This is a genomic window from Rhizobium sophoriradicis (genome assembly GCF_003939025.1).
Lineage (GTDB): Bacteria > Pseudomonadota > Alphaproteobacteria > Rhizobiales > Rhizobiaceae > Rhizobium > Rhizobium sophoriradicis.
In genome coordinates this window covers 1-57344 of the sequence record NZ_RQIH01000025.1, presented here as the reverse complement: position 1 = coordinate 57344, position 57344 = coordinate 1, and the positions used below count along the sequence as shown (strand labels likewise).

49 protein-coding genes, 3 tRNA genes and 3 pseudogenes (1 of these 55 running past the window's edge) are annotated in these 57344 nt (G+C 61.0%); 21 read left to right on the top strand and 34 right to left on the bottom strand.

Annotated features, from left to right (window positions below):
* Positions 1–197 (bottom strand): annotated as a pseudogene (locus EFR00_RS30310) (helix-turn-helix domain-containing protein); its annotated part reaches 31 nt to the left of the window's first position; the annotation flags it as partial.
* Between the two features lie 77 nt (positions 198–274).
* Here EFR00_RS30310 and EFR00_RS30305 point away from each other — a divergent pair.
* The 7 genes from EFR00_RS30305 (at position 275) to EFR00_RS30275 (ending at position 3283) form a co-directional block, all read left to right on the top strand.
* Entirely contained in the window at positions 275–475 is a 201-nt protein-coding gene (locus EFR00_RS30305; RefSeq protein WP_077990258.1) for a hypothetical protein, read from the top strand.
* Positions 476–497: 22 nt separating this feature from the next.
* Positions 498–845: a hypothetical protein gene (locus EFR00_RS30300; RefSeq protein WP_077990256.1), complete on the top strand. Its 348-nt coding sequence runs from the start codon at positions 498–500 to the stop codon at positions 843–845.
* Between the two features lies 1 nt (position 846).
* The gene (locus EFR00_RS30295; RefSeq protein WP_077990254.1) at positions 847–1731 is read left to right on the top strand and encodes a hypothetical protein; all 885 of its coding nucleotides are present in this window, start codon (positions 847–849) and stop codon (positions 1729–1731) included.
* Positions 1728–1982 carry a hypothetical protein gene (locus EFR00_RS30290; protein WP_077990252.1) on the top strand — a complete coding sequence of 85 codons (255 nt, stop codon included), beginning with the start codon at positions 1728–1730 and terminating at the stop codon, positions 1980–1982. The genes EFR00_RS30295 and EFR00_RS30290 overlap by 4 nt, the downstream gene beginning before the upstream one ends.
* Positions 1979–2221 carry a hypothetical protein gene (locus tag EFR00_RS30285; RefSeq protein WP_077990249.1) on the top strand — a complete coding sequence of 81 codons (243 nt, stop codon included), beginning with the start codon at positions 1979–1981 and terminating at the stop codon, positions 2219–2221. The genes EFR00_RS30290 and EFR00_RS30285 overlap by 4 nt, the downstream gene beginning before the upstream one ends.
* 189 nt (positions 2222–2410) lie before the next feature.
* Positions 2411–2950 carry a hypothetical protein gene (locus tag EFR00_RS30280; protein WP_077990246.1) on the top strand — a complete coding sequence of 180 codons (540 nt, stop codon included), beginning with the start codon at positions 2411–2413 and terminating at the stop codon, positions 2948–2950.
* A 99-nt stretch (positions 2951–3049) separates the two neighbouring features.
* Complete coding sequence (locus tag EFR00_RS30275) at positions 3050–3283, top strand: hypothetical protein (RefSeq protein WP_077990243.1); 234 nt, start codon at positions 3050–3052, stop codon at positions 3281–3283.
* Between the two features lie 126 nt (positions 3284–3409).
* Here EFR00_RS30275 and EFR00_RS30270 read toward each other — a convergent pair.
* From EFR00_RS30270 to EFR00_RS30255, 4 genes are all read right to left on the bottom strand, one after another.
* Positions 3410–3486: transfer RNA gene (locus EFR00_RS30270), tRNA-Thr, on the bottom strand.
* Between the two features lie 104 nt (positions 3487–3590).
* Positions 3591–4046 carry a hypothetical protein gene (locus EFR00_RS30265; RefSeq protein ID WP_077990241.1) on the bottom strand — a complete coding sequence of 152 codons (456 nt, stop codon included), beginning with the start codon at positions 4044–4046 and terminating at the stop codon, positions 3591–3593.
* 261 nt (positions 4047–4307) lie between these two features.
* Positions 4308–4383: transfer RNA gene (locus EFR00_RS30260), tRNA-Ala, on the bottom strand.
* A gap of 148 nt (positions 4384–4531) precedes the next feature.
* Positions 4532–4915: a TIGR02300 family protein gene (locus EFR00_RS30255; RefSeq protein ID WP_003583384.1), complete on the bottom strand. Its 384-nt coding sequence runs from the start codon at positions 4913–4915 to the stop codon at positions 4532–4534.
* Between the two features lie 329 nt (positions 4916–5244).
* On the opposite strand from EFR00_RS30255, the gene cmk reads away from it, so the two are divergent.
* A complete protein-coding gene (gene cmk / locus EFR00_RS30250; protein WP_077990238.1) occupies positions 5245–5892 on the top strand; it encodes a (d)CMP kinase in 648 nt (215 codons plus the stop codon).
* Positions 5893–6065: 173 nt separating this feature from the next.
* The gene (rpsA, locus tag EFR00_RS30245; protein WP_003571265.1) at positions 6066–7769 is read left to right on the top strand and encodes a 30S ribosomal protein S1; all 1704 of its coding nucleotides are present in this window, start codon (positions 6066–6068) and stop codon (positions 7767–7769) included.
* A gap of 72 nt (positions 7770–7841) precedes the next feature.
* Here rpsA and EFR00_RS30240 read toward each other — a convergent pair whose 3' ends face one another.
* The 3 genes from EFR00_RS30240 to EFR00_RS30230 all read right to left on the bottom strand — a co-directional run bounded on the left by EFR00_RS30240 (position 7842) and on the right by EFR00_RS30230 (position 11278).
* Positions 7842–9395: a hypothetical protein gene (locus tag EFR00_RS30240; protein WP_077990235.1), complete on the bottom strand. Its 1554-nt coding sequence runs from the start codon at positions 9393–9395 to the stop codon at positions 7842–7844.
* A gap of 266 nt (positions 9396–9661) precedes the next feature.
* Complete coding sequence (locus EFR00_RS30235; RefSeq protein WP_077990233.1) at positions 9662–10288, bottom strand: ribonuclease D; 627 nt, start codon at positions 10286–10288, stop codon at positions 9662–9664.
* Between the two features lie 183 nt (positions 10289–10471).
* Positions 10472–11278, bottom strand: a complete 807-nt coding sequence (locus EFR00_RS30230; RefSeq protein WP_077990230.1) for a MerR family transcriptional regulator — start codon at positions 11276–11278, stop codon at positions 10472–10474.
* 164 nt (positions 11279–11442) lie between these two features.
* Here EFR00_RS30230 and EFR00_RS30225 point away from each other — a divergent pair, with 164 nt between their 5' ends.
* Entirely contained in the window at positions 11443–12723 is a 1281-nt protein-coding gene (locus tag EFR00_RS30225; RefSeq protein ID WP_077990228.1) for a 4-aminobutyrate--2-oxoglutarate transaminase, read from the top strand.
* A gap of 63 nt (positions 12724–12786) precedes the next feature.
* Entirely contained in the window at positions 12787–14268 is a 1482-nt protein-coding gene (locus tag EFR00_RS30220) for an NAD-dependent succinate-semialdehyde dehydrogenase (RefSeq protein WP_077990225.1), read from the top strand.
* 46 nt (positions 14269–14314) lie between these two features.
* Here the strand turns inward: EFR00_RS30220 and EFR00_RS30215 are convergent, their stop codons facing one another.
* Positions 14315–14524, bottom strand: coding sequence for a SlyX family protein (locus EFR00_RS30215; protein WP_010055195.1), 210 nt, complete (start codon positions 14522–14524; stop codon positions 14315–14317).
* A gap of 180 nt (positions 14525–14704) precedes the next feature.
* Between EFR00_RS30215 and uxaC the strand changes: the two genes are divergently transcribed.
* Positions 14705–16120: a glucuronate isomerase gene (uxaC, locus tag EFR00_RS30210; RefSeq protein ID WP_038686015.1), complete on the top strand. Its 1416-nt coding sequence runs from the start codon at positions 14705–14707 to the stop codon at positions 16118–16120.
* A complete protein-coding gene (locus EFR00_RS30205) occupies positions 16117–17574 on the top strand; it encodes a mannitol dehydrogenase family protein (protein WP_077990219.1) in 1458 nt (485 codons plus the stop codon). Before uxaC ends, EFR00_RS30205 begins: the two co-directional genes overlap by 4 nt.
* Positions 17575–17649: 75 nt before the next feature.
* On the opposite strand, the gene EFR00_RS30200 is transcribed toward EFR00_RS30205, so the two are convergent.
* The 15 genes and pseudogenes from EFR00_RS30200 to EFR00_RS30130 all read right to left on the bottom strand — a co-directional run bounded on the left by EFR00_RS30200 (position 17650) and on the right by EFR00_RS30130 (position 35270).
* Entirely contained in the window at positions 17650–19539 is a 1890-nt protein-coding gene (locus EFR00_RS30200; protein ID WP_077990213.1) for a bifunctional sugar phosphate isomerase/epimerase/4-hydroxyphenylpyruvate dioxygenase family protein, read from the bottom strand.
* Positions 19540–19808: 269 nt separating this feature from the next.
* Positions 19809–20537, bottom strand: coding sequence for an ABC transporter ATP-binding protein (locus EFR00_RS30195; RefSeq protein ID WP_077990211.1), 729 nt, complete (start codon positions 20535–20537; stop codon positions 19809–19811).
* 2 nt (positions 20538–20539) lie between these two features.
* On the bottom strand, positions 20540–21286 hold the full coding sequence (locus tag EFR00_RS30190) for an ABC transporter ATP-binding protein (protein ID WP_039617158.1): 747 nt from the start codon (positions 21284–21286) through the stop codon (positions 20540–20542).
* Positions 21283–22269, bottom strand: a complete 987-nt coding sequence (locus tag EFR00_RS30185) for a branched-chain amino acid ABC transporter permease (protein ID WP_038686006.1) — start codon at positions 22267–22269, stop codon at positions 21283–21285. The genes EFR00_RS30190 and EFR00_RS30185 overlap by 4 nt, the downstream gene beginning before the upstream one ends.
* The gene (locus EFR00_RS30180) at positions 22269–23147 is read right to left on the bottom strand and encodes a branched-chain amino acid ABC transporter permease (RefSeq protein WP_038686004.1); all 879 of its coding nucleotides are present in this window, start codon (positions 23145–23147) and stop codon (positions 22269–22271) included. The genes EFR00_RS30185 and EFR00_RS30180 overlap by 1 nt, the downstream gene beginning before the upstream one ends.
* A gap of 58 nt (positions 23148–23205) precedes the next feature.
* Positions 23206–24342, bottom strand: coding sequence for an ABC transporter substrate-binding protein (locus EFR00_RS30175; protein WP_077990207.1), 1137 nt, complete (start codon positions 24340–24342; stop codon positions 23206–23208).
* Between the two features lie 83 nt (positions 24343–24425).
* Positions 24426–25208, bottom strand: a complete 783-nt coding sequence (locus tag EFR00_RS30170) for a shikimate dehydrogenase family protein (RefSeq protein WP_245435283.1) — start codon at positions 25206–25208, stop codon at positions 24426–24428.
* Positions 25209–25485: 277 nt separating this feature from the next.
* Positions 25486–26415 (bottom strand): LysR family transcriptional regulator, encoded by a 930-nt coding sequence (locus EFR00_RS30165; RefSeq protein WP_077990204.1) that lies wholly within the window; start codon positions 26413–26415, stop codon positions 25486–25488.
* A gap of 95 nt (positions 26416–26510) precedes the next feature.
* Positions 26511–28961, bottom strand: a complete 2451-nt coding sequence (locus EFR00_RS30160) for a GcvT family protein (RefSeq protein ID WP_077990203.1) — start codon at positions 28959–28961, stop codon at positions 26511–26513.
* A pseudogene (locus tag EFR00_RS30155) lies at positions 28962–29836 on the bottom strand (phosphotransferase). It lies immediately after the preceding gene.
* 99 nt (positions 29837–29935) lie between these two features.
* Positions 29936–31012, bottom strand: a complete 1077-nt coding sequence (locus EFR00_RS30150) for an ABC transporter ATP-binding protein (RefSeq protein ID WP_038685991.1) — start codon at positions 31010–31012, stop codon at positions 29936–29938.
* A 22-nt stretch (positions 31013–31034) separates the two neighbouring features.
* Entirely contained in the window at positions 31035–32114 is a 1080-nt protein-coding gene (locus EFR00_RS30145; RefSeq protein ID WP_077990202.1) for a Gfo/Idh/MocA family protein, read from the bottom strand.
* Positions 32115–32137: 23 nt separating this feature from the next.
* Positions 32138–33025: a carbohydrate ABC transporter permease gene (locus EFR00_RS30140; RefSeq protein WP_086155835.1), complete on the bottom strand. Its 888-nt coding sequence runs from the start codon at positions 33023–33025 to the stop codon at positions 32138–32140.
* Positions 33018–33977 carry a carbohydrate ABC transporter permease gene (locus EFR00_RS30135; RefSeq protein WP_077990201.1) on the bottom strand — a complete coding sequence of 320 codons (960 nt, stop codon included), beginning with the start codon at positions 33975–33977 and terminating at the stop codon, positions 33018–33020. Before EFR00_RS30135 ends, EFR00_RS30140 begins: the two co-directional genes overlap by 8 nt.
* A 6-nt stretch (positions 33978–33983) precedes the next feature.
* A complete protein-coding gene (locus EFR00_RS30130; RefSeq protein WP_077990200.1) occupies positions 33984–35270 on the bottom strand; it encodes an ABC transporter substrate-binding protein in 1287 nt (428 codons plus the stop codon).
* A 263-nt stretch (positions 35271–35533) separates the two neighbouring features.
* Here EFR00_RS30130 and EFR00_RS30125 point away from each other — a divergent pair, with 263 nt between their 5' ends.
* The 5 genes from EFR00_RS30125 (at position 35534) to EFR00_RS30105 (ending at position 40834) form a co-directional block, all read left to right on the top strand.
* Positions 35534–36211 (top strand): TetR/AcrR family transcriptional regulator, encoded by a 678-nt coding sequence (locus tag EFR00_RS30125; protein ID WP_038685980.1) that lies wholly within the window; start codon positions 35534–35536, stop codon positions 36209–36211.
* A gap of 131 nt (positions 36212–36342) precedes the next feature.
* Entirely contained in the window at positions 36343–37491 is a 1149-nt protein-coding gene (locus tag EFR00_RS30120) for a Gfo/Idh/MocA family protein (RefSeq protein ID WP_077990199.1), read from the top strand.
* A gap of 3 nt (positions 37492–37494) precedes the next feature.
* Entirely contained in the window at positions 37495–38658 is a 1164-nt protein-coding gene (locus EFR00_RS30115) for a dihydrodipicolinate synthase family protein (protein WP_077990198.1), read from the top strand.
* A 27-nt stretch (positions 38659–38685) separates the two neighbouring features.
* Positions 38686–39516, top strand: a complete 831-nt coding sequence (locus tag EFR00_RS30110; RefSeq protein WP_077990197.1) for a sugar phosphate isomerase/epimerase family protein — start codon at positions 38686–38688, stop codon at positions 39514–39516.
* Positions 39517–39556: 40 nt separating this feature from the next.
* Positions 39557–40834 (top strand): Gfo/Idh/MocA family protein, encoded by a 1278-nt coding sequence (locus tag EFR00_RS30105; RefSeq protein ID WP_077990196.1) that lies wholly within the window; start codon positions 39557–39559, stop codon positions 40832–40834.
* Positions 40835–40844: 10 nt separating this feature from the next.
* On the opposite strand, the gene EFR00_RS30100 is transcribed toward EFR00_RS30105, so the two are convergent.
* Genes EFR00_RS30100 through EFR00_RS30090 form a run of 3 tightly spaced genes read right to left on the bottom strand, consistent with a single transcriptional unit; the run spans position 40845 to position 44744 of the window.
* Positions 40845–41855, bottom strand: a complete 1011-nt coding sequence (locus tag EFR00_RS30100) for a hydroxyacid dehydrogenase (protein WP_077990195.1) — start codon at positions 41853–41855, stop codon at positions 40845–40847.
* Complete coding sequence (locus tag EFR00_RS30095) at positions 41852–43708, bottom strand: DUF2264 domain-containing protein (RefSeq protein WP_077990194.1); 1857 nt, start codon at positions 43706–43708, stop codon at positions 41852–41854. Before EFR00_RS30095 ends, EFR00_RS30100 begins: the two co-directional genes overlap by 4 nt.
* Before the next feature lie 4 nt (positions 43709–43712).
* Positions 43713–44744 carry a LacI family DNA-binding transcriptional regulator gene (locus EFR00_RS30090; protein WP_077990193.1) on the bottom strand — a complete coding sequence of 344 codons (1032 nt, stop codon included), beginning with the start codon at positions 44742–44744 and terminating at the stop codon, positions 43713–43715.
* Positions 44745–44889: 145 nt separating this feature from the next.
* Here EFR00_RS30090 and EFR00_RS30085 point away from each other — a divergent pair, with 145 nt between their 5' ends.
* Positions 44890–46176, top strand: a complete 1287-nt coding sequence (locus EFR00_RS30085) for an ABC transporter substrate-binding protein (protein ID WP_077990192.1) — start codon at positions 44890–44892, stop codon at positions 46174–46176.
* A gap of 105 nt (positions 46177–46281) precedes the next feature.
* Here the strand turns inward: EFR00_RS30085 and EFR00_RS30080 are convergent, their stop codons facing one another.
* The 5 genes from EFR00_RS30080 to EFR00_RS30060 are packed head-to-tail and all read right to left on the bottom strand — an operon-like array spanning position 46282 to position 51681.
* Positions 46282–47253, bottom strand: a complete 972-nt coding sequence (locus tag EFR00_RS30080; RefSeq protein ID WP_077990191.1) for a glycoside hydrolase family 26 protein — start codon at positions 47251–47253, stop codon at positions 46282–46284.
* 2 nt (positions 47254–47255) lie between these two features.
* A complete protein-coding gene (locus tag EFR00_RS30075) occupies positions 47256–47777 on the bottom strand; it encodes a DUF995 domain-containing protein (protein ID WP_038685959.1) in 522 nt (173 codons plus the stop codon).
* A gap of 34 nt (positions 47778–47811) precedes the next feature.
* Positions 47812–49677: a glycosyltransferase family 2 protein gene (locus tag EFR00_RS30070; RefSeq protein WP_077990190.1), complete on the bottom strand. Its 1866-nt coding sequence runs from the start codon at positions 49675–49677 to the stop codon at positions 47812–47814.
* Entirely contained in the window at positions 49674–50657 is a 984-nt protein-coding gene (galE, locus tag EFR00_RS30065; RefSeq protein WP_077990189.1) for a UDP-glucose 4-epimerase GalE, read from the bottom strand. Before galE ends, EFR00_RS30070 begins: the two co-directional genes overlap by 4 nt.
* Position 50658: 1 nt before the next feature.
* Positions 50659–51681, bottom strand: a complete 1023-nt coding sequence (locus EFR00_RS30060; protein ID WP_077990188.1) for a UDP-glucuronic acid decarboxylase family protein — start codon at positions 51679–51681, stop codon at positions 50659–50661.
* A 384-nt stretch (positions 51682–52065) separates the two neighbouring features.
* Here EFR00_RS30060 and EFR00_RS33765 point away from each other — a divergent pair, with 384 nt between their 5' ends.
* Positions 52066–52389, top strand: a complete 324-nt coding sequence (locus tag EFR00_RS33765; RefSeq protein ID WP_077990187.1) for a hypothetical protein — start codon at positions 52066–52068, stop codon at positions 52387–52389.
* A 101-nt stretch (positions 52390–52490) separates the two neighbouring features.
* Here EFR00_RS33765 and EFR00_RS30050 read toward each other — a convergent pair whose 3' ends face one another.
* Positions 52491–53273, bottom strand: a complete 783-nt coding sequence (locus EFR00_RS30050) for a helix-turn-helix transcriptional regulator (protein ID WP_077990186.1) — start codon at positions 53271–53273, stop codon at positions 52491–52493.
* Between the two features lie 475 nt (positions 53274–53748).
* Between EFR00_RS30050 and EFR00_RS30045 the strand changes: the two are divergent.
* Positions 53749–57158, top strand: a pseudogene (locus EFR00_RS30045) (DEAD/DEAH box helicase).
* Positions 57159–57217: 59 nt separating this feature from the next.
* Here EFR00_RS30045 and EFR00_RS30040 read toward each other — a convergent pair.
* A tRNA-Met gene (locus EFR00_RS30040) sits at positions 57218–57294 on the bottom strand.
* Positions 57295–57344 lie beyond the last annotated feature (50 nt).

Genomic DNA, 57344 nt, shown 5'->3' with positions numbered 1-57344 from the left:
TTCTGTGCGATGAACGTTACGCCGGCCGCCTCTAGGCTCTCCCGGATGTCCGCAAGCGTTCGCTCATAGGGTGCCCGCTTCCCAGCCTCAAAATTCGCTATCGTGGCTTTCGCTACCTTCGACGCCACGGACAGTTGATCCTGCGACCATCCCAAAAGGGCACGAGCTGCGCGGCATTGAGCTGCAGAGAGACACAAAATAAATAACCTTACATCAAAAGTGTTGACTTGGCACCTGTGATTAGCTTATATCAAAAGTGTAAGGTTTGAACAAGATGGACGAGAGCGAAGTGAAGCCCCTCAGCGCATATCCGGAAGACAGAGCAAAGTTGCTGGGCTTGTCGAAGGCCGTCCTCGACGACGACAGGTCATCGAAAGAGGCATTTGCCCTCGCCGAACTTGTACAGGCCATCCTGGAAGATGAGCAGTGGGGCTTGAACCGCGGCGTCTGGAAAGCTGGCGACTTCACCAACTGAAACAAACACTGGAGATTGAGCGATGCAGGACAGTGTGATTCTGGCCGCCGCCGAAGGCATGCCAAAATTTGACCGCGCCGCCATCATGTCCCATGCGTGGAAGCTCTACCGCCGAGACTGGGCGAACTCCCGCCCGACCAATGCCCAAGCCCGTCGCAAGTCACTCTCGCGATGCCTCAAGTCCGCATGGATGACTGCGAAATGGAAGGTCGCTGAAACCTTAAAGACCCTCCAGCAACGCGCAGCCGACCGCGTGCTGGAACTGAACACCGAATTGATGCGCATCGATGCTCGCCCCTGGCGGATGCAGACCAGCGCAGACCGAGCCGACATTCTCAACCAAATCGCCATCGTGAAAAGGAGCGCCTGAAATGGCAACCAAAACCCTTCGCAAAAAAACCGTTTCCGACTTCGGGCGCTCTGCCCCGACGTGCGAGGACGAGGAACCATGCTTAGTTGGGCCGCCTCCGCTCCACGAGGGTCTTTCCTTCATCAAGAAGAAGCGTGAAGACGGAGGAGGCTACGACTATTGGGCCGATGTACCCCGCAGCGGCAACTACAGCGCCGATGCGGACCTCGGGCGGCGCCTCGCGGAGGAATTCATCGCCTTCATCGGCAAGCACCATAACGTCGGCAACGCCTCGCTGCTCGGCTCGATCATGCTCGATATGGAGGCGGGCGCCACACGCGGTCATAAAGTCGGCTTTATGAACACCGTCAATAAGTACGCCATGGCTGGCGGGTATCTATCCCAACTACCGCGAGACGAGGAGCAGGAATCAAGTAAGCCGACACACGATCCACGTCCGGAAGCAGTGCTGAAACTGGATGGATTGCTTTCTGAAGCTGCCGCTCTTTTGCGCGCAAACGAAGATCTGCAAATCGCTCAGGTCGCGCTCAATGAACACGGCATCCACACGATGTACAAGATTCCCGGCTTCAGAAAGCCTGATGCGTTGCGCGACAAAATTATCGCCTATCGAGATGGCCTAAGGGCTTTCCGCGAGATGCCAATCGAAACCTTCACGAAGGAAAACGAAGATCAAATCGCGGCGGATATGTACGAGAAACATGAAGACGCGTTGCGGGAATGGAAAGGCGCCGCTCCGAGCCGAGAAGGCGCAATTGAGGCGCTGAAGCTTTTTACCGAAATCGACGTCTTCGAAGGGGATTTCCGCTCTGACGGCACACTCGCTCAGACGTTGCGACTGGCTGCGCTAAAGTATCTGGAAGGCCTCGAAGGGGTGGTAGCATGATGAATATTCTTCCCCACGAGACTGACGGCAAGTTCGACCTTCTGATCGACACCGGCCGCGGCGCCTGGATCCCGATGAGCAAGACCAGCCTGGATGCGCTCCTGCAGAAGTACGACAACGCCTATCCTACCTATACGGAAGGCACTCGCCAGGAACTGATCGAGCGCTGGCGGTACGCCGAGATGATCCAGCTCGTCGAGAGAGCCGCTCCGGTGCCATCTCAGTCGGGTCCATCTAGGAGGGCGGCATGATGCAGCGTCGATCGTTTCTTATCGGAGCGGCTGCAATCTCGGCGCCCGTCGCGTCGACCGCAGCTCAGCCTGTCAAGGTGAGCCTTGAGGAGTTCCTCGCATCGGAAACACCCGAGCAGCGCGCCTTCTGGCATCTGAAGCAGGCCGCAAAGGCAATGAAGGAACACGGCGGTGGTGAATACGTGTTCGGCCTCTCTCTCGAAAACCAAGCTGGCTATCTCGTGAGGAAGTCCTCATGAGGGTATCGAAGCTGCTCGCAATCCTTCAGCGCCTCACCGCCGAGGAGAACAGGAAAATCCTCGAAGAGTTAGATGCTCTAGCACCGAGGAAATGAGTAGGGGCGGTTCTTGGAGCCGCCCTTCACATCTCGGTATTGACGACTCGTTCCTTTCAGTTCAGCTTCTGGTTGGCGGCACTGAGAGGAACGAATGTCTGAAGACCAGAAGCCGCCCCATATCCGCCTTGCTGTCGAAAACGATCAACGCGAACTCGATCGGCGCAACGCCGAGATAGATCTACGTTGGCCTCTGAAGCGGTTAGCCGCCAACTTCCTCCGGATTGTCCGCGGCGCCGGCAGCCCAGCGGAGCTTGGACGGCAGTGCGCCGATGTCGTGAAAGCCTACCGTGACTATCACGACGCTTTGGGCGAATGGCCTAACTCCTATCTGATCAGCGAAACGCTCTCGCTTCGTCACCGGGAATATCACGCAAAGACGGACCGAGCTTGGGAATGGGAAGACGCCATGCGCCAGATGGTGGCCGGTGGCCTGCAGGTGGCGGCCTCACAACTGCTTGAGCAGAACACCCAGCAACGCGCTGGTGAGTCCGAAATGTTCGACGGGCTCCGGGTGATTGAGAAGCAGCGCAGTGAAAACGCGGCCGCACGAATGCAGAAGCCAAAGCCTAAGCCAAAAACGAAGAAGCCCGCCAAGCGCCGCACAAAGCCGGATGATGACTTCGCCTTATAAGACGGTTGGCAGCAGTGACCGGTTTTTGGGTTCCGATAATGTAGGTTTTCGGAAGTTAGAAAAAACGCGGCTTTAACCGCAAAATTTGGAGACAACCGTATGTTCTACGCTCTTCGGCGCCGCGCTGGATCTGACAGACAAACCTTGGTTGAATTTCAGAAGAAAGCCGACATGGCGGCTTCAAGCGTATCCGCAGATAACACCTTCTCGGTCGTTCGCGCCGACGTCGCGCACGCCTGGGTTCGTCAAGGTAACGAGCACGAAACCGGGCTCTTCCTCAAGAATGGAAAACTGCGATACGCTGCTGCTGATAAAGTCGCGAGGAATCTCTGAGCGTGTAGAAGCGGTTAATCACGACGACGGAGGGCTCAATGCGATTAACTACAAAAATATTTTCTACTGCAGCCGATTCCATCTTGCGCCCGCAAATGCTATCATTCGCAGGCGCAAGTAGATGGGTGGAGCGCTCGGCCGGACTCGAACCGGCGACACGGGACCTACGAAGAACCAGCTCTATCCAACTGAGCTACGAGCGCTTAGGCTTTCAGCCAGGCGTCTGGATAGGTGGTCGAAGACCTGTTCAGACGCGAAAGCTTTTGCCTGTCTGACTATTATCCTACTTTACCTCCTTTTCTGCAAGTCACTGACCGGACTCATCAATTTTGTATCCGTCCTCATGTCGAGACGGCGCGCCGCCGAAATCATCGGAGGTGACAAATTCAACGCCGTCGATGATGTAACGGCCGTAGCCGACACGACGCATATGTCCCTTCCTCGTTAAATAACCGATAGCGTTGTAGACTTCCTTCGGGGTGGCATCGAGCCCAGCTTCCCGGACGGCTTCTTTGACGTCCTCGACCGTAACCTCCTGCTTCCGCTGCACGAATCTTACTACCGTGCCCAGAACGTCACCTGCGCGCTCGACTGGGATCGGCCTGACGTATTCAGATATTGCCGCGAGGATAGCCTCTCGGCTCTCCTGGGGGACGTTTTCCAACAACGCTCTGATTTGGTCCGCTACTTCCTGAGAATCGGATGGCAAGCGCTCATTGCTCGCGCCTGTGGACTTCGGGGAAAATTTCGTCACGTGTGCCATGGGCTCAAGTATGCCACGACTCAGACTATGGAGTCGAATCGAATCGGCTCCGAAACAGCGGCACTAGGTTCGCAGTCGGCCGTGCCGCTGGGATGATGACTGACGATACGGTGCGCCGCACTGGAACAAACCCCGCGAAGCCATATCCGTCACTAGGCCATTTTCGCACATCGCGTACTTCCCAGGTGCTTCCCCGTCGAGGACGACGAGCGCGAGCGCACTTGGCTGGGCTACTAACTATTTGATTTGGATGGAGAAATTTGGTGGAGCTAAGCGGGATCGAACCGCTGACCTCTTGCATGCCATGCAAGCGCTCTCCCAGCTGAGCTATAGCCCCATCAAAGGTGGTCCGGCGTGGCCGGTCCTGGGATACTCCAGAGGCGTTCCCTCTGGGGTGGCGGCTTCTTACTTGCGGTTTTCGCAGATGGCAAGCCTAAAAAATCCGACCCGGAATTTTTTTGTAATCCGGGCCGGCATTTGTCTGATCAGACTTCGTCTTCGTCGCCGGTCACGCCGATGATGTCGCTCATGTCGTCATCGTCATCGTCTTCGTCGGGTGTGAGGAAGGTATCGTCGTCGTCATCGCCTTCGATTTCGACATCGTCGTCGCCCATATCCGGGATGTCGTCGCCGGACGCGGCGTCATCGGCATCCTCAAGCGAAACCAGTTCGACTTCGGTGTTTTCGGTATCGACTTCCGCAACCTCGTCTTCCTCGGCGACGTCGGCGATTGCCGAGGTTTCCTCGAAGAAGGACAGGGGGTAGGACTTGCCGGTATAAGGAGAAACGATCGGATCCCGGTTCAGATCGTAGAACTTCTTGCCGGTTTCCGGATCGGTGCGCTTGGTTCCAAGTTCCGCTTTCGCCACTATAAGCCTCGTGAGAATGGCCGAATCCGCGATTCGGCAAAATGCCGTTCAAGCCGGCGTTCCATCGGAATTTATAAGCCGGTCCCCTTAATCGCTGCGGCTTCCCATGTCAAAGCCAAACTTTAGGATCGCAGTGCAGGGTATTTCCGGCACCGGCGGATACCCGGCCGGCGTCCCTCTCGCAACGAGGCGCGGGGGCGGCGGAAGCGGGCGGAGACGGTCGCCGGAACGGGCGGGCTTGCGAAGGAAATGCTGCGCCTTTACAAAGCATTATGCCACGTGTGGCGCCGCGTCGGGGCCCGTAAGCGCCCTGCTCCAGGATTGATCCCATGACGACCAAGACTTTCACCATCGCCATCGACGGCCCGGCGGCGGCCGGCAAGGGCACGCTCTCGCGCCGCATCGCCGAGCTATACGGCTTCCACCATCTCGACACCGGCCTGACCTACCGCGCCACCGCCAAGGCGCTGCTCGACGCCGGTCTGCCGCTCGACGACGAGGCGGTGGCGGAAAAGATGGCGCTGGAGGTTGAACTTGGCGGGCTCGATCGCGATATACTTTCGCAACACGAGATCGGCGAAGCCGCCTCGAAGATCGCCGTAATGCCGGCGGTGCGCCGGGCGCTCGTCGAGGCGCAGCGGCGGTTCTCGGAAAAGGCGCCGGGCACGGTGCTCGACGGGCGCGATATCGGCACGGTCGTCTGCCCGGATGCGCCGGTAAAACTATATGTGACGGCGTCGCCGCAGGTGCGCGCGAGACGCCGTTATGACGAGATTGTCGGCAAGGGTGCGACGGCGGATTTCGATGCGATTTTCGAGGACGTCAAGCGGCGCGACGAACGCGACATGGGACGGGCCGACAGCCCTTTGAAACCAGCTGATGATGCGCACTTGCTTGATACGTCGGAAATGAGTATAGAGGCCGCGTTTCAAGCTGCGCAATCGATCATCGATGCAGTCTTGAGCCGAAATGCCTAAATTCAAGCGATTTTGCATGCTGAGACGCATGGATCGCTTTTATGCAGCCTGAAATTCCGTCCAAGCGCCGGATTGCCTTCGTGAGAGAGGGCGGACTGGGTTCAGGCCCGTTCAACGCAAACCAACCGGCGCGCACGTGTCCGATTCCATGTTCGGGACACGCAGGAGATTTTATGTCAGTAGCTACTCCCTCCCGCGAGGATTTCGCGGCTCTTCTCGAAGAGTCCTTTGCCAAGAACGACCTGGCCGAAGGCTATGTCACCAAGGGCATCGTGACGGGCATCGAGAAGGACGTCGCCGTTGTCGACGTCGGCCTCAAGGTTGAAGGCCGCATCGCGCTCAAGGAATTCGGCGCACGCGCCAAGGATGGCCAGCTCAAGGTTGGCGATGAAGTCGAAGTTTATGTCGAGCGTATCGAAAACGCGCTCGGCGAAGCCGTTCTGTCGCGCGAGAAGGCTCGCCGCGAAGAGAGCTGGGTCAAGCTCGAAGCCAAGTTCGAAGCCGGCGAGCGCGTCGAAGGCGTGATCTTCAACCAGGTCAAGGGCGGCTTCACGGTCGACCTCGACGGTGCGATCGCCTTCCTGCCGCGTTCGCAGGTCGACATCCGTCCGATCCGCGACGTCACGCCGCTGATGCACAACCCGCAGCCCTTCGAAATCCTCAAGATGGACAAGCGTCGCGGCAACATCGTCGTTTCGCGCCGTACGGTTCTGGAAGAATCCCGTGCCGAGCAGCGTTCTGAAATCGTTCAGAACCTCGAAGAAGGCCAGGTTGTTGACGGCGTCGTCAAGAACATCACCGATTACGGTGCGTTCGTTGACCTCGGCGGCATCGACGGCCTGCTGCACGTCACCGACATGGCATGGCGCCGTGTGAACCATCCGTCGGAAATCCTGAACATCGGCCAGCAGGTCAAGGTTCAGATCATCCGCATCAACCAGGAAACCCACCGCATCTCGCTCGGCATGAAGCAGCTCGAGAGCGATCCGTGGGATGGCATTCAGGCCAAGTATCCGGAAGGCAAGAAGATTTCCGGTACCGTCACCAACATCACCGACTACGGTGCGTTCGTCGAGCTGGAGCCGGGCATCGAAGGCCTGATCCACATCTCGGAAATGTCCTGGACCAAGAAGAACGTTCACCCCGGCAAGATCCTGTCGACCAGCCAGGAAGTCGAAGTCGTCGTTCTCGAAGTCGATCCGTCCAAGCGCCGTATTTCGCTCGGCCTCAAGCAGACGCTGGAAAACCCGTGGGCAGCATTCGCTCGCAGCCATCCGGCCGGCACTGAAGTCGAAGGCGAAGTCAAGAACAAGACCGAATTCGGCCTGTTCATCGGTCTCGACGGCGACGTCGACGGCATGGTGCACCTCTCCGACCTCGACTGGAACCGTCCGGGCGAACAGGTCATCGAGGAGTTCAACAAGGGTGACGTCGTCAAGGCCGTCGTTCTCGACGTCGATGTCGAGAAGGAACGCATCTCGCTCGGCATCAAGCAGCTCGGCAAGGATGCGGTCGGCGACGCCGCTGCATCGGGCGACCTGCGCAAGAATGCAGTCGTTTCCTGCGAAGTCATCGCGGTCAACGACGGCGGCGTCGAAGTGAAGCTCGTCAACCACGAGGACATCACTTCCTTCATCCGCCGCGCCGACCTCGCCCGCGACCGCGACGAACAGCGCCCCGAGCGCTTCTCGGTCGGCCAGGTCTTCGATGCCCGCGTCACCAACTTCTCCAAGAAGGACCGCAAGATCATGCTGTCCATCAAGGCTCTGGAGATTGCGGAAGAGAAGGAAGCCGTTGCCCAGTTCGGTTCGTCCGACAGCGGCGCTTCGCTCGGCGACATCCTGGGCGCAGCGCTCAAGAACCGCGGCGGCGAATAAGCATCCGCCTCTGAATTGAAGAACCCGCCGGAGCGATCCGGCGGGTTCTTCATTTTCAGGCGGTAGAAAATTTTACTCCCAGCCGACCATGCGTTGATAGAGCGCATAAACAGGGTCGGCGGCCGCGCCTGACTGATAGGGCGTCGGCTCGGCATCGATCATCCTCGGCGTCCTGCGCTCAGGCGCCGCATCGGCTGTTTCGACATCGGCTGCGGCATCCCCGCCGCCGGACTGCGCCTGCTGCTCATCCTCTTGCTGCTGATCCGGCGGCGCCTCGTCGTGATGATGCGGATTCTGGTGGCTGGTTTCACCGGCCTTCTCGTTCGACGGGACATCCTTGGCAAACTGATAGGGCAGCTGCGTATAGGCAAATCCCTCCGGCATCCTTGCCGCGAGCGGGACATAGGCAGCCTCGGCCGTCGCGGGAAGCGGCATCATCGGCGGCGGCGCGGCAGTCTCTTTCGGCTGGCGGGCAGCCAGGATCTCCGTTTCCACCGGCGAAGGGCGCGGCGCTGCGGCGGCGCGCGCATCGGGTGCTGCGAGTTCCGCCGGCTGCCTGGTCAAGGTTTCGGTCGCATCGCTGATGACGGCCTCATCGAGGATCGTATCGATCTCCACAGCCGCTTCGACGGGGCCATCCTTCAGAACGGCTTCGACGTCCTGCTCGCGGATGATGGTGGCGATCATCTCGGAGGCCTCTTCGGTCATCGACGCGACAATTCCCGTCCAGTTTCTGGGAATGACGGGATCACTTTTTTCCAGCATGGCGCGAGGCTGAATGGCAGGCGCCTCCGGCGTTTCCGGCACGTCGTGCGCCGCTGTGGCTTCGGCCGACAAGGCTTGCTCGGCTTCGATTCCCTGCGGCGCAGATTTTTCGGGCGCGACCGCCCTTGCAGCTGCCGCCGCGGACTGAGTCCGGTTATCAGGCCGCGGCGTTTCCGGATCGGCAGCGTCCAAGGCTTCGGCGGCGATCGTCTTCTCGTCCGTCATGAGTGCTTCGGCCCCGACATGGGCATCAGCCGGCGCGGGTGCCTTTTCTGCCGGCTGGCGCATGGCGGTTGCCAGGCCGCCCTCATGCAGCTGGATTTCAGGGCGGCCGTCGGTGCGCATCGGCGAAGCGTCGTTCTGGCCATAGGAACGCACCACGGCGCGGGCGGCGAGATCACGGTCCTTGTAGCGGACGATTTCGAGATAAGCGACGATCCGGGCTGCTTCCGGACCTGTCGGATTTTTCAAGGCTTCGGCGACCATCCTGAGCGGGAGGTTATGGCCTTCTCCTGCGAGCTGGCGTTCGATCTCATTGATTTTGGCAGCCGGCAGTTGCCGGATGGTGTCAGCGAGCCGCGAGGCGAAAGCAAGATTGGTCTCGTCGTCGTCGCGGTCCAGGGAGATCGAGCGGCCTGCCGCATTGATAATATCGAGAAGGGCTTCAACCATGCGCTCGCGCGCGGCAAGAAGCAGGATATTGAGCTTGCCGGCAATGGCGGAATTCAGGTCGGCGGCTTCAACAGGGTTGACGGGCGCGGGCGCAATCACAGAACGGCCTAGGCCGCCGGCGACGACCGCCGCAGTCTGGCCTTGAGACGAAAAGCTTGCATTGGACGCTGCACGAACGGGAGTCAACATGGCATGCTCCTTTCGCAAAGTGACGATGAAAGCAGGCTCTATTAAAGGACCGTGCTCATCCGATCCCTCTGCATCCCAGCAGATCCTCCTGTCCGCATGACGCAATTCCGCGTCATCGAATGCATAAATATTAACGAGAATTTTAGTAAAGAGACCTTAACGAAACGCTAATGCATGTCGTCCGGAAGTGTGCAACGGCCGCGAGGCCACGCCCGGGCTGGTGACCGCCTTCGGGTGCTGGTCGGCAATGCCGTCGGGCGGTTCGCTCAGCTATGGGCGAAGATATCGGCCTCCTCCCAGCCGAGCAGGTCGAGCTTGGCGCGGGTCGGCAGGAATTCGAAGCAGGCGGTGGCATGGTCGAAGCGACCGTCGCGGATCAGGCGTGCGGTCAGCTTGTCGCGCAAAGCATGCAGGTAAAGCACGTCGGAAGCGGCATATTCGAGCTGGGCCGGCGACAGCGTTTCGGCCGCCCAGTCGGAAGATTGCTGCGTCTTGGAGATGTCGACGTCGAGCATTTCCTTGAGATTGTCCTTCAGGCCATGGCGATCGGTGTAGGTCCGGATCAGGCGCGAGGCGATCTTGGTGCAGAAGACCGGAGTCGTCGTGACGCCGAAAGTGTGGAAGAGCACGGCAATATCGAAGCGGCCATAGTGAAAGATCTTCTGATGGGTCGGATCTTCGAGCAGGGCGACGAGGTTGGGCGCCTCTTTCTGGCCGGCGGCGATACGGATGACGTCGGCGGTGCCGTCACCCGGCGAAAGCTGGACGACGCAGAGCCGATCGCGGCGCGGCACCAGGCCGAGCGTTTCAGTGTCGATCGCAACCGCGCCGGTGTAGCGGGCGGCATCGGCCGCTGATATATCGCCTTCGTGATAACGTATGGTGGCGGCCATGAGACAATCTTTCGTTCGAATGCGTCTCCTACAGCGCCCGCCCGTCTTTCAGACGCGCAAAGCTGCAGCACTATTAAATTGCTATATAATTTTATCCTTAAATCGGTTCCGATTTAAGGAATAATGCAGTAGCGCTATAGCGCAAAGGCGCAAGCTGCGAAACCGTTTCCTGCGACGGGCGGGTCAAAATGTCGGCGGCGTGTTGATCCAGAGAAGCACGGTTTCGCCGTCGTGGCGGTTGCGCCAGGAATGGTAGCGGCGGCTTTCGAAATAGAGCGAATCGCCCGGACCGAGATCGAAGAACTGATCACCGTCGAGCACCAGCTCGAGCCGGCCGGACAGGACATGCATGAATTCCTCGCCCTCGTGGCGATAGGCGCCTTCGCTGGCCGCACCGGGCGCCAGCACGAAACGATGGCAGTCCATCATCCTTGGGCCTTCGGCCAGCAGCTGCACGGTGACCCCGGGCGTCGTTTCCGGCCAGCTGCGCCATTCGCCGGCGCGCACCAGGACCGGCACCTCGCCGCTTTCTTCGCCGGAGAGGCGGGAGACGGTGGTGCCGTAATATTCGGCGAGATCGTGCAGCGTCTTGAAGCCGACGCCCTGCGAGGTGCGCTCCAGCGTCGAGAGCGTCGAAGCGGTGATGCCGATATCGCCGGCCACCTGATCCAGCGTCTTGCCGGCGGCATGGCGCAGGCTGCGCAGCCGGCGGCCGAGGCCGGAATCCTGGTTTGCTTCGCCCTCGGCCGAGGGATCTTCACCCTCCAGCGCCTCGCGGATGGCCGCGGGATTGAGGCCGCGCTCGACCCGATACCAGGAGATGCGCTTCAGGCGCGCCACGTCGTCGGCGCTGTATTGTCGATGACCGGTGTCGGAGCGGCCGGGAACCACCAGACCCTGGCTTTCCCAGAGACGCAGCGTCGAGGCGGACACGCCCGCAAGCCGCGCGGCCTCCGCCACCTTGTAGCGCACAGGCCCGTTATCGTTCATCCGCCACTTTCCCCGATTCTCGTCGCGCGAGCATTGATCAAAACGCCTGATGTTTGAAGCAAAAAATGCCGCTTGTTTTCTTGCCGAAAAAATGTAGGAATTTCGTGATGCCTTGCAGAACTTATGCAAGATAATTTTCTCGCCCTCGCTACAGGAGCAGATCGATGACCGCGACAAGCCTTACGGACCGGAAGAACGCCGCAATTTCGCGCGGCGTCGGCATGACCACCCAGATCTATGCGGACCGGGCAGAGAATGCCGAAATCTGGGACAAGGAGGGGCGTCGCTATATCGATTTCGCCGCCGGCATCGCCGTTCTCAATACCGGCCACCGCCATCCCAAGGTCATCGCAGCCGTCAAGGATCAGCTCGACCATTTTACCCATACCTGCCATCAGGTGGTTCCCTACGAAAGCTATGTCAGCCTTGCCGAACGGTTGAACGCGTTGCTGCCGGGTGACTTCGAGAAAAAGACGATCTTCGTCACAACGGGTGCCGAGGCGGTCGAAAATGCCGTCAAGATCGCTCGTGCGGCAACCGGCCGCTCGGCCGTCATCGCCTTCGGCGGCGGTTTCCACGGCCGCACCTTCATGGGCATGGCGCTGACCGGCAAGGTGGTGCCCTACAAGGTCGGCTTCGGCGCCATGCCGGGCGACGTCTTCCATGTTCCCTTCCCCGTCGAACTGCACGGCGTCACTGCCGACCAGTCGCTGGCGGCGCTGAAGAAGCTCTTTGCAGCCGATGTCGATCCGCAGCGCGTCGCCGCCATCATCATCGAGCCGGTGCAGGGCGAAGGCGGCTTCTACCCGGCGCCTGCCGCCTTCATGAAGGCGCTGCGCGAACTTTGCGACCAGCACGGCATTCTGCTGATCGCCGACGAGGTCCAGACCGGTTTTGCCCGCACCGGCCGGATGTTCGCGATGGACCATCACGGGGTGGCGGCCGACCTGACGACCATGGCAAAGAGCCTTGCCGGCGGCTTTCCGCTCGCCGCCGTCACCGGCCGCGCCGAGATCATGGACGCACCGGGACCGGGCGGGCTCGGCGGCACTTATGGAGGCAACCCGCTCGGCATCGCCGCCGCCCATGCCGTGCTCGACGTCATCACCCAAGAGGATCTCTGCAACCGTGCCAACCTGCTCGGCGGCCGGTTGAAGCAGCGGCTGGAATCACTGCGCGAGAGCGTGCCCGAAATCGCCGATATCCGCGGGCCCGGATTCATGAACGCCGTCGAATTCAACGACCTGACGACCGGATTGCCGAGCGCCGAATTCGCCAACCGGGTGCGGCTGATCGCGCTCGACAAGGGCCTGATCCTGCTCACCTGCGGCGTCCACGGCAACGTCATCCGCTTCCTCGCGCCGATCACCATTCAGGACGACGTGTTCGGCGAGGCGCTCGACATTCTCGAGGCCTCGATGCTGGAAGCGACTTCGGCCAAGTGACGCGACAGGTACCGGATTACAACGGCTGCCGGCAACAGGCAGCCGCTCCCAAGGAGATATGACATGGCTTTCACGACCGCCCTGACAAGGCACGTTCCCTTCTCTTCGCCGTTCCTGCGCGCTGCCGGCTATGTCAACGGCGTCTGGACATCGGGCGATGCCTCAAAGACCTTCGACGTGCTCAACCCGGCAACCGGCGAGCTGCTTGCGTCGCTGCCCGATATGGGAGCCGCCGAGACGCGGGCGGCGATCGACGCGGCCTATGCCGCCCAGCCGGCCTGGGCTGCCCGCCCGGCGAAGGAGCGCAGCGCCATCCTGCGCAAATGGTTCGACCTGATGGTCGCCAACGCGGACGCGCTCGCCGCGATCCTGACCGCCGAAATGGGCAAGCCTTTCGCGGAAGCGCGGGGCGAGATCCTGTATGCCGCGTCCTATGTCGAATGGTACGCCGAAGAAGCCAAGCGAATCTACGGCGAGACGATCCCCGCGCCTTCGAATGACAAGCGCATGATCGTCATCAAGCAGCCGGTCGGCGTCGTCGGCACGATCACGCCGTGGAATTTCCCGGCGGCGATGATCGCCCGCAAGATTGCGCCGGCACTGGCCGTCGGCTGCACGGTCGTGTCGAAGCCCGCCGAGCAGACACCGCTGACGGCAATCGCCCTTGCCGTGCTCGCCGAACAGGCCGGCCTTCCGGCCGGCGTCTTCAACCTCATCGTCGGCATCGACGGCCCGGCGATCGGCCGCGAGCTGTGCGGCAACGACAAGGTTCGCAAGATCAGCTTCACCGGCTCGACGGAGGTCGGCCGCATCCTGATGCGGCAATGCGCCGACCAGATCAAGAAGGTGAGCCTGGAGCTCGGCGGCAACGCGCCGTTCATCGTCTTCGACGATGCCGATCTCGACGCCGCGGTCGAGGGCGCGATCGCCTCCAAATACCGCAATGCCGGCCAGACCTGCGTTTGTGCCAACCGCCTCTACATCCAGTCGAGCGTCTATGACGCCTTCGCGGCCAAGCTTGCCGCCAGGGTCGCCGCAATGTCAGTCGGCGACGGCTTTCAGCCCGGCGTCGAGATCGGGCCGCTGATCGACGAGCAGGGCCTTGCCAAGGTGCAAGACCATGTCGGCGACGCGCTTGCCAAGGGCGCCATGGTGCTGACCGGCGGCAAGCGCATCGACGGCGCCGGCACCTTCTTTGCCCCGACAGTGCTGACCGGCGTGTTGCGCGGCATGAAGGTGGCGCGCGAGGAAACCTTCGGACCGGTGGCGCCACTCTTCCGTTTCGAGACGGCCGAAGATGTCATCGCTCAAGCCAATGATACGGAATTCGGCCTTGCCGCCTACTTCTATGCCGGCGACCTGAAGAAGGTCTGGCGGGTGGCGGAAGCGCTGGAATACGGCATGATCGGCATCAATACCGGCATCATGTCCTCCGAGACCGCGCCCTTCGGCGGCATCAAGCAATCCGGTCTCGGCCGCGAGGGCTCGCGCCACGGCGCCGACGATTATCTCGAAATGAAATATCTCTGCATCGGCGGCGTCTGATCCGCCGGCCGGGAAAACCGGGCACGCGGCTTCTCGCCGCGTGCCGTCAATAATGCGGCGGGCGGGTGATACCAGGCGCTTCCAGCGACTGTTCCTCGAGCGACAGAAAACGTTCGGTCAGCCGGTCGAGCTTGGTGCGCATCTGCTCGACGACCTTCCATTGTTCGGCAAGCTGATCGGAAAGCTCCTCGATCGTCTTTGCCTGATAGGCCAGCATTTCCTCCAGCCGGGTGATGCGGTTCGTCTCGTCGGACATCGATCCTCCTTTGCCGACACCGGCAGAATAGATGGTTCTCCCAAAGCGGAAATAGGCCATCTCGTCAATGTTTGCGATGGCCGGCGCCGCCGCGCGCAAAACTGAACCGTTTGGTTACTAAAAGACCTTGCCGCGCCTGATGTTGTGGGGTAGGCCCTTATCCATCAGGGAGGAATACTGATGGATGCAGGAAACGGCTTTCTTCATCCGGACCGGCTCTTTCCGGCCGATCCGGCAACACGGACCATTGCGCGAGACCTCTACGAGACGGTGCGCAATCTTCCGATCGTCAGCCCGCACGGGCATACCGAACCCGCCTGGTTCGCCGACGACAAGCCTTTCGAAGATGCGGCCTCGCTGCTCGTCATTCCCGATCACTATCTCTTCCGCATGCTGCACAGCGTCGGCGTTCCCTTGGACGCGCTCGGCGTGCCGCGGCTCGACGGCGAGCCGGTGGCTGCAGGCCGCGCGATCTGGCAGACCTTTGCCAGACATTACCATCTCTTCCGCGGAACGCCGTCGAGCCTCTGGGTCGACCACGCCATGTCGGCCGTGCTCGGCTGCACCGAGCCGCTGACACCTGACAATGCCGATGCGCTCTACGACCACATCAATGCCCAGCTCGCCCTGCCGGAATTCCGGCCGCGGGCGCTGCATCAGCGATTCGGCATCGAAACGATCGCGACGACCGAGGGCGCGCTCGACCCGCTGGCACATCACCAGAAGATGGCCGCGGACGGCTGGATCGGCAGAGTGCGCACCACCTACCGGCCGGACAGCGTCACCGATCCCGATGCCGTCGGTTTCCGCGACAATCTCGTCAAGTTCGGAGAGATCACCGGCGCTGACGCGACGCGCTGGGACGGCCTGATCGAGGCGCATCGGCGCCGCCGCGCCTATTTCCGCCAGTTCGGCGCCACCGCGACCGATCACGGCGTACCCACAGCCTTCACCGCCGACCTGCCGCTTGCCGAAAAGCAGGCGCTGCTCGACAAGGCGCTGAAGGGTCCGCTTTCGCCTCAGGATGCGGAGCTCTTCCGCGGCCAGATGATGACCGAGATGGCGGGGCTTTCGGCCGAGGACGGCATGGTCATGCAGATCCACGCCGGCTCGCGACGCAACACCGACAGCGGGCTGTTTGCGACCCGTGGCCCGAATATGGGCGCCGATATTCCGACCCGCACCGACTGGGTCGGCGGCCTGAATGCGCTGCTGTCGAAGTACGGCCATGCGCCGGGGCTGCGCGTACTGCTCTTCACCCTCGACGAAACGACCTATGCCCGGGAACTCGCGCCGATGGCCGGCCATTGGCCCTGCCTGATGATCGGCCCGCCGTGGTGGTTCCACGACAGCCCGCTCGGCATCCGCCGCTATCTCGACCAGGTGGTGGAAACGGCGGGTTTTGCCAATATGGCTGGCTTCAATGACGATACGCGAGCGCTGCTTTCGATCCCGGCGCGGCACGATGTCTGGCGCCGCGAAGTCTGCCGTTTCCTCGCTGGGCTCGTCGCCGAACACCGGCTTTCCAAGCGGGAAGCCGAAATCGTGGCGGGCGAACTCTCCTATGGCAACGCGAAGAAGGCCTACAAGCTGTGACCGAACGACTGCAGACCCTTTCCGGCCTCGCCCCGACGGCGAAGCTTCCCGCCTATGACCGCAGCCGGCTGAAAAGCGGCATTCTGCATCTAGGCCCCGGCGCCTTCTTCCGCGCGCATTTCGCGCCGTTTACCGATGGCGCGCTCGCCGCTGCAGGCGGCGACTGGGGCATTGAGGTGGCAAGCCTGCGCACGCCCGATGTCGCCGACAATCTGACTGCCCAGAACGGGCTCTATACGACGCTGATCCGCGATACCTCGGGCACAACGGCTGAGGTGATCGGCTCGATCCTGAAGGCGCATGTGGCGCCGCGCGATCCGGCCGGCCTGCTTGCGCGGCTCGAAGATCCTGATATCCGTATCGTCAGCATGACGGTGACGGAAAAGGCCTATGGCTTCGATCCGGCAACCGGCGGCCTCGACCTCAAACATCCCGATATCGTCGCCGACCTCGCCAACCGGCATGCGCCGCGCGGCGTCATCGGCTATCTCGTCGAGGGTCTTGCACGCCGCCGGCAGAAGGGCATTGCCCCGTTTACGCCGCTCAGCTGCGACAACCTGCCGAGCAACGGCGCCGTTCTGAAGCGCCTGGTGCTCGAATTCACCTCCCGCATCGATGCCGATCTGCATCGCTGGATCGAAGCCAACGTGCCCTTCCCCTCGACGATGGTCGACCGGATCACGCCGGCCAGCACCGAGGCGACCTATGCCGATGCCGAGCGGCTGACCGGCCGCACCGACAGGGCGGCGATCGAGACGGAACCTTTTACCCAATGGGTTATCGAGGACCATTTCGCCAGTGGCCGGCCTGATTGGGAAAAGGTGCGCGGCGCGCTGATGGTCGAAGACGTCTCGGCCTATGAGAAGATGAAGCTCCGGATGTTGAACGGCGCCCATTCGCTGCTCGCCTATCTCGGTTATATCGGCGGCTATGAATTCATCCGCGATGTGATGGACGATGCCGCTCTGGCCGCCCTGGCCTATCGCCACATGCACGCGGCGGCGAGGACGCTCGATCCGGTTCCCGGCATCGATCTCGACGATTACGCCAATGAATTGATAGCACGCTTTGCAAATAAGGCGATCGCGCATCGCACCTACCAGATCGCCATGGACGGCACCCAAAAACTGCCGCAGCGGCTGCTGGAACCGGCATGCGAGGCGCTGGCCAATGGCGACAGGGCGGAAACCTATGCCATCGCCGTGGCGGCCTGGATGCGCTATGCGATCGGCGAACACGGCAATGGCGAGCGCTACGAGCTGCGCGACCCGCGGGCCGCGGAAATCGCCACGCTCATCGCCGATGTCCCCCGCACGGGCCTTGCGCTTTCGGCGGCTCTCTTCACCCTGCCTGGACTGTTCCCGGCCGCCTTGACCGGAAACCGGGCCTGGACGCAGGATGTCTCGGACAAGCTGGAGATTCTGATCCAGGACGACCGGTTGCCGCTGTTTTGACCTGCGCACATCGGTTGGACATCGGACGACCGATCGCGGATGCTGAGGAGAAGATACGGTGGATCGTCCGCTGCATCAACTCTTGGGCATGCCCTCCGGCCGCAGATGCCTTTTCAAGGCCGCTATCCGGAAGATCGCGTTGGCGGCGCCATAACCCTTATACCCTCGGCGTTCGACGATCTCGAAGAAGAAGCCTTCGCCGAATGTGGGGCTGTAGAGCTGGAAATATTCGCCGAACTCGTCCCGGTCGTACAGGATGTTTTCCGCCCTCAACCGGTCGCTCAGCGCCGCCTCCAAACCGAACCTGGCCTCCGCGTCATCGTAATAATTCGGGGAAATGCTCAGCGGCTTGAAGCCGTTCTGCCGCAAGCTGGCGGCTGTCGCGAAAATGTTGTCGGTGTGGAAAGCCAGATGCTGCACGCCCGAGCCGAATGTTTCGGCAATGAAGTGCCCCGCGAGCGTGCGCCGGTTCTCCGCGCCGTTCAGCGTGATCCGTAGCGAACCGGACGCATTTTCCAACACCTGGCTGCGCACCACGCCGGCGGGATCGATGATGTCGAACACGGGCGTCTTCCGCGCTTCGAAGATCGAGGCGTAGAACAGCAGCCAAGTGGGCATTTCGTCGTAGGCGACCGTCTGGGCTATATGGTCGACATGCAAGAGATGAGCGGGAGCAATCTGCGCATCGTCTTCGACCGGCAGAAAGTCGATCTCCGAAAAACGGCCGAGATCACTCTTGTCGTCTATCAGGTAAATCAGTCCGCCGCCCACACCCCGGATTGCCGGAATTTCAACCTCGCCGACGCCGACGGCTTGGCTGAAAGGCTCGGCGTCGAGCGCCATGGCTCTCTCGAAAGCTTTGCCGGCATCGTCGACCAACAGGGCGATGGCATAGGCCGTCGTCCCATGCACCGCGAAGGACGCACCGGCAAAGCCAGCGCTATCGGCATTGACGATAAGACGGATGTCACCCTGGCGATAGAGCGTGACATTTTTTGTTCGATGAACGGCCTCCTTTCGGAAGCCTAGGGTCCGCAGGAAGCCGACGAGTTCCGCCGCTTCCTCTTCGTCGGCGGAGAACTCCACGAAGCCTATTCCTTTGACGATCGCTCGATCGGGCATCGCCTTGGCCGAAATGCTCCGAGTATTCGGCATACGCCGCACCTGATCGCCCAGATAAATCAGCGAGCGGTGGCCATCGGCGGCAATCAGGCGGGATGACCCTCCGCGGAACTGATCGTTGAATATTTCGAGCGAAAAATAACCGTCATAGCCGGTCTCGGCGACGGCAGCGGCAAACGCCGCTACCGGAAGGTCGCCTTCACCCGGCATGTTGCGGAAATGCCGGCTCCAGTAGAGTAGGTCCATGTCGATCAGCGGAGCATCGGCAAGCTGGACGATAAAGATCTTGTCTTTCGGGATCGACCGGATCGAGTTGATGTCGATCTTTCGTGACAGGGTATGGAAACTGTCGAGGATCAGACCGACATTCGGATGATCGGCCCTGCGCACGATTTCCCATGCATCGCGATGGTCATTGATATGCCGCCCCCAGGCGAGCGCCTCATAACCGATCTTCAAGCCGCGCTTGGCAGCCCGTTCACCGAGCGCGTGAAAATCCGCCGCCGCCCGATCAATGCCGCCGAGCGAGGCGGACGAGGCATTCGAGCAAACCAGGATGAGCTCTGTGCCCAGTTCCTGCATCACATCGAACTTTCGTTCGGCGCGATCGAAGGCGCGACTGCGCAACGGCTCGGGCATGCCCTCGAAATCGCGGAATGGTTGGAACAGCGTGATTTCAAGCCCGCGGTCGCGCACCATCCTGCCGACATCCGTCGGCCTGCCGTCGAAAGCCAGAAAATCATTCTCGAAGATTTCCACGCCATCGAAGCCGGCTTTGGCGATCGCATCCAGCTTCTCGGGGAGCTCTCCGCTGATCGACACCGTGGCAATCGAAGTTTTCATCGGTCTGCTCCTGGCCTTGCCTATGAGGCGGTGAGAAATTCAGGTCTGCCTCTAAGGCCGGGTTCGAGCGCCAGCACCCGGCCGGCGAATGGCTCAGCTCGCCTCTCTACCGGCGAAAGATGGCTCGCTGTCGCTCTCCCGAAGGGCACCAATTTGAACTAGCCTGCCTAACGCAATTCGAGCGAACCGTAGCGCCGTGCTGCCACTTGATGCGCCGCCCCTGCCGGACCGGGGATTCTCCCAGTCTGGCAGGGGCGCAGTCGAGCGCGTCAATGCGCATGCTCGGCCTCGATATGGCCGCCGAGGAAGAGCTGCCCGACGCGCGGATCGGAAAGCAAAGCCGAAGCCTTGTCGTGCATACGCGTCTGGCCGAGCTCGAGAACGAGGCCGTAATCGGACATGGCGAGCGCGGCCTTGGCGTTCTGCTCCACCATCAGGATGGTGACACCTCGGTCGCGCAGTCTGATCAGGGTCTGAAAAACCTCCTGCACGAGATTGGGCGACAGGCCGATCGAAGGCTCGTCGATCAGGATCAGCTTCGGGTCAAGCAGCAGGGCGCGCGCCACCTCCAGCTGCTTCTGTTGTCCGCCCGACAGTTCGATCGCCTTGCGGTCGGAGAATTTGCGCAGCATCGGGAACTGGTCCATCACCATGTCGATTCGCTTGCGCACATTCGCCTGGTCGCCTGCGGTGATGCCGCCGAGTTCCAGATTGTGATAGACGGAGAGTTGCGGAACGACGTTGCGGCCTTGCGGAACATAGGTGACGCCATGCCCGATCATCTGCCGCGGTGTTTGCCGGGTCACATCCTGGCCATCGAGCAAGATTTGACCGGAATGGATGTTCAGCAGGCCGAAGATGGCCTTGAAGACGGTCGACTTGCCGGCGCCATTCGGCCCGATGACGGTGGTGATCGAAGCTTTCGGGATCGAAAAGGACACGCCGTTCAAAATGGTGATCTTGCCGTAACCACCTTGGATTTTTTTGAGCTCGAGCATTGTCAACCTCCAAGATAGGCGTCGATGACGGTCTGGTTCGACCGGATTTGGTCCGGTGTGCCTTCCGCGATGATGTTGCCTTCCGCCAGAACAATGATGCGGGAGCACAGGCTCATCACGAACTCCATATTGTGTTCGATAACGACGAACGTCGTGCCGTGCTCGGCATTGTAGGCGACAAGCCGGTCCTTGAGGTTGGCGAGCATCGTCAGGTTGACGCCGCCCGCCGGCTCGTCGAGCAAAACGAGACTCGGGCCGGCCATGAAGGCCATCGCCGCATCGACCAGCTTTTGCTGGCCGTAGGAGAGCGAACCCGCCAGTGTGTCGCGCAGATGGCCGAGGCGAAAGAAGGCGATCATGCGCTCCGCTTCGGCCGTCAAGCCGGCGTCGCCGGGGCCGAAGAGACGTGCCAGCATCGTGCCGTGATGCTCCTGCCCGGCAAGAATGATGTTGTCGAGCACCGACATTTTCGGAAAAACCGAAAGCTGCTGAAAGGTTCGCCCGACGCCGAGCTTGTTCAAATCGGAGGCGCGCATGCCGGAGACATTTTTGCCGTTGACCGTCACCTCGCCCGCATCCGGGGTCAACTGGCCGAGGATGCAGTTGAAGAGCGTCGACTTACCCGATCCGTTGGGGCCGATCAGGCCGAGGATCTCGCCCTTGTTGACCTCGAAGGAAACGCCGTCGACGGCGCGGATTCCGCCGAAGCTCTTGCCAATGTTGCGAACGGAGAGAATGGGCGTGTTCATTTCAGGCTGGCTCCTTCCGCCATGTCTGCGCGGACCTGTTGCTTCGGCCAGATTTTGTCACGGATTCTGGCGCCGACACCAATCAGCCCCGACGGCACGAAGATCAGCATGACGATGACCAGCGCCGAATAGATGATGAGATAATATCCTTCGGTGAAGCGCAGGATCTCCGGCAGCAGAATGACGACGCCGGCGCCGACCCACGGGCCGAAGAAGTACCCGGCGCCACCGACGATCACCATCAGCAGGATGCGAAGGGAATGGGCGAGCGCGAAGGATCCGGGCTCGATGAATTGGACGAGAGGCGTGATCAAGGTGCCGGCAAGTCCGCCATATGTCGAGCCGATGGCAAAGGCGAGAAGGGTGATGCGCCGTGTATCGACGCCGAGACTTTCGGCGCGGATCGGGTTTTCGCGCAGAGCCTTGAAGGCGCGGCCCCAAGGCGAACGGACGATCCCCCACATCCCAAGCGCCGCAAATGCCGTGACGGCAAGTGTGAAATAATAAAAAGGCAATTGCTTCATCGTCGAGAACAGGCCGAAGTCGGGACGCGGCATGCCGACGAGGCCGATGCTTCCGCCCGTCAGCCAATCTTCGTTTCTCAGCACGAGAAAGACGAGCGTGTTGAAGGCCAAGGTCACAAAGGCGAGGAAGTGGCCTTTGACACGCAGCGCCGGATAGCCGAGGAGCAGGCCGACGACGAAGCATGCAAGCAGCGCCAGGGGCATGGCCACAATCCAATGCCAGCCTGCGAGCGTCAGCAGCGCGGTAATATAGGCGCCGATCGCCATGAACGAGGCCTGCGCCAGCGATATCTGGCCGGCATAGCCCAGCGTCAGGTTCAGTCCCATGGCCGCAATCGTAAAGATCAGCCAGGAGGTCAAGATGTAAATGATGTAGTTCTTTTGACCGATGGGGGCGGCGACAGCGAGTGCGAGCAGCCCGAGAATGACCAGAATACGTATGGTGGAACTCTTCGCCATCAGACGGCCCTCCCTTCGGACGTTCCCATGATGCCCTGCGGCCTGACGAGGATGATGACGATCAGGAGCACCAGGGGAAGCGCCGCGCGATACTGGGCCGTGACGTAGGCAGCGGTCAGGTTGTCGAGAACACCGATCAGCAGGCCGCCGACCAACGCTCCGCGGATCTGGTTGAAACCGCCGACGATTGCCGCGATGAAAGCGATCAGGCCGAGTGTTTCGCCGTTGGAGAACTTGGCGAGATAGACGGGCGTGATCAGATAGGATGCAAGGGCGGCAAGCGCTGCGTTGATCAGGAACGTGTAGAGGATCATCCGCTTGACGTTGACCCCGAGGATTTCCGCGACTGCCGGATTTTGCGCGGTGGCCTGCATGCAGCGCCCGGTACGGGTGCGGTTCAGGAACAAGGTCAGCAGCACGACGATGCCGAGGCAAAGCACGAGATTGAGAATGTCCTGCATCGAAAGGACAGCGCCAAAGACGTCGATCGGATCATTTGGAAACATCGCGGGAAAAGGCTGAGCTTCGGCCGAATAGAATTCCTTGACGCTCTCCTTCAGGAGAATTCCGAGCGCCATAGTCGCGATGATCAAAGTGATCCCGCCATGGGGAAGGATCGGCTCGACCATGAGCTTCTTGAAGAGGATGCCAAGAATAACGACCGACAGTATGAGCCCGGCCAGCAGCGCAGCCCAGAAGGGCATGCCGAGAATGCTCATGCAGGCAAGCACGAAAAATGCCGGCAGCATGACGAACTCGCCCTGGGCAAAATTCACCGTCTGCGCCGCCTGCCAGACGAGGGTGAAACCGATGGCGACGAGCGCGTAGATGGAACCGGTCGCCAGACCGGACAGTAGGACCTGTAGGAATTGAGACATTGTGCCACTCTCTCGATGGCCGCGGCAGCCGAAGCGGCCGCGGCAGAGCAGGGGATGATCAGTTGGCCGGAACAGTTCCGATCACGACCGGCGAGCCATTCTTCACCTGGACCATGAAGCTCGGACGCGACATTTCGCCGTGTTCGTCCCAGCATGTGTCGAGAAGGATCTTCGGGTAGTCCGCGGCCTTCAGGCACAGTCCGTGCATCTTTTCGGCGAAGGCCTCTCCATCGAGCTCGCCGACCATCTCCGTGACGTATTTCGTCGTCCAGGCGCCGATATAACCCTTGATGGCGTCATGCGTGGGCTTGCGCTTGAAGGTCTCCTCGAACTTCTTGTCGAAGGCGCCGATGCCCGGTACGTCCGTCGCACTCGCGGTCAGGCCGACATGGGCGATGGCGCCATCCGCGGCGCTGCCTGCCAGTTCAACCACCTTGGCTTCGGTCAGGGTGACTTCGCCGACCAGCGGCATGGGTAGCGATTGCTTCCTGGCCTCAATGAGGAAGCGAGCGGACTCCTCCTGATTCATATAGACGAACACGGCATCGGGACCGGCCTGCTTCAGCTTGGCGATATCGGCAGCATAGTCGGCTTGGCCTTGCTCGGACGGCACGTCGGCGACAATCTCGATTCCGGCCTTCTTCATTTCCTGGGTGAAGACGTCATGCCCCCCCTTGCCGAACTCGTTATTCACCCAGGCGACGGCGACTTTCTTCGCCTTGATCGTCCCGGTGAAATAGCTGGTCAGCGCGGGAATGCCCTTTTGGGAACCGGACGACGTCCGGAAAACGAAGGGGTTTCCTTTCTGAACGATGCTCGGAGATTCCGAACCGACGAATTGCGGCGTGCCGTTCTGTTGCGCGACGAGCATATTGACCATCGTCGAGCCGGAATAAATCGTGCCGAGGATCGCATAGGCGCCTTCATCGATCGCCTTCTGGACAAGGGCGCGCGAAACCTGCGGATCGGTCTGGGTGTCATATTCGCCAAGTTCGATTTTCTTGCCGAGAATCCCGCCTTCGGCGTTGATTTCCTCGACCGCGATCTTGATCCCGTCGCGCCAATTGGTTCCTGCGGGGGCGCCAGCGCCGGAAAGCTCGGCCACCATGCCGAGCTTGACCGTGTCTTCGGCATGAGCGACACCCAATCCGACGAAGACGGCAGTTGATATTGTGAGCAGATTCTTCAGGTACATACTGTCCTCCCAGTAAAAATAAGACCGGCTTTTGCGGCGCCGTCTCCTAAAGCGCCCCGGCCTCCATCAGCAGGAGACGAAAGCTAGCCGCTTTTCAAGCACACTTCCGGTCCAGGCGGTCGCATCAACAGAAAGTCCACAAGGACAAGAGCTTGCGCGTCAAACATCCCAGCGCCCGTCATCGTCCGGCACCCACGCCGGCGTGCCTCCTGGATGAGCGGCGGAACTTCCGGCTTGGTGATGACGCAAGCAACGAATTGCCGGGCTTCCAGTTTGGATGCGTCGATCGGCAAAGGATCATCCGGCCGCATTCCGAGCGGGGTGGCGTTGGCAACGAGATCATAGCCTGCCGGATTCGCATCTCCGGAGACGACCCGGCCTGGATAAAGCCTGTCGAGCTTTTCAATAATAGCATCGCGCCGCTCGGTGTCGATATCGTGGATCGCAAGCATTCCCGCTCCGCGCCTCATGATTTCGAGGGCGATCGCCGAACCCGCGCCTCCACACCCCACCAGCAGGCATCTGCGGCCGGCGACGGGAAAACCTTCCTTCTCCATTCCGTCCAGATATCCGAGTCCGTCGGTATTGTCGCCATGCCAGCCGTCGCGCGTGCGGCGCACGACATTGACCGCCTGGACGAAGCTGGCGCGATCCGAGGTCGTCGCGCAGAGGCCGAATGCCGCTTGCTTGTGCGGAACGGTGACGAGGATTCCGCCGATATTGGAAACCACCCGCAGCGCGTCAAAAACGGTGGGCAGATCAGCAGAAGCCACATGCATCGGCACGACGACGGCGTCTTCCTTCCGATCGGTCAAAAGCCGCGTGATGACATCCGGCGAGCGCACCTGCGCGATGGGGTCGCCCACGACTATGAAGAGCCTCGTATTTCCAGAAGGAATAATTCCCGCCATCTGCCGTCCGTTTCCTAGCCAGGGAGCCGGAACATCCTGCCGCACTTGGTTTGTGCGGCCGATATAGCGCTCGACCTGTGTCAATTCTCCACGGAAGCGTAGCGATGAAAGACCGCTATATCGAGTATCATTTTCGCAGGCTTCCGTAACATCATGTTAATGATCAAATCGTGTGCCGAGTGAGCCCGAGACCGTGGGATCGGGCCGCAAGCTCTGCCGGCGACCGAAAATGCTATTTCTTCCGCGTTGACGCTCTATCGGCGGGCCTCAGCGAACTCGCGCCCTGCATTTCATGGCGAAGAAGCTGCCGAAAGTGCTCGGCATAGGCGGAGAGAGGCAAATCCCGGCGATAGGCGATGTAGGTATGGAAAACACTGTCGGCGTCGATTTCGATACCTTTTAATCCGCGAACGACGCCATGCGCCACGGTGAACTCGTCGATGATCGCGATCCCCAGACCCGCCGCCACCAGGCTGCAAACCGTCGTGCCGAAACGAGCCTTGATGTTCATCTGATAGGCGATGCCGCTATTGGTGAACATGGCCGCCATGATCGCGCCGTACGGGTCCTTGGGGTCGATCCCGATCAACGGATAGCCGGACATTTCCTGGGGCGTGATCTTGTCCCGGGCCGCCAGCGGGCTCGTCTCCGGGACGATGCACAACAGCCTGCCACTCGCCAGAGGCTCGAATTCTATAAGGGGGTGATCGAAGCGGGACGAGATCGCGACCAGTTCGCCGCGTCCGAGGAGCAGGTAATCGATCGCCTCCTCGATCTTGAGAATGTTGACGTCGAGCCCGAGATCCGGAAAGCGCTGCCGCAGCTTGGCGATGGCGCGGGGAACCATCACGTTGGCGATGCTCGGCACGGATGCGATGCGAAGCTCCTGGCTCTGTCCCCGTCCGAGCCCGGCTACGGCCGATTGGAGATCGTCGATCTTACGATGCACGGTATCGAGCAGGTCGAAAATATTGCGCGCCTGGGATGTCGGCACAAAGCGGCCGGCGCGCCGGTCGAAGAGCCGGATACCGAGGGAATCTTCCGTATATTTCATGAGGCGGCTGAGGCCGGGCGCCGAAACATTCAGCAACCGCGCAGCGCCTGCGATGCTGCCGGTCACCATGATGGCGCGTATGACCTCAATCTGTCTTAGCGTAAGCATCACCAGCCAAACGACACGCGCTCAGACGCATGTGTCGACAATGCATTAGCAGGGAAGCCGCGCGCAATGCAAGTTTGGGCAATCGGCCGGCGTCACTAAGCCTTGATGCGCGCCATGTCGGGATCGTAGAGCGGGGCCAGCGACACCCGGCAGGGGATGCGCTGCCTTGCAACGTCAAGCTCATAGCTGCCGGAGAGAACAAACTCCTCCGAGACGCCATCGGGGTTGCGGACGTAGCCGTAGCCGATCGCCTTACCCAGCGTATAGCCGAAGCCGCCGCTTGACAGCCAGCCGACACGCTTGCCGTCGCGATAGATGGTTTCGCGGCCGAGCAGTACGGTATCGGGATCGTCGGGAACGAAGCAGGCGAGGCGCTTCTTGACGCCATCCGCAAGCTGCCGTTCGATCGCCTCGCGGCCGCGGAAGGGAATGTTCTTTCTGATCTTCACCGCCCAGCCGAGGCCGGCCTCGATGGGCGTATGGTCGGGGCCGATATCGGAACCCCAGGCGCGATAGCCCTTTTCCAGGCGGCAGCTCTCGATGGCGCGGTAGCCGGCATTGACAAGACCGAGCTCGCCGCCAGCAGCCATCAATACGTCATAGACAGTGGTCGCATATTCGACGGGAACATGCAGTTCGTAGCCGAGTTCGCCGACATAGGTGATGCGCAAGGCCCGCACCGGGCAGCCCGATATGCCGATGGTTCTGACCTGGCCGAAGGGGAAGACGGCATTCGAGACATCGCTGCTCGTCACTCTTTCCAGCACGCCGCGTGAATTCGGTCCCATCAGCGACAAAACGGAATAGGCTGACGTGACGTCGACCAACTCGGCATGCATCTCCGCCGGAATATTGCGGGCGATCCAGTTGAAGTCGTGGGTGGCGAAACCGGTGCCGGTGACGATGTAATATTCGTTATCGGCAATGCGGGCGACGGTCAGGTCGCATTCGATGCCGCCCTTGTCGTTCAGCATCTGCGTATAGATGAGAGCGCCCACAGGCCTTGCGACATCGTTGGCGGCGATCCAGGAGAGGGCCGCCTCGGCATCCCTGCCCTTCAGCACGAATTTGGCGAAGGAGGTCTGGTCGAAGATGACGGCCGCCTCGCGCACCGCCTTATGCTCGCGGCCGACGGCGTCGAACCAGTTCTGCCTGCCGTAGCTGTAGATATCCTTCGGCTCCTCATTGGCGAAGAGATCGGCGAACCAGTTCGGCCGCTCCCAGCCGAGCTTTTCGCCGAAACAGGCACCCTGCGCCTTCAGCCGGTCATAGAGCGGCGACTTGCGGCAGGGGCGCCCGCTCGAATGCTCCTCGAACGGCCAAGCCATGGTGTAGTGTTTGCCATAGGCTTCGAGCGTGCGGGTGCGCACCCAGTCGGTATCGAAATGCGGGCGGCCGAAACGGCGGATATCGACCGGCCAGAGATCGTAGGGCGGCTCGCCCTTGGTCACCCATTCGGCGAGCGCCATGCCGGCGCCGCCGGCCGAGGCGATGCCGAAGGCGTTGAAGCCGGCGCCGACGAAGAAATTCTTGAGCTCCGGCGCTTCGCCGAGAATGAAATTGCCATCCGGCGTAAAACTTTCCGGGCCGTTCAGCAGCTGTTTGACGCCCACTTTCTCCAGCGCCGGAACGCGACCGAGCGCCTGTTCCATGATCTGCTCGAAATGGTCGAAATTGCTGTCCAGCAGCGTGTAATGGAAATCCTCGGGGATACCTTGCTTTGCCCAGGCAATGGGATTGGGCTCATAGCCGCCCATGACCATGCCGCCGACCTCCTCCTTATAATAGGTCAGGCGATCCGGATCGCGCAGCGTCGGCAGATTGGAGGGCACACCGAAGGATTCGGTGATGATATATTGGTGCTCGACCGACACCAGCGGCACGTTGATGCCGAAGCGGGCAGCGAAGGCGCGCGTCCATTGGCCGGCACAGACGACGACGCGCTCGCATTCGATGCGGCCTTCAGCGGTGACGACGGCGCGGATCTTGCCCTTGTCGATGTCGAGGTCGAGGACTTCGGTGTCCTCGAAGATCGAAACGCCGGACATGCGGGCGCCCTTCGCCAGGGCCTGAGTGATGTCGGAGGGATTGGCCTGGCCGTCTGTCGGAAGAAAGGCGGCGCCGACCAGATCGTCTATTGTCATCAGCGGCCAAAGATCGAAGGCCTCCTGCGGCGTCAGCAACTGCATTTCAAGGCCGAAGGACTGCGCCGTGGTCGCCTGGCGCTTGACCTCCGTCCAGCGCTCCTCGTTGCAGGCAAGGCGCAGGCCGCCATTCATCTTCCAGCCGGTGCCGAGACCGGTTTCCTCTTCCAGCCGCTTGTAGAGATCGACGGAATAACCGAGCAGCTGGGTGATATTGGCGCTGCTGCGCAGCTGGCCGACGAGGCCGGCGGCATGGAAGGTCGTGCCCGAGGTGAGCTTCTTGCGTTCGAGAAGGACGGTATCAGTCCAACCGAGCTTGCCGAGATGATAGGCCGTCGAGCAGCCGATGATGCCGCCGCCGATGACCACGGCTTTTGCCGTCTTCGGTAGTTGTTTCGTCATTTATCGTTCCTGTTCAAAGGCTTGATAGGCGCGCTCGAAACGCCCGAGATTTTCGGCGGTATAGGCGGCATAGTCGAATTGGATGGTGGAATGGATTTCCGAAATCATGCTCCAGAGCGTCTCGCGCAGCAGCGAGGCGCATTTCATCGCGCTGTAGCGCCGGCTGAGCTCATCGGTCAGCGGCCGATCGAAATAGGTCTCGAGCATCGTTTGCTCGGCAGCTTGCGAGAACTCATTGTTTGAGGCCAATCCGCCGAGGTCGAACAGCGGCGTGTTGAAGCCGGCATAATCCCAATCGATCAGCCAGAGCCGCTGCCGTCATCGAGAAAATTGGCGGCCAGCAGGTCGTTATGGCCGAAGGCGATCTCGAACGGCGCTGCCGCCTCTTCCAGCGTCTCGGCCTTGGCGATCAACGCCGGCAGCAGTGGGAGGTGGAGGTTGCCCGACTCCTTCAGGCTGGCGATGTAGTCGCGGATGACATGGAAGACCCAGAAGATCATTGCCGGGCCGCGGAAATGCCGTGCGATATCATGGTGGCAGGCGCGCACCAGCGGCACGATCCGGGCCAGCATTTCCGGCGTCCTGATATCCTCGGGCGACAGCGCCCGCGCCTCGATATAGTCGAGCACCAACACGCCGGGCGAATGGTGGATGACGGCGGGCGACAGGCCGGCGGCGTGCGCCGCACGGCTTGCGGCAAGCTCGTTCTGCCTGATGATGTGGTGGATCGGAATATCGGTGCCGAGTCTCACCACGCAGCGCGCGACGGCGTCGCTGACCAGATAGTTCCTGTTGGTGATGCCGCCGGATATCGGCGAAATTTCAATCGGACCCTGCCAGATGCCAAGCGCATGAATCCTATCCTCAGGCGTCATGCTATCCCCCTTGCGGCGCTGGCAAAATGATGGGGCAGAGGAGGACAGGCTGTCAAGCAGCCGCGCGCGTCCTTCCGGACGCGCAAGGGCGCTATCGGGTCAGATGGTCTTGCCGGCGGAGTCGAAGACGTGGCAGCGGGCCGGATCGAAGAAGGTCTTCACATTGGCGCCGGGCTCGACCTTCTGCTGGCCGTCGAGCGCCACAGTCAGCAGCTGGCCATCCGGCGTCGTGGTGTAGAGCATGGTGGCGCCGCCGAGATTTTCGACGAGATCGACATTAACGGTCGAAAGGGTGATGGTGCCCTGCGTGAGGGAGAGGTGCTCGGGGCGGATGCCGAAGGTGACGGCCTCGCCGGCCTCGCCTTTCAGGCGGCGCGGCAGGCGGACGGAATTGCCGCAGACATGAATGCTGGTTTCGGCTTCACCGACCTCTTCGATGCGCGCCTGCAGAAAGTTCATCTTCGGGCTGCCGATAAAGCCGGCGACGAAGCGGTTGGCGGGGTTGTTGTAGAGATCGAGCGGCGCGCCGACCTGCTCGATGCGGCCGGAATTCAGGACAACGATCTTGTCGGCCATCGTCATCGCCTCGACCTGGTCATGGGTGACATAGATCATGGTGTTGCCGAGCTGCCGGTGCAGCCTGGAAATTTCGACGCGCATCTGCACGCGCAGTTCGGCATCGAGATTCGACAGCGGTTCGTCGAACAGGAAGATGCGCGGCTCGCGCACGATAGCCCGGCCGATGGCCACGCGCTGGCGCTGGCCGCCCGAGAGCGCCTTCGGCTTACGCTCCAGGAGCTTCTCGATCTGCAGGATTTCGGCGGCGCGTTTGACCTTCGGCTGGATGTCAGCCTTCTTGTAACCCGCCGTCTCCAGGCCGAAGGCGAGGTTCTTGTAGACCGACATATGCGGATAGAGCGCATAGGACTGGAAGACCATGGCAATGCCGCGCTTGGCCGGCGCCACCTCGTTCATGCGCTCGCTGTCGAGCAGCAGCGCGCCGCCTGATATTTCCTCGAGGCCGGCGATCATGCGCAGAAGGGTCGATTTTCCGCAGCCGGAGGGCCCGACGAAAACGACGAATTCGCCGGGATCGATCGTAAGGTCGATGCCATGGATGACATCCATTGCGCCGTAGCGCTTCTCCACCTTCTGAAGAACGACACTGGTTGCCATCGTCTCAAACCCCTCTCGTAATTTATCGTTGCTTCGTTCTTGCGCGCCAATCGGCGTATTTCGGGCTGTCGGGGCCGACCGGCAGCGGCACTTCGGCGCCGCTGTCGGATGACTGGTAGATGGCGGTCACCAGCTCCAGCGCGCGGCGGGCATCCACTGTCGTCACCGGCAGCGGCCCCTGGCCGCTGAGGAAGGCGTGGAACTGACCCATCTGGGTGGTGAATCGCGGCGCGACCGGCTTCCAGTCGGCAATCACCCGGCCGATCTTTTCCCGCACGTCGTCATTGGCGGCGATAATCTTCCAGGGATCCTTGCCGGGTGTGTAGGGCTCATGGCTGCTTTCGAAGGTGACATTCTCGAAGTGCAGCCTCAGCCGGCTCAACTGTTCCTGCGAACCCAGCGTGCAGGACAGCGAGACGAAGGCGCCGTTTTCCATCAGCAGGCTGGCGGAGGCGCAATCCTCGACCTCGATATCGTTGACGCGGGTGGCAACGCGGCCGAAGACCCTGGCCGCCGGGCCCATCAGATGCATCAGCATGTCGTGCAGATGCAGCGCATGGGTGACGAGCACGCCGCCGAGTTCCGTCGCCCATTTGCCGCGCCAGGGCACGGCATAATATTCGGGTTTGCGCAGCCAGAAGGTTTCGACCGAGGCCGTATAGGCTTTACCGGCAATGCCGGCGTCGATGATCCGCTTGGCCTTCTGGATGCCGTCGCCATAACGGTACTGGAAGATCGGCATCAGCACGCCTCGGGCGGTTTTTTCCGCTTCCATGATGGCATCGACGGCGGCGAGCGAGCCGGTCAGCGGTTTTTCGCAAACGACATGTTTGCCGGCGGCGAGTGCCGCGACCACCTGTTCCAGATGGATGCCGGGCGGTGTGCAGATATCGATGATGTCGATCGTGTCGTCGGCGAGCAGTTCCTCAAAAGAGGTGGTGAGGCGCTCGATGCCGAACTCGTCGCCAACTGCCGCCAGACGTTCTGCGTTCAGGTCGCAGATCGCTGCCACCCTGAACTTGTCGGAATGCGGCAGGTAGCCTTCGACGATGTGGGAGCGGCCGATACCGCAGCCGACGATCGCCACCGTCTTGATGTTCATGTCACTCTTTTCCGTTGTCGCCATCAACGCTTCATGCCCGTCGTGGCGATGCCCTCGATCAGCAGGCGCTGGAAGAACAGGAAGAAGAAGAACACCGGCACCAGCGTCAAGGTCGACATGGCGAACAGGCCGCCCCAATCCGATGCGCTGGTTGAATCCACGAAGGTGCGCAGGCCGAGCTGGATCGTATAGGTGTTCATGTCGTTCAGGTAGATCAGCGGTCCGAAGAAATCGTCCCAGGTCCAGATGAAGGAGAAGATGGCGGCGGTCGCCAGCACCGGCAGCGACAGCGGCAACATGATCTTCCAGTAGATGCGCCAGGCGCTGCAGCCGTCCATCATCGCCGCCTCGTCGAGTTCGCGCGGGATGCCGCGGAAGAACTGCACCATCAGGAAGATGAAGAAGGCGTCGCTTGCCAGAAACTTCGGCACGACAAGCGGCAGGATGGTGTTGACCCAGCCAAGGTCGAGGAACAGCACATATTGCGGGATCAGCGTCACGTGATAGGGGATCATCAGCGTGCCGAGCATGATCGAAAACCAGAAATTCCGGCCGGCAAAACGCAGCCGCGCAAAGGCGTAGGCCGTCAGCGAACAGGCGATGACATTGCCGGTCACGACCAGCAGCGAGATGACGAGCGAATTCCAGAAGAATCGGCCGAAGCTAACATCGAGCCCGGTCCAGCCGCGGACATAAGAGGCGAAATCGATCGACGACGGGATGAGCGAGGTCGACGAGAAGATTTCGTTTTCGGGCCTGACCGATGCCGAGACCATCCACAACAGCGGATAGAGCATCAGAAGCGAAGCAGCGATCAGCAGGGCGTGGATGACGAGCGACGCCGGCAGGCTGCGTTTGGTGATGTCCGATGGCGGCCTGGCCGCAGTGACGGAAGCGGTCATCTCAGTCATCGTAGTGCACCCAATAACGCGAGGTCAGGAAGGAGAAGGCGGTGAAGATCGCGATGATCACCACCAGGATCCAGGCGAGCGCCGAGGCATAGCCCATGCGGAAATTGCCGAAGGCTTCCTGATAGAGGTAGAGCGTGTAGAACAGCGTCGAATTGATCGGCCCGCCGGTGCCGCCCGATATAATGAAGGCCGGCGTGAAGGCCTTGAAAGCTTCGATCGTCTGGACGACGGCGTTGAAGAAGATCACCGGCGTCAGAAGCGGCAGGGTGATCTTGTGGAATTGCCGGAATTTCGAGGCGCCGTCGAGGCTGGCCGCCTCATACATGTCCTGCGGGATCTGGCGCAGGCCGGCGAGGAAAATAATCATCGGCGAGCCGAACTGCCAGACCGACAGCGCCACCAGCGTATAGATCGAATAGTTCGGATGCGAGATCCAGCTCGGACCTTCGATGCCGAACTGCGAGAGCGCGGCATTGACGAGACCATCGCTGGCGAAAAGCTGGCGCCAGAGAACGGCGATCGCCACGCTGCCGCCCAGCAATGAGGGCAGGTAAAAGATGGCGCGATAGAAGGTCAGCCCGCGCAGGCCGCGGTTCAGCGCCATAGCGACCAGCAGGGCGAAGGTCAGCTTGAACGGCACCGAGAAGACGACATAGGTCAGGGTGACATTCATGGCTGCCGAGAATTTCGGATCCGCCGTGGCGATGCGCACGTAATTCGCCGTTCCCACCCAACTCGGCGACCGTAGCATGTCGTAGTCGGTGAAGGAGAGATAGAGCGAAATCAGGGCCGGCCCGAGCGTCAGCCCGAAAAAGCCGACGAGCCATGGCAGGAGGAAGAGGTAGCCGGGAGCATTGGCATTCCAGAGACGCCGGAAGCGTCCCTCGGCCACGGCCCCCTGATATCTTTCCACCGGTATGGCCCCTGCGGGCGTGCGCATCGCATTGCTCATACGGGATCAGCCTCGTGCGAGAATCTGCGTAATTTCGTCGACAAGCTGTTTGCCTCCGTCGGAAGGAGACAGCTGCCCGAAGGCGACCTGCTCGGCGATGTTGCGCAATGTCAGCTCGCCTTCACCGGCGCCGGCCGGGGGCGGCGGGGGCAATTTGCCCGCGAGATCGCCGAGACCGCTGACATAGTCCAATGCGACCTTGCCGTTTTCATCGAGCTTCGCCGCAACAACCTCGCGCATGGCAGCCGATTCCGGAATGCCGCGTTCGACATCCAGGAGCAGCACTGCCTCAGGATTCTTGACGAAGAAATTGACGTAGTCCACCGCCAGGTCGATCGATTTCGACTGGGCCGAGACCGAGAAGAACATCGAAGGCTTGCGATAGTGGCCGCCCTTCGAATCCGGCTTAACGCGCATGTAGTTCGTGAGCGCCAGCTTGTCCTTGTTCATTGCCTGATAAGCGACGAACTGGTTGGAGTGGGCAAAACCGGCGGCCGATTTGCCGAGCGATACCGTGTTGGTTTCGATATCGTTCTTGTCAAGGGCTTGCACGTCGGCGGGAACGCAGACTCCGGCCTCACGGAACTTCGCCCACATGTCGTACCATTCCGATGCGTCTTCCACGCCGAAGGCGATCTTGCCGTCGGCAGTGTAGAGCGCCTTGCCGCGCTGACGCAGCCAGTTCTCGAACAGCGGTTCCGCGCCGCTGCCGTCGGCGATACCGAACATGCCCTTGCGCTTGCCCGCTTTGGTGATTTCCGCCCCCATGCGGGCGAACTCATCCCAAGTGGTCGCCTGCGTCGGCAGATCGACGCCCGCCTCCTTGAAAGCGGTCGTGTTCAGCACCGTGGCTGCCGAATTCGCGCCAAGGCTGACGCCATAGAGATGGCCGTCGACGCTACCGCCCTCGATCTGGGCCTTGTCGAAATCATCGAGATTAAGCTTGGCCGGCATATAGGATTCGAGCGGAGCAAGCGCGCCGCGCCGCGCATATTGGACGATGTAGCGATAATCCATCTGGATGACGTCGGGCGCATTGCGGCCGGCGACCTGGGTCGCAAGGCGCGGCCAGTAATCGCCCCAGCCGAGGAATTCGCCGGTGATCGACGTGCCGGGATTCTTCGTCTGATAGAGCTGCGACACCTTGTTGGTGCGGTCGGCACGCGGCTGCGAGCCCCACCACAGGAGACGCAGGCGCTTTTCCTGTGCCAAGGCGCTGGTGCCGAGCGCTGAAAGCGACAGAAGGGCTGCGCCTCCGGCCACGAAATTACGTCTATTTACACGCAGAGTCATTTTTTTCCTCCTCCAAAGGGAAGCGCCTCCACACGCTTCCAAACCAGTTTTGCTTGCGCAAATAACTAATTGGTTACAAGCTACGAGCAAAGCGGCAACCCTGTCAAGCGGTGTCGGTCAGAGCATGATGGCGAAAAGCGTCGCGGTTGCAGGCGACGTCATGCTCCGACCTTCTGTTGCGCGGGCTGCCATTCGAAATTCGGTTTTTACAATTTCGCATCGAAGGCTTATGAGCGCAACACGTGACGACAGGGGTGGAGCTGATGAACGACAACGGGGGAAACAGGGAAAGGAAGCAGGCCCGGCGACCGTCGCCGGAGCGGACGGCCCAACGTGATCCGGAGCGGACGCGCGCGGCGATCCTCGAAGCGGCAACCCGGGAATTCGCCGAAAACGGCATGGGCGGCGCCCGCGTCGACGCCATCGCCGAGCGGGCCGGCACCAACAAACGCATGCTCTACCACTATTTCGGCGACAAGGAGCAGCTCTACCTGAAAGTGCTCGAGGAGGCCTATGTCGGCATCCGCACCGCCGAGCGCGCCCTGCATATCGGCGATCGCAGCCCGGAGGAAGGCATCGGCGAACTGGCGCTCTTCACCTGGCGCTATTTCCTCCAGCATCCGGAATTCCTCAGCCTGCTCGGCACGGAGAACCTACATCGCGCCCGCTGGCTGCGTCAGTCCGTCCGGCTCAAGGAGCTGCATTCGCATCTGATCGGTGAGCTTTCCCAAGTGCTCGAGCAGGGAAAGAAGCAGGGCGTCTTCATCGAAACCGCCGATCCCCTGCACGTCTACCTGACGATCGCCTCGCTCGGCTATTTCTACCTTTCCAACCAGTACACGCTCTCGACGATCTTCGGCCGCGACCTTCTCGAGCCGAGCCATCTCGACGCCTGGGAAAAGCATATCGTCCACGTCACGCTTGCCTCAATCAAGCGCTGAGTCTCGAAAGCAGGATTTGACTCTTGACAGGCTCGCCGCTCTTCTGCCATCAAGTAACCGTTTAGTTACCGGCTTGGGAGGGCCGGGCCAGGACGCCCGCTCCCGCCGCAAAAAATTGCAGGGAGGAAAAAATGGCACGCTTGGGGATCATCTTGCACGGCGTCACCGGCCGCATGGGTTACAACCAGCACCTGGTGCGGTCGATTCTGGCCTTCCGCGACCAGGGCGGCATCACGCTGAAATCCGGCGAGAAACTCGAGATCGACCCGATCATCGTCGGCCGCAACGGCGCCAAGATGGAAGAGCTGGCGAAGAAGCATAACATCAAGCGCTGGTCGACCGATCTCGATGCCGCGCTCGCCAATCCCGACGACACGATTTTCTTTGACGCCGGCACGACGCTGATGCGCGCCGAGCTTCTGTCCAAGGCGCTCGACGCCGGCAAGCACGTCTATTGCGAAAAGCCGATTTCCGACGATCTGCAGGTGGCGATCGACCTTGCCCGCAAGGCGCGCGGCTCCGGCCTCAAGCACGGCGTCGTCCAGGACAAGCTTTTCCTGCCCGGCCTGCGCAAACTGGCGCTGCTCAGGGATTCCGGCTTTTTCGGCAAGATCCTCTCGGTGCGCGGCGAATTCGGCTACTGGGTCTTCGAAGGCGATTGGGGCGTGCCGGCGCAGCGCCCCTCCTGGAACTACCGCAAGGGCGACGGCGGCGGCATCATCCTCGACATGCTCTGCCACTGGCGTTACGTGCTCGATAATCTGTTCGGCGAGGTCAAGGCCGTCTCCTGCCTCGGCGCCACGCATATTCCGCGCCGCATCGACGAGCAGGGCAAGCCCTATAATTGCGACACCGACGATGCGGCCTATGCGACCTTCGAGCTCGAAGGCGGCGTGATCGCGCAGGTCAACTCCTCCTGGGCGGTGCGCGTGCGCCGCGACGATCTCGTCACCTTCCAGGTCGACGGCACCCATGGTTCGGCCGTCGCCGGGCTGACGAAATGCTGGAGCCAGCACCGCGTCAACACGCCGAAGCCGGTCTGGAACCCCGACCAGCCGCAGACGATCGATTTCTACAAGACCTGGGACGAGGTTCCGGACACGCAGGCTTTCGACAACGGCTTCAAGGCGCAGTGGGAAATGTTCATCCGCCATGTCGTCGAAGATGCGCCGTGGCCCTATGGGCTGGAAGCCGGCGCCAAGGGCGTGCAACTGGCCGAGCTCGGCCTGAAATCCTGGGCTGAGCGTCGTTGGCTCGATGTTCCCGCACTGGAGTTCTGAGCCGTGACGACGATCAATCTCCCCCTCGACGGCAAGATCATCCCCTATACGCTGACCGGCACGCCAATCGAACTGAAGAAGCGCGACGCCAAGGCCTTTCCGCGCATCGCCTTTGCCGCCGCCCATGTCGTCGCCGACCCGCTCGCCGACAACGATCCATGGCTGACGCCGGCGATCGACTGGGAGCGGACGCTCGCCTTCCGCCACCGGCTCTGGGATCTCGGCCTCGGGGTCGCCGAAGCCATGGATACGGCGCAGCGCGGCATGGGCCTCGGCTGGCCGGAAGCGCGTGACCTCATCCGTCGGGCGCTTAGCGAAGCCGCCGGCCGCAAGGATGCATTGATTGCCTGCGGCGCCGGCACCGACCATCTGATACCCGGCCCCGAGGTAACAATCGACACGATCCTCAAGGCCTATGAAGAGCAGATCGAAACGGTCGAGGCGGCAGGCGGCCGCATCATCCTGATGGCAAGCCGTGCGCTTGCCGTCACTGCCAGGAGCCCGGACGATTATATCAGGGTCTATGACCGCATCCTTCGCCAGGTCAAGGAACCCGTTATCATCCACTGGCTCGGCGAAATGTTCGATCCGGCGCTTCAGGGTTACTGGGGCAATGACGACCATCTGAAAGCGATGGAAACCTGCCTTGAGGTAATCGAAGCCAATGCCGGAAAGGTCGACGGCATCAAGATCTCCCTGCTCTCGAAGGAGAAGGAAGTGGCGATGCGCCGCCGGCTGCCGAAAGGCGTGCGCATGTATACCGGCGACGATTTCAACTATGCCGAGCTGATTGCCGGCGACGAAGAGGGCCATTCGGACGCGCTGCTCGGCATTTTCGATGCGATCGCGCCGGCAGCCTCCGCTGCCCTCGACGCGCTCGGCCGCAAGAGCAATCACGAATTCTTCGATCTGCTCGAGCCGACGGTGCCGTTGTCGCGCCACATCTTCAAGGCGCCGACCCGCTTCTACAAGACCGGCGTCGTCTTCCTCGCCTACCTCAACGGCCTGCAGGACCATTTTACCATGGTTGGCGGCCAGCAGAGCACGCGTTCGCTCACGCATCTGGCCGAACTCTTTCGCCTGGCCGACAAGGCGCGGGTGCTGGCCGATCCGGAACTCGCAGCGGCGCGGATGCGCCAGGTGCTGGCCGTCCACGGCGTTCACTGATCTCAGGCACGGCAAGGGAGGAATGAGATGCAGGTCGAAGGACTTTCGATCAATCTGGCGACAATCCGCGAGCAATGTGGCTTTGCCGAAGCCGTCGATATCTGCCTGAAGCATGGCATCACCTCGATTGCGCCCTGGCGCGACCAGGTCGCCAAGGCCGGCCTCGATGAGGCGGTGCGCATCGTCAAATCGAACGGCATCAAACTCACCGGTCTTTGCCGCGGCGGCTTTTTTCCGGCGGCGAACGAGGCCGACTGGCAGAAGAACCTCGACGACAACAGGCGGGCGATCGACGAGGCGGCGGCATTCTCAGCCGATTGCCTGGTGCTCGTCGTCGGCGGGTTGCCGGGCACTTCCAGGGATATCGTCGCGGCCCGCCAGATGGTGTTCGACGGCATTGCCGCGGTGCTACCGCATGCACAGGCATCAGGCGTGAAGCTCGCCATCGAGCCGCTACATCCGATGTATGCCGCCGACCGCTCTTGCGTGAACACGCTCGGCCAAGCGCTCGACATGTGCGAAGCCCTCGGCGAGGATGTCGGTGTCGCGATCGACGTCTACCACGTCTGGTGGGACCCCGATCTTGCCAACCAGATCGCCCGCGCCGGACGGATGAAACGGATCTTTGCCCACCACATCTGCGACTGGCTGGTGCCAACCAAGGACATGCTGCTCGACCGCGGCATGATGGGCGATGGCGTCATCGACCTCAAGGGCATAAGACGGATGATCGAGGACGCCGGCTTCTTCGGGGCGCAGGAGGTGGAGATCTTTTCGGCAGAGACCTGGTGGAAGCGCCCGGCCGACGAGGTGATCGCCACCTGCGTCGAGCGTTTCCGGAGCTGCTGCCAGATCTGATTTCAAAATTCGTTTCATCAGCATGCAGGAGAATCATTCGATGGAGAAACGCCGTTTTGCCCTGATCGGCACCGGAAACCGCGGCACCACCATGTGGGGCAAGGACCTGCTTGCCGGCTGGCGCGAACATGTCGACCTCACAGCCATCGTCGAGAAGAACTCGCTGCGCGGCGAGCGCGCCCGCAACATGATCGGCAGCAATGCGCCGCTCTATGAAAACATCGATTCCATGCTCGCCGAGCAGAAGCCGGATCTGGCCATCGTCTGCACGCCCGACCAGACGCATGACGATATCATCGTGCGGGCGCTGGAGTCCGGCATCGACGTCATCACCGAAAAGCCGATGACCACCTCGATCGCGAAAATTCGCCGGATTCTCGACGCCGAGAAGCGCACCGGTCGCCGGGTCGATGTCTCCTTCAACTATCGCTATGCGCCGACGGCGGCCCGGATCAAGGAACTGCTCAATGCCGGCGAGATCGGCCGGGTGACCTCCGTCGACTTCCACTGGTACTTGAACACCAAGCACGGCGCCGACTACTTCCGCCGCTGGCATGCCTATACGGAAAATTCCGGCAGCCTGTTCGTTCACAAGGCCACCCACCATTTCGATCTCCTGAACTGGTATCTCGACAGCGACCCCGAGGCCGTCACGTCCTTCGCCGATCTGCAGAACTATGGCCGCAAGGGCCCGTTCCGCGGACCCCGCTGCAAGCTCTGTCCGCACGCGCATGAATGCGACTACTATCTCGATCTCGAAAAGGATCCCTTCCTCGATCAGCTTTACGAGGATCCTTCGAAGATCGACGGCTATTTCCGCGATGGCTGCGTCTTCCGCGAAGATATCGATATTCCCGACACGATGGTGGTGTCGCTCCGCTACCGCAACAACGTCCATGTCTCCTATTCACTGAATACGTTCCAGCCGATAGAGGGCCATCACCTCGCCTTCAACGGCACCAAGGGCCGTATCGAAATCCGCCAGTATGAGGCGCAGCCCTGGGAACAGCCGAAGGAGGACACTATTCTTCTCATCCGCAATTTCCCGAATGGCAAGGAAGCGGTCGAACGGATCGTCGTCCCGCATTTCACCGGCGGCCATTACGGCGGCGACGACCGGATGCGCAACATGATCTTCAAACCCCACATGGAAGACCGGCTCGGCCAGCGCGCCGGCACGCGGGCGGGCGCCATGTCCGTGCTCTGCGGCATTGCCGCGCTGACGAGTTCGCGCACCGGCAAGGTGGTCGAAATCGCCGAGCTGATGCCCGAACTTGCCAATGACGGTTCACCCAATTCGCTGAGGACACCGCGCTGACGCTAAAGCGTCAGGCGATGTTTTCGAGATCCTGCCGGCGGATCTGGTAGAGCAGCGGCCGGCCAGTCGTGAAACGCTCGACCTCATCCGCCGCCATCTCGCCGAGACGCGCCCGCTCCAAGCCGATGGCACCGGCAATGTGCGGGGTCAGGAAAACGTTCGGCAGATCGTAGAAGGCCGAACCGGCCTCCGGAATTTCCGGATCGGTCACATCGATAACCGCGTCGATGCGGCCGGTCTTCAGCTCCGAAAGCAGAGCGGCCTCATCGATGAGGATGCCGCGCGCCGTGTTGATGAGCGTCGCGCCGTCCTTCATCAACGACAGTCTTCGCGCATCGATCATATGCTGCGTCGACGGCAGTGACGGCGCGTGCAGGGAAATAATATCAGCGCGTCGCATCAATGCGTCGAGCTCGACCTTCTCCGCTCCAAGGCCTGCCGCCTCGGCGGCATCGACCATGGGATCGAACAGCAGCAGCCTGTAGTCGAACGGTTTCAACAGCTCGATCACCCGCCTGCCGATGCGCGAGGCGCCGATTATCCCGAGGGTGCGGCCATAATTCCCGATCGCTTCGTGCTGCATCGGATAGGTGCGATCGCGGTGGCGGTCGGCGACATAGAGATCGCGGAACCGGAAGGCGCGCTTGCCGGCGAAGAGGATCGCGGCCAGCGTGAATTCGGCGACCGGCACCGCATTGGCCTCGGCCGCGTGGCTGACCGCGATGCCGGCTTCGAAGATGGCCTCGTCGATGATGCCCTTCACCGTACCCGCAGCATGGACGATCAGGCGAAGCCGCGGCGCGGCGGCGGAAATCTCGGGCCCGACATAGGGTGCGCCCCAGCCGGTAACCAGGATTTCGGCTTCGGAAAGCAGTCGCCTTGCCCGCGCGTCGTCGAGGCGCTGCAGCGGCTCGGGGTCCAGCAGGCGGCCGATCGTATCGAGCCGGCGCAGGATCTCGGCGGGCAGGACATGCTCCGTGCGCGACGGCTCCATGGCAAGGACGATTGCCGGGCGGCTCATGGCATCTGGCCCGGGGCTTCGATGGCGCTGACGGTCACACCCTTTTCCCGCACCAGCGCCTCCAGCGCCGCAATATCAGGCGCTTCTGGCGGCCGCGTCCAGGCGGAGGCGACGGCAGCGGGATCGCCAAGGGCCAGCACCGCCGTCACCAGGATGGTTTCGCCGGCCGGAATCTGGCCGCGCAGTTGCGGCACGATGGTCTTGGCGACGATCATATTGGTGTTGGGCTGTGCCTTCTGCGCGAGCCCGGCGCGTTCGACCGATGATCCCAAGTCGAGAATACCGCTGAAATCGGCTTCGCCGATCGCATAGGCAGTCCCATCCGAAGCCGACAGCGTGTCCAGCTCGAAATCCCGGCGAGCGATGGCAAAGCCGCCTTCGGCGACCCTCAGCGGCCGGGCCGCCCTGATCCGGTGGAGGCGGATATGCCAGGGGACCGCGGGCGCCAGCCAGCTTTCGACGCTGACATCGGGGAAAGGTGACCATTTCGCGTAAAGCACATTGCCAGCGATCCTGGCTTCCTCATTCGTCTCGCGCACGCGGTAATGCAGCCCGTCGTCACTGAAGGCCAGCATCGAATCGAAAGCGGCGAGCGCAAAGCCGCGTTCGTCAGATTCGACGCTGAAGCCGTAACGGGAGGAATAGGCGAATTTCGCGTATTTTTCCGTTCCGAAGCGCATCTGCAGATTTTCCTGGCCGGCCGATAGCGCGACGACGTCGCCGCCCGTCCGCATCATCACCATGCCGGGATGGCGCTGGGGAACGACCTCGGGCGCCTGCTCCGGCGCCTTTTCTTCGGCGGTCCAGAACGGATGATTCTCGGCGATCGCAAGCGGCAGAAAGGCCTTCAACGCCCAGTAGGGCGAGCCGGCGGAATTGTAGCTCTCCGACATCAACAGGTTCGGATAGCCGAAACCGATCGACAGAACGCCGTCGCGATCGGCGATCGGCTTGTCCCTCCACCAGCGCAGATGCTGCAGGCAGAGGTGCTTGACCTCGCCCCAGGGCAGTGCCTCGACATCGGCGAAGGCCAGCGCCGACCAGAAGCCGGCGCAGGCGAAACGATAGGTCAGGCTGCGGCCGAAGGGGATCGTGGCACCGTCGGCGGCAAACCAGTGGCGAAAATCCCGGGCGAAGAGGATGGCGCGTTCGCGGTAGCGCTTGGCGTAATCGTCGTCGACGAGCTTCGAATAGATCAGCCCGTAAAAATGCATGGCGAAGGGAATGTAGTGATCGATGCGGCGCACGTTTCCGTCGCGATACCAGCCGTCGCCGATATAGAAGCCCTCGAGCTCTTCCAGATATTGCCGTGTCAGACTTCGGTCGAAATCGGCGCCGAGACGATCGAGGGCGATGTCGACGAAAATACGGAAAAATTTCCAGTTGTTGTCCGCATAGTCGAACTGCCTGGCGTGCTTGAGGTAGGCGATGACATTGCTGCGGGCGCGTGCATCGAGCGGCTTCCAGATTTTTTCCGGCACCAGCGCCAGGGCAAAACCGAGCGCGGCAAGCTCGACCATGCGTTGGTCGCGGCCATTGACGGTTCCCCAATATTCGGGATGAGCGGGATCGGTGCCGTTTGCAAGGCCCTCGGCAAAACGATGCCAGTGGGCGAAGTCGCCGGCGCCGGCGCCGAGCGGGGCCAAGCCCCAGAGCGGGCGGGCGAAACCTTCGAGATCAGCCGCCGCCCGGTCGAAATGGGCGGCGCCGCCGCTCAACCTGACGCGGGCATTGCCTTTCGAAAAACAGGCAAGCAGCGGATCGAAGAGATCAAGCAGGGCGCGGCTCATATCAGCGCGCGTTTCGAGCGGATTGCCGGCGAGCGGATTGGCGCTGGCGGGATCATAGGTCATCGGATCACTCACGGGGTTCGATGTTCACAACGGTCCCTCCCGCAACGGGAACGACGGCCTGGCAGATGTGGCGCGCCGGCGCCGTCCTGTTGCGGAAACGCGATAGCATCAGCGAGATGGCTTCACGCCCGAGGGCGGCGCGGTCGACGCGCATGGTGGAAAGCTGCGGATTGGTCATCAGCGCACAGGGCAGATCATCGAAACCGACGATGGCGAAATCCTCCGGCACACGCAGGCCCGCTTCTATGACAGCCTCGAGGACGCCGACGGCGATGAAATCATTCATGCAGAACGCGGCGGTAAAACCGGCATTCTCGGCGAGGATCGCCGCCGTGCGTTCATGGGCCTCGCGGCTGGCGCTGCCCTGCAGCGTCATGGCTACGAAACGGCCTTCGGCGCGGGGGACAGCGGCAATCGCCGCCTCGAAACCGCGGATACGCTCACGGATTGTCTGGCGATGAGAGCCGCTCAGATGCAGGATGCGGCGATGGCCGGCCTTCGTCAGCCGGCCAGTCGCCTGATAGGCGCCGAAGAAATTAGCCGGCGAAACCCCATCGAAACGCATTGCGGGGTCGGTGCCATTGACGAGAACGGTCGGCACCATGCTGTCCTGCAGCCAGTCGCGCAGCATCTCATTTGGATCGATGCCGACGAGAAAGAGACCTTCGGCGGCCGCGGCCTGCATATAATCGCGCGCAGCGTCCGGCGTGATGCGCTCCTCCCGGACCATCCGGACTTCAAACGGCATGCCCGCTTCGGCCGCTCCGGCGCGCAGGCCCTCGACGATCGCCTCGTAAAAGACGCTGAGGCCGCCCGTGACGCCGTCGCTGGCGATCAGCGCCAGCCCGCCGGCAACGGCCTCAACAGCCGGCTTGACCGGATAACCGTGTTCGGCGGCCACCTTCAATATCTGACGACGGACGGTTTCGCTGATCCCCGGTTCGTTCGCCAGCACGCGAGATACCGTCGAGACCGAGACGCCCGCCAATGTGGCTATATCGGCCTGACGCGGCCGTCTGATTTTTTCATCGCTCATGGGCAAAGTTTATGCAAACTACGCAAATTTGCAATACCAGCTTTATTTCTTGCAATAATTATTTTTTTGCGTAGGCTGCTTGCCGAAATGCCCGACAGACGCCGTTGGAGGATGGCAGCGGGCAGATGGGGAAAAGGAGGATAGTATGCAGGTCAACCGCCGTTCATTCCTAATGGGTTCAGCCGGTGCAGCCGCCGGCCTGGCCTTCGGCGCGGGAAGCGCCATTCCGGCTTTTGCCGAAGACACGTCGCTGCGCGCCATGTGGTGGGGGTCGAACGACCGCGCCAAACGCACGCTCGACGTCGCCAAACTCTACCAGTCGAAGACACCAGGCGTCACGATCGTCGGGGAATCGCTTTCGGGCGACGGCTACTGGACGAAGCTCGCAACCCAGATGGCCGGCCGTTCGATCGCTGACATCTTCCAGCTCGAGCCGGGAACGATCTCCGACTATTCCAAGCGCGGCGCCTGCATGCCGCTCGACGAGTTCGTCCCTTCGGCATTGAAGGTCCAGTCCTTCGGCGCCGATATGCTGAAACTCACCACCATCGACGGCAAACTCTATGGTGTCGGCCTCGGCCTCAACTCCTTCTCGATGTTCTTCGACACGGTCGAATTTGAAAAGGCCGGCATTCCGCTGCCGACACCCGATCTCACCTGGGATGAATATGCCAAGCTCGCCGTCGAACTCGCCAAGTCGTCCGGCAAGAGCGGGGGCCCCTATGCGGCCCGCTACGCCTATGTGTTCGACGCCTGGCTGCGCCAACGCGGCAAGAGCCTATTTGCGAGGGAAACCATCGGGCTCGGTTTCACGGCCGACGATGCCACGGAATGGTTCGATTACTGGGAGAAGCTGCGCAAGGCCGGGGGCACGGTGGCTGCCGACGTCCAGACGCTCGACCAAAACACCATCGACACCAATGCGCTTGGTCTTGGCAAGTCGGTCATCGGCATGGCCTATTCCAACCAGATGATCGGCTATCAGCTGATCATCAAGAACAAGCTCGGCATCACCATGCTGCCGCGGGAAAAGAAGGGAGGGCCGTCGGGCCATTACTACCGCCCTGCGCTGATCTGGAGTGTCGGCGCCACGACGAAGAACGGCGAAGCGGCGGCGAAATTCATCGACTTCTTCGTCAACGACATCGAGGCCGGCAAGATTCTCGGCGTCGAGCGCGGCGTGCCGATGTCGCCGGTCGTGCGTGAAGCCATTCTGCCGCAACTGAACCCGACGGAGCAGGAAACGGTCAAATACGTCAACATGCTCAAGGATCAGGTCGGCGAATATCCCCCGCCGGTGCCGATGGGTGCAACCCAATTCGACCAACGCGTGCTGCGCCCGATCTGCGACGAACTTGCCTTCGAACGGACCTCGCCCGCCGATGCGGCGACCCGGCTCGTCGAAGAGGGTAAGGCAACGCTCAAGGGATGATCGGCTGCCGGATATGAGAGGAGAGGCCCGCAAAACCCCGGCGGGCCTTTCTGGTTTCCGGATGAAGCGCGTTGCGATCTTATGGATTTGCGCTTCAGATGCCTTTCAGTTGGCTGCCAGGCTTTCGACCACGCGCCAGTCCGGCCGGCCGAGGTTGAAGGGCCAGGCGTGCACGTCGCGGTCATTGAAATAGACCACTTCCTGAAGGTTCGGGAAGGCGCTCTGCTTCAGCGTCGCGGTTTCGATCCAGGGTTTCATATAGGCGTCGCCGCCTTCGTAGCCGAGCTCTGCGACCCAGATGGGCTTTCCATAGCCGGCGACGAGATCATAGCCCTGCTTCAACGCTTCCGAAAAGGTCCGGTGCTTGTTGTAGGCAAGCTCGTCATAGCGCTGGAGCCCGAAAACCGAGAGGCCGACGAGATCGACATAATCATCGCCGGGATAATAGGCATCAAGGCCGGGCTCCCCCTTCGGCGACCACATGAGCTCGGTGCCGGGCGCCTCGTCGCGAACGATATCCATCATCCGCTTATAGGCGGCGATGTAATCCGCCGGATTCCAGCCGGACCATGAAAACCGGCCCGATTTGTCCTCCATTTCCTGGCCCCACCGGACGATCACAGGGCTCCTCAGCTGAGAGATCATCTGCGCGATCGCCCGCATGTTGACGTCGTAATCGCCCCGCAGCACCTTGCGGCGAAGCTCTTCGGAGGTCAGCCGCCAGTCGACGTCCCAGGACCACGGCTCGACCGTGATCAGCAGGTTGCGGCCTCTGGCCTGGGCATAGGCATCGGCGACACGCAGCGTCTCCAGATCAACGTCTTCCCAGGGCAGGAACAGGGCTTCGGTCGAGACATTCGTCTGAGCGCCGAAATCCCCATGCGGGTCATAGGCGCCGAACTTGATGCCGTCGGCATGAACCACCGGGCGCTTGTCGATGATCGTTCGCAGGCTGGATGCCTGGTTCGGGGCAATGCCGGCATATTGCACCTCGCTTCGGCCCGGCAGATCCGCGACGCACAATAGCAGAAGTGCGAGCGCAGCGGTCGAGAGGTGGTTTTTCATCAGCTTCTTCATGGCTACCCTCCTTTTCGGGCAAGTTCCTGGTCCGACAGGACCTGCTTCAGATCGCGTGCCTTGGCGCTGACAGTATCCGCGGCAACAAGCTTGCGGAATTCATCATCCTCGCGCACCGAGGAATGGCGGAAGACGTACCAGTTGCCGTTCGGCTGGCGCCGCTGATAGATCGTGTTGCCGATCTTGCGGTGACCGAAACAGGTGCTGGCGCGCGCCGCACCCTCGGCATTCGTCCAGGTGGCGCGCATGCAGAGCTGGCCGAGGTCATCCACGACCCATTTGCCCTCGGCAAACGACTGCTTGCCCTTGTCGTTCACCCAGGCGACAAACCGCCGGCCATCCTCGATGAAGCGGCCGCCACCGGTGTCCCAGGTCCAGGTCCTGTCGCCGTAGATCCGATAGAGCTCATAGGCGCTGAGCGGCGTCGGCTCTTTCTTCTTTGCGGTCTCGGCACCCTGCGCCGCCAGTGGCAGGCACAGGCTGAAAGCAAGGGCCGCCCCATAGAGTCTCGATCCGATACGCATGACATCCTCCTCGACACTGGCCGGATCCGCCGGCTCACACACCTTGTTCGCTCCGTCCCACGCTCCCGAAGCCATTCCATCTGAGGCGGAACTTCACGGTTCGGGTTTTGCTGCCACCGAGGCCGGCACCGGCCACGGCAAATTGCGATTGGCTGAAGCTGATGAACGACTGACCGTGAGAAAGAGCCTCGAGACTGCGCAGCCCATGGCCGCCGACCTGCATGCTGCCGGTGATGCAGATTGCAAAGCCCGTCGCCGTTGCCAGCCACAGGCCGCGTGACTGCGGCAGCAGCGGCAGACCGTTCTCGATTGCATGACGAAGGGCGATCAGCACCGTCAGCGACAGATAGATTGCCAGATTGATCGCAGCGAAAATATAAAAACCCCGGGCGGCCGCGGCGTCGGCGGCGAACACCATGGCGACGGCGCACAGGCCGGCGAGGCAGATGTAGGGTGCCAAAACGCGCAGCGGCAAGGAATGCTGCTCCTGCCTGCCTTTCGGGGTGATGCGAAAGTCGACGAAAGAGCCGGAGAGGTGGTCGCGAACAGCCGCCAGGCTGCCGGCAAGCGACCACGGCCAGCGCAGGAAGATGAAGGCAAGCCCCTCCCAGCCGAACAGTTTCGCATTATGCGGCCTGAAAGTTCCCGTCGCCCGCCAGAAGAATGCAAACAGCATCAGCACGATCGATATCGGCGCGAAATGCAGCAGGAAATCCGGATAGGTGACAGCGACGAAAATATGGCCCGTCAGCAGAGCGGCAACCGGCAGCAGGAACATCACCGCCATGACGGCGGAGAACAGCGGGTACCAAAGTTGCGAAAACACGAACTGGAATTTCAACCGCCAGGGCAGGTGGGCGACATAGCGGCGGGAGTAGCGCAGCAGGATGGTGACGAGGCTGCGTGACCACTGAAATTCCTGGACGGCGAGATCGACGAAGTTCGCCGGGCCGTCGCCGTGAGCGATCGCGTCGACGGCATGGACACCGCGCCAGCCGCCGGCATTCATCATCAACGTGGTCGAATGATCTTCGGCAAGTTCGGGGCCAAGGCCGCCGATCTCACGCAGGGCCGATGTGCGAACCGCATAGTGGGAGCCGATGCAGAGCGGTGCCCAGCCATTGTTGTAGCCGGTCTGCAGCGAACCATGCAGACTTGCCTCCGCATAAAGCCTTCCCCGCGCCGCCCAGCTTGCCGCCGCATTCGCATCACAGATGCTGGGAGCGGTGACATAGCCGACGCCAGGATCGGCGAAGGGGCGCAGGACTTCACGGAGATAGGTCGGTGTCGGCACATGATCGGCATCGAACTGGGCGACGAAATCGTAACGTGCATAGCCGAAATGGTCGTAGAAATAGGCAAGGTTGCCTTCCTTGCATCGCGTCCGGCGCGGCCAGGTCGTGCGGTGATACTCGGCCACGCCTTTGCGGGTGGAGATCAGCACGCCGTGCTCGGCGCACCAGCGTCTGGTTTCCTCGGAAGGATCCTCGTCGGCCAGCCAAACATCGAACTCGACGCCGATCTGATCGAGCATCGCCTGCAATGTGGCGCGGACGACGGCAAAGGGCTCGGACGGCGCCTTGGTGACGACCATCGCCATGCGTCCTTCCGGCAGCGGTGTGCGTGAGCTGATTGTTCTTGCATTGAGGAAGATCAGAATGAAATAGGCTGGGACGAGCGTGATCCAGGCAAGTACGACTGTGACAAGCACGAAGGCAGCCCAGGAAATGATATGGGCGGCCTGACACCACCAGATCCAGAAATAGCCGAGTGCCGCCAGCCAGCAGAGGATGCCAAAACCATATGCGACACGATTCCACCGGGTGAAAACAGGCTTGAACGGGCCGGCGGCAGCTTTCGCCGTCTTGATCGGGTAACCTAATTCCGAAATGAGGCTCATGCCGTCACCTCCAGCCCGAAGGTGGGGCCGGCAGTGCGGATGATCGTATCAATATCCGAGAGTGTCGGCGCGAAGCCGAGCTCCGCCTTCGCCCTCGCCGTATTGGCAAAAAGGATCGGCGGATCGCCGGCACGGCGGGAGCGATAGCGGACAGGCACTTCACGGCCGGTCATGCGATAGATGACATCGAGAATCTCACGCACCGAGGTGCCCCGGCCGGAGCCGAGATTGACGCTGAGGGAGTCGCCGCCCGCCATCAGGTGATTGACGGCTGCCAAATGCGCCTGTGCGAGATCGCTGACATGGATATAGTCGCGAACGCAGGTTCCGTCGGCTGTCGAATAATCGGTGCCGAAGATATCGAGCCGCTCCAGCTTGCCGGCGGCAGCGAGAAGGGCACGCGGGATGAGGTGGGTCTCGGGCTCGTGGCGCTCGGCAAGCTCACCATCGGGATCGGCGCCGGCCGCATTGAAATAACGCAACGCGGCAAAGCGGATGCCATAGGCGGCGGCAAAATCCTCGAGCGCCATCTCGAAGATCAGCTTGGTGCGGCCATAGGGATTGACCGGCTGCTGCGGTGTTTCCTCCCGTATCGGCAACGAGGCGGGAACGCCATAGGTGGCGCAGCTGCTCGAAAAGACGATCCGGTCGATATCCTGATCGAGGCAGGCTTCGAGCAGCGTCAGGCTGCCGATGACGTTGTTGCGGTAATATTTTCTCGGCATGTCGACGGATTCGCTGACATAGGCGTTGGCGCCGCAATGGATAACGCAATCGGGCGAAAATTCAGCCAACGTCCGGCGCAACGCGACCGCATCGCCGAGTTCACCGCGGATGAGCGGCCCCCAGCGGACGCTGTCGGCATGTCCGGTCGACAGGTTGTCGTAGGTAACCGGGATGATTCCGGCGCGCGACAACGCTTTGCAGATGTGACTGCCTATGAAACCGGCACCGCCGGTGACGAGAATGTAGCGGGGCATGTCATACGGCCTCCGCCTTCTCTGTCCGGGCAAGCAGGCCATCGAAATATTCGACCGTGCGCGCCAGGCCGGCTTCGAGCTCGATTTGGGGCTGCCATCCCAGCTCGGTTCTGGCACGGGAAATATCCGGCCGCCGCTGGCGGGGATCGTCGACGACAGCAGGCAGGTGAATGATGCGGGAGCGCGAATTTGTCAGATCCCGGATGATTTCGGCCAGGCGCCGGACGGTGAATTCGCCCGGATTGCCGAGATTGATCGGGCCGTGGCATGCGCTGCCGGCTGCCGAGAAACGCAGGAAACCTTCAACGAGATCGTCGACATAGCAGAAGGAGCGGGTTTGCTGGCCGTCGCCGTAAATCGTCAGGTCGGCGTTGCGCAGAGCCTGAACGATGAAATTGGAGACGACGCGGCCGTCATCCAGGCGCATGCGCGGTCCATAGGTGTTGAAGATGCGGCCGACCTTGATGTCGACGCCGTAGGTCCTGTGGTAGTCGAAGAACAGGGTTTCGGCGCTGCGCTTGCCTTCGTCGTAGCAGGCACGCGGCCCGATCGGATTGACATTGCCGCAATAGGTTTCGCGCTGCGGGCTCTGGTTCGGATCGCCATACACCTCCGATGTCGACGATTGAACGACGATCGCACCGGTTTTTCGCGCACAGTCCAGGGTGTTGACGGCGCCCAGCACATTGGTGAGCAATGTGCCCACCGGATCCCGCTGATAATCGGGCGGAGAGGCGGGGGAGGCAAAATTGAAGATGAGCGACGCCTCGATATCGAAGGGCTGACGAACATCGTGCTCGATGATGCGGAAGCGGGGGTTCGACTGGAGATAATCGACATTCACACGGCGGCCGGTCGAAAAATTATCGAGGCATATGACGCTGTGGCCGCGTAGCAGGAGTCTTTCGCAGAGATGCGAACCAAGAAAACCCGCTCCGCCATTGACAAGAGCGGTGCCCGGATTCTTGAGCACCGGTACGCCTTGTACTTCAGAATATCCTTCGCCGGGAACGAAACTACGCATTACAAACTCCTTCCCTTATCTCAGTCTTTTGATTTATTCAGGCATTGCGTATCTCAACTCTCCGGCTGTTAATTTCACGTTGTTAGTATATCTGCTCAGATAGCTAACAGTTATTCTTCGGATAATTGATTCACTATTTTAGTGATAATGAGACTGTTAGAGAGGTCAACATTAAAAGCATATAGAACCCAAAATAAGTATCGAATTGTTCTTTAATGTAACAAATAATTAATCATTTTATATATTTTTTCACGTAGAACGGGAATCCATACCTCACTCAAGCTTTGCTCAATAAAGAAAGGATACAAAGAAATGAAGCGCCGGCCGCGCGGAACTGCACGGTCGGACTTGCATCCGGAAACGCCATGTGCGAGGGGTTTGGCCATGTCGAAAAAACAAGCTACAGCGCAGCCGAAAGGCTGGCGTCTATTTCATTTTGCGATGATTGCCTGTGTCACGACGCTTCTTGCGGTCGGATCGACAGCTTGTGCGGTCGTTGGCGACGACCTAGCCGCCGTCGCTAAGAAGAATGTCGTCGCCTTTCAGGCGCCACGCGTCTCGACGGCATACGCCTACCCGGAAAAGCGGGCCGTACGGCCGGCCGCAACACCTGCGCGCGTCGTCGCCTATCACGGATCAGCCCCGTATATCTGCTCTCCGAGCGGCTTCGGACAGAAGTCGCGCTGCTTTGCGCGTCCATCGATCTGAAGCAAATCCTTGGAATCGCACCGAGGCAAGGATAGATTATCCCGTAGTAAACCGTGCTGCGGCTTTCCTTGCGCCTCTGAACAGAGGCGCTGCGCTATAGATCAGTTGCGCCAACGGCTGGACATCTCGTCATCGCCGGCGGGATGTTCATTGAAGAAGCGGGACGCAGCTTCCGTGCGGTTTCGGACGTTCATCTTCTTATAGATGTTGCGGACGTGAACCTTCACGGTATTTTCGGAAAGATGCAGCTTGTCGGCGATAATCTTGTTCTGCGTCCCCTTGCAGATGAGATCGAGGATCTGAACCTCACGGGTCGTCAAGGCGGAGATGCTGTCGCGTCTCAGCTTGAGCGCATTGGTGCGCGCAGCATCGACCGATCTCGTCTGATAGAGTGAAGGCTCCAGTTGGGCGCTCTTGTTGCCGAGACGATTAAGAAGCGCTGAAGGAAAATGCTCCCCGCCCTTCATCAGCAGATCCACCGCGGCCATGAACACATCAAGCCGAAGATTGAGCGGCAGGACACCGTCGATGATCCTTGCCTCCACTAAACGGCTGACATAGGGTTCCAGCATGTCGATGGCCTCGACGACAAGTCCGATGGAGGCTTCCGGGTGATTTTCCCGCACCGCCTTCAACGCTTCCTGAAGCTCAGGCTGGGCTATATGATAGAATAATACGAGCTTCAGATCGCTGGTATCCTTTTCCAGCATCGGATTCGTTTTTGATATGCTTGGCACGTCGCAGTTCGGGAATTTCTTTGCCAGTGCTTCCACCATGCATTCTGAAAAAAGATCCGCCTTGGCAACTACAACGATAGTATCTCCGGAAGCGCTGGACTTTCTTGCCTGGTCGGTATTCTCCATTCCTGAGCCTGTCATGAACATATACGCCTCCCCTAGCGTTACACTTTACTCAAACGTGAAGCGATGGCGGGTATAAGATAGTATGAAATGCCGCCCCCTTGATGTCACCGCCCTCTTCTTTAGACATTTCTTAATTATGTTAATACGGATTGAGAAGGAAGGAAATGGCCCAAAGTGATTAGTTTTCGCGAGCAAAAAACGATACATTACTGCACATCGGTTGTATTTTTGTTGGCCCATATACTATAGGCTTATATTTGCTCTCACTATAGATAATCAGAGGAATGTAATGTTTCAGTACAAATTGTAATATTTATATCATCTTTGCTCAACGAGTATGAAGGCGGGTAAACCGTCGCAGGTTGTTGGCTCAACCCAGCGCCCACTGGCGGAAGCTTCGGCCGGACGCGTAATCACCATCCATGCTCTTTGATTTTAAGCTGCAATCGTTGCTAAAAGAGGCGCGAGCCTCTTCGTAACTCCTCAGTGAGAAGTCATGCAGGTCGATGCAGACAGGGCGGAACGGGAACGGCTTCTGGCCATTCTCGATTTCTGGCACAAAATCGAGTTTTTTATACCGTACGATCTCTCCAGCCGCCTCGTCTCAGGTGATGGACGGACGGTCTTCTGGCTGCATGCAAAGACGCTCCTCCAGGATGGGGCTGCACTCAGCCGTCCTGTTATACCCGAGGAGAAGCAGATTACCGGCTTTACCTTGTTCCTCGGCGTTTTCAGCAAATCCGAAATCGCCGATATTCGCAGGCACTTCGAGGGTGTTGCGGGCGATATGGCCGAATACGAGGATGCCGAACGCGGCGATCTCGATGGTGACAGCTGCTTTGCCAGCCTGCAGCTCACGCCCTTGGGCGAGCCGATGTTCGAAACCTTTTCGGTTTCCACGCTTCCGTGGGCTCTTGGCCGCGTGCGGAAATCCGGGCTTGCCTCGCTCAGCCACGAGGCTTTTGCCGCCAGCAAGCGGCAACTGTCGGAACTGCTGCAAAACTTTCAGGCGCAGCGGCAGCTGACATCTTCGTCCTTCGAGGCCGGTGCCGATCAGCCGATCGATGCCGCGGAGATCCTGACGCTCAATGAATTGCTCTGCGATTGGGCAGGCTTTGTCTCGCGCGAGGAAAAGCCCGTCGCCGCCGTAGAAATACGTTACCGTGACAGGGTGGAAAGACCTGATCTCATCTCGTTACAGCCGCAACAGGAGGATCAGGCAGCCCATGCCGACGACCAGGAGGACGAAAGTGCAAGCGTTGAAGAAGACATTGGTATCCTGAACAGCTTCTTCATCGAGGACATCGAACGGGCAATGATCTGCATCAAGCAAGGCAATGTCCCAGAGCCGCTCAGGCGATATCTCACCCCGCTGGCCGATGAAAAGCGGATCGACCTCTATTCGCAGGATGGGCGCGCCGCGATCGTTCGGGCGCTGCATCCTGGCAATCTCAACCGTGGACGCTGGCTGAGCGAACCTCACCTCGCAATGAGCCTCATGCAACAGTTCGCGATCAACTCGGCCATTGGCGACCGATTGGAAACGCGTTTATTTTCGGTCAACGGCCCACCGGGCACCGGAAAGACCACTCTGCTGCGCGACATGTTCGCGGATAATATCGTTCGGCGCGCCCGGGTCCTGGCCTCCTTGGAGACGGCACGCGATGCCTTTGACGGCTTGCCGCGGCGCGTCACCTTTGCCGACCGCAGCTCGGCCTCGATATCGGCGCTGATCCCGGCGCTCACCGGATTCGAAATGGTCGTCGCGTCCTCCAACAACGCCGCGGTCGAGAATATTTCGCGCGATCTTCCCAAGCAGAGCGCGATTGCGAAGTCATCTTCCTTCCGATATCTCCAGACGGTCGCCCATAAGATCGCCTGCCAGAAGGACAATGGAGGGGTCATCAGGCTCTCCGACAGCGATCGCCCTTGGGGATTGATTGCCTGCGCGCTCGGCAATTCCAGGAACCGCCGAGCGTTCAAGGAGCGGTTCGCCTTCATGGAAATCACCGACAGGTCGAAGCCCGGCTGGTCGGGCGCCGAGAAGCCGCAGACCATCTGGGAATGGTTGAAGAGCTACGAGGGAGCGACCTTCGCCGAAGCGTCGGCCGCCTTCCATGCCGCCGATGACGTGGTTCGCGGCAAGATCGGCCAATATGCCCGCTATGCCGACCTCCGTGATGAAATTGCTCTGGTTACGCAGGATGCATTCTGCCGCGAAACGCTCGAAAAGCTGGCCGCCGCCGCTGACGAGCTTCGCCATGCGCAGAACCGGTGCGACGAGGTCGCGGCCGAAATGGGCCGTATCAAGCAGAGTTTGTCCTCTTTGATGGAGGAGCAACAGCTGCTCGACCGCAGCGCTCCTGCGCGATGGAAGAGAGTGCTTGCGACCAACCCCGCCCGGCGGCATCGCCAAGATGTCGCCGCCAATGCGCGCCAGCAGCTGGAACTGCGCAAGGCGCTGGCGGAATGCGAAGATCGGCTTGCGAAGGCCGAGAAACCCGCGCTGGAACGTGCTTTGCGAGCGCATGACCAAGCCGCACGCGCACTGCGGTCACGACGGAAAATCTGGATTGCGAAGACCGAAGAGCTCGAGCGGCTGGGAGCAATTCTCGGTCACCCCGCCGCACCGGAGCGCCTCGCCGACCTCGACAGCGCGCAGGTGCAGATTGACGGGTTCTGGCATCAGGACGAACTGGCGGCTCTGCGTTCGGCATTGTTCGAAGCAGCATTGACGCTGCACGAAGCGTGGCTGGCTGAGGTCGGTCGGAAGGGCGGAGGTTTCGGCGGCAATATCGTTGCCATCAGCAAACTGCTTTCCAACAACAATCCCGTCGATGACAAACACGTTGCATCGATCTGGCAAAGCCTCTTCATGATCGTTCCCGTCGTCTCGACGACATTCGCCTCCTTTGCCCGGCAGTTCCGCGGTCTCGAAGCCGGCTCGATCGGCTGGGTCTTCATCGATGAAGCCGGCCAGGCCGTGCCGCAGGCGGCCGTCGGAGCTTTGTTGCGGGCGCGCCGCGCCATGGTGATCGGCGATCCCCAGCAGATCGAGCCGGTCTTTACCCTTCCGAGCGCACTGATTGGCGCCGCTTCGGCGCTTTCGCTCCACACGGCGGCAGGCCAATATTCGCCGAACAGGGTGTCGGTGCAGATGCTGGCCGATGCCGCCAATCGCTACGGAACAACGCTTCAAGACGAGGAAGCAGACGGACTCTGGATCGGCAGCCCTCTCAGAGTGCATCGACGCTGCATCGATCCGATGTTCAGCCTTGCCAACCAGATCGCTTACCAGAACAAGATGATCTTCGGGCTGGCAGAGCGCCGGCCGGCCGGCGACGCACCGCCCTTCTATGGCGACAGCGCCTGGATCGACGTCAAGGGCAAGGTGTCGGGCAAACAGGCGGTGCGGAGCAGACGGACTTCATCGTCGATCTCCTCACCGCGAGCTACCGCCGTTCCGGTGCATTGCCGGACCTCTACGTCATCTCGCCGTTCAAGGAAGTGAAGAACAATCTGCGACGGGCTTTGGCCCAGGCGTGCTGGATCGACCAGGAGGGATATACGGAAGCGTCTCCCCCGAAACTGCAGAAGTGGCTTCAGGAAAGGATAGGCACCGTGCACACGTTCCAGGGCAAGGAAGAGGATAGTGTTTTCTTGGTGCTCGGCGCCGACGCCGCTCATCGCGGAGCGGCCGGCTGGGCCGCCTCCAAGCCAAACCTCTTGAACGTGGCGCTGACGCGCGCCAAGCGCCGCTTCTACATCGTCGGCGATCGCACGCTGTGGCAAACCCTGCCATATTTCAGGGAGGCGGCGAACGCTCTGGAAACGGTGCGGGCGGCGGAATTCCTGGCACGAAATGCGCTGGACACCAGGGATCCAAACCCGGTCCTTTGGGACTGAGTGCTCGCTCAGATGTGTTTTGGAATCAAAAAGCCCGCACGAGGCGGGCTTTTGTGTTCTGGTTGCGGGGGCAGGATTTGAACCTGCGGCCTTCAGGTTATGAGCCTGACGAGCTACCGGGCTGCTCCACCCCGCGGCGTTATATTAACACGAAAGGCCGCTTTGTGAGCGGCCCTTTTGATCGGC

What these genes read in the sequence shown, in the direction of transcription:
- EFR00_RS30305 (WP_077990258.1), top strand. Translation starts at nt 275, where the DNA reads ATGGACGAGAGCGAAGTGAAGCCCCTCAGCGCATATCCGGAAGACAGA.
- EFR00_RS30300 (WP_077990256.1), top strand. Translation starts at nt 498, where the DNA reads ATGCAGGACAGTGTGATTCTGGCCGCCGCCGAAGGCATGCCAAAATTT.
- EFR00_RS30295 (WP_077990254.1), top strand. Translation starts at nt 847, where the DNA reads ATGGCAACCAAAACCCTTCGCAAAAAAACCGTTTCCGACTTCGGGCGC.
- EFR00_RS30290 (WP_077990252.1), top strand. Translation starts at nt 1,728, where the DNA reads ATGATGAATATTCTTCCCCACGAGACTGACGGCAAGTTCGACCTTCTG.
- EFR00_RS30285 (WP_077990249.1), top strand. Translation starts at nt 1,979, where the DNA reads ATGATGCAGCGTCGATCGTTTCTTATCGGAGCGGCTGCAATCTCGGCG.
- EFR00_RS30280 (WP_077990246.1), top strand. Translation starts at nt 2,411, where the DNA reads ATGTCTGAAGACCAGAAGCCGCCCCATATCCGCCTTGCTGTCGAAAAC.
- EFR00_RS30275 (WP_077990243.1), top strand. Translation starts at nt 3,050, where the DNA reads ATGTTCTACGCTCTTCGGCGCCGCGCTGGATCTGACAGACAAACCTTG.
- EFR00_RS30265 (WP_077990241.1), bottom strand. Translation starts at nt 4,046, where the DNA reads ATGGCACACGTGACGAAATTTTCCCCGAAGTCCACAGGCGCGAGCAAT.
- cmk (WP_077990238.1), top strand. Translation starts at nt 5,245, where the DNA reads ATGACGACCAAGACTTTCACCATCGCCATCGACGGCCCGGCGGCGGCC.
- rpsA (WP_003571265.1), top strand. Translation starts at nt 6,066, where the DNA reads ATGTCAGTAGCTACTCCCTCCCGCGAGGATTTCGCGGCTCTTCTCGAA.
- EFR00_RS30240 (WP_077990235.1), bottom strand. Translation starts at nt 9,395, where the DNA reads ATGTTGACTCCCGTTCGTGCAGCGTCCAATGCAAGCTTTTCGTCTCAA.
- EFR00_RS30235 (WP_077990233.1), bottom strand. Translation starts at nt 10,288, where the DNA reads ATGGCCGCCACCATACGTTATCACGAAGGCGATATATCAGCGGCCGAT.
- EFR00_RS30230 (WP_077990230.1), bottom strand. Translation starts at nt 11,278, where the DNA reads ATGAACGATAACGGGCCTGTGCGCTACAAGGTGGCGGAGGCCGCGCGG.
- EFR00_RS30225 (WP_077990228.1), top strand. Translation starts at nt 11,443, where the DNA reads ATGACCGCGACAAGCCTTACGGACCGGAAGAACGCCGCAATTTCGCGC.
- EFR00_RS30220 (WP_077990225.1), top strand. Translation starts at nt 12,787, where the DNA reads ATGGCTTTCACGACCGCCCTGACAAGGCACGTTCCCTTCTCTTCGCCG.
- EFR00_RS30215 (WP_010055195.1), bottom strand. Translation starts at nt 14,524, where the DNA reads ATGTCCGACGAGACGAACCGCATCACCCGGCTGGAGGAAATGCTGGCC.
- uxaC (WP_038686015.1), top strand. Translation starts at nt 14,705, where the DNA reads ATGGATGCAGGAAACGGCTTTCTTCATCCGGACCGGCTCTTTCCGGCC.
- EFR00_RS30200 (WP_077990213.1), bottom strand. Translation starts at nt 19,539, where the DNA reads ATGAAAACTTCGATTGCCACGGTGTCGATCAGCGGAGAGCTCCCCGAG.
- EFR00_RS30195 (WP_077990211.1), bottom strand. Translation starts at nt 20,537, where the DNA reads ATGCTCGAGCTCAAAAAAATCCAAGGTGGTTACGGCAAGATCACCATT.
- EFR00_RS30190 (WP_039617158.1), bottom strand. Translation starts at nt 21,286, where the DNA reads ATGAACACGCCCATTCTCTCCGTTCGCAACATTGGCAAGAGCTTCGGC.
- EFR00_RS30185 (WP_038686006.1), bottom strand. Translation starts at nt 22,269, where the DNA reads ATGGCGAAGAGTTCCACCATACGTATTCTGGTCATTCTCGGGCTGCTC.
- EFR00_RS30180 (WP_038686004.1), bottom strand. Translation starts at nt 23,147, where the DNA reads ATGTCTCAATTCCTACAGGTCCTACTGTCCGGTCTGGCGACCGGTTCC.
- EFR00_RS30175 (WP_077990207.1), bottom strand. Translation starts at nt 24,342, where the DNA reads ATGTACCTGAAGAATCTGCTCACAATATCAACTGCCGTCTTCGTCGGA.
- EFR00_RS30165 (WP_077990204.1), bottom strand. Translation starts at nt 26,415, where the DNA reads ATGCTTACGCTAAGACAGATTGAGGTCATACGCGCCATCATGGTGACC.
- EFR00_RS30160 (WP_077990203.1), bottom strand. Translation starts at nt 28,961, where the DNA reads ATGACGAAACAACTACCGAAGACGGCAAAAGCCGTGGTCATCGGCGGC.
- EFR00_RS30150 (WP_038685991.1), bottom strand. Translation starts at nt 31,012, where the DNA reads ATGGCAACCAGTGTCGTTCTTCAGAAGGTGGAGAAGCGCTACGGCGCA.
- EFR00_RS30145 (WP_077990202.1), bottom strand. Translation starts at nt 32,114, where the DNA reads ATGAACATCAAGACGGTGGCGATCGTCGGCTGCGGTATCGGCCGCTCC.
- EFR00_RS30140 (WP_086155835.1), bottom strand. Translation starts at nt 33,025, where the DNA reads ATGACTGAGATGACCGCTTCCGTCACTGCGGCCAGGCCGCCATCGGAC.
- EFR00_RS30135 (WP_077990201.1), bottom strand. Translation starts at nt 33,977, where the DNA reads ATGAGCAATGCGATGCGCACGCCCGCAGGGGCCATACCGGTGGAAAGA.
- EFR00_RS30130 (WP_077990200.1), bottom strand. Translation starts at nt 35,270, where the DNA reads ATGACTCTGCGTGTAAATAGACGTAATTTCGTGGCCGGAGGCGCAGCC.
- EFR00_RS30125 (WP_038685980.1), top strand. Translation starts at nt 35,534, where the DNA reads ATGAACGACAACGGGGGAAACAGGGAAAGGAAGCAGGCCCGGCGACCG.
- EFR00_RS30120 (WP_077990199.1), top strand. Translation starts at nt 36,343, where the DNA reads ATGGCACGCTTGGGGATCATCTTGCACGGCGTCACCGGCCGCATGGGT.
- EFR00_RS30110 (WP_077990197.1), top strand. Translation starts at nt 38,686, where the DNA reads ATGCAGGTCGAAGGACTTTCGATCAATCTGGCGACAATCCGCGAGCAA.
- EFR00_RS30105 (WP_077990196.1), top strand. Translation starts at nt 39,557, where the DNA reads ATGGAGAAACGCCGTTTTGCCCTGATCGGCACCGGAAACCGCGGCACC.
- EFR00_RS30100 (WP_077990195.1), bottom strand. Translation starts at nt 41,855, where the DNA reads ATGAGCCGCCCGGCAATCGTCCTTGCCATGGAGCCGTCGCGCACGGAG.
- EFR00_RS30095 (WP_077990194.1), bottom strand. Translation starts at nt 43,708, where the DNA reads ATGACCTATGATCCCGCCAGCGCCAATCCGCTCGCCGGCAATCCGCTC.
- EFR00_RS30090 (WP_077990193.1), bottom strand. Translation starts at nt 44,744, where the DNA reads ATGAGCGATGAAAAAATCAGACGGCCGCGTCAGGCCGATATAGCCACA.
- EFR00_RS30085 (WP_077990192.1), top strand. Translation starts at nt 44,890, where the DNA reads ATGCAGGTCAACCGCCGTTCATTCCTAATGGGTTCAGCCGGTGCAGCC.
- EFR00_RS30080 (WP_077990191.1), bottom strand. Translation starts at nt 47,253, where the DNA reads ATGAAGAAGCTGATGAAAAACCACCTCTCGACCGCTGCGCTCGCACTT.
- EFR00_RS30075 (WP_038685959.1), bottom strand. Translation starts at nt 47,777, where the DNA reads ATGCGTATCGGATCGAGACTCTATGGGGCGGCCCTTGCTTTCAGCCTG.
- EFR00_RS30070 (WP_077990190.1), bottom strand. Translation starts at nt 49,677, where the DNA reads ATGAGCCTCATTTCGGAATTAGGTTACCCGATCAAGACGGCGAAAGCT.
- galE (WP_077990189.1), bottom strand. Translation starts at nt 50,657, where the DNA reads ATGCCCCGCTACATTCTCGTCACCGGCGGTGCCGGTTTCATAGGCAGT.
- EFR00_RS30060 (WP_077990188.1), bottom strand. Translation starts at nt 51,681, where the DNA reads ATGCGTAGTTTCGTTCCCGGCGAAGGATATTCTGAAGTACAAGGCGTA.
- EFR00_RS33765 (WP_077990187.1), top strand. Translation starts at nt 52,066, where the DNA reads ATGTCGAAAAAACAAGCTACAGCGCAGCCGAAAGGCTGGCGTCTATTT.
- EFR00_RS30050 (WP_077990186.1), bottom strand. Translation starts at nt 53,273, where the DNA reads ATGTTCATGACAGGCTCAGGAATGGAGAATACCGACCAGGCAAGAAAG.